Genomic DNA, 56415 nt, shown 5'->3' on the forward strand with positions numbered 1-56415 from the left:
CCGCGAACGGGACGATCTTCGCCTCCGCCAGCGCACGCACCGACTCCCGGAGCATCTCGTGCTCCTCGGAGGGCCGATACAGGTCGAAGTCCTTGCCCATGATCTGGAGCTCCCCTAAGAAACGCTTGTGGCGCCGTGGTCGTGCTCGTGGCACCGTCTATGGCACTGAGTACCCTCAGCAAAGCACACTCAGTGCCACGACGCCAGAGCGCCCCGACGCTGTTCGCGTCGGGGCGCTCTTTCCGTACCGCTCGGTCTTCTTCTCGTCACGTCTGGTGAGCGGCGTCCGTCGCCGTCTCCTCCTCGCGGCGTCGACGGGACAGCTCGTACTCGGCGGCGAGCAGCTCGGCGCGGTCCATGCTCATGTCCATCGCGGTCAGCACCGCCGGCGTACAGATGCTCGGCATCACGTGGCGCAGAAGGACCGCCACCCGGTGCATCAGGTCCTCGCGCTCGCAGAGGATCGCCGACATCGCCTGGATGCCGGAGAAGGAGCCGCAGAACAGCTCGGCGGTGTCCTGCGCGTTCACGTGGGGGAGCAGCTCCCCCCGGGCCTTGGCCTCGGTCAGCGCCTCCGACACCTGGGCGATCCAGGCCTGGAACGGCGCCGCCCGGTTGACCCCCGCGGCCCCGCTGTCCAGGGCGAGCGCCACGCTGGCCCGTACCAGCGCGTCACCCTGGAGCCGGTGGGTGAGCAGGAAGCCCTGGTCGACCAGCTCCTGGACCTTGAGGGTCTGCGGAGTCAGCGGCTCGTCGAACATCTGGGCGTCGAGGACGCCGAGCGCCACCTCCTCCTTCGACGCGAAGTGGAAGTAGAGCGCCCCCTTGGTCACCCCGGCGCGCGCGAGGATCTCCCCGACCGTCGTCCGCTCGTAACCGCGCTCCGCGAACACGTACGCGGCGGCTTCGAGGATGAGACGCCGGGTCCTGATCGCTCGGGCTTGCTGCGCCAAAGCGCCTCCTGCTGTGTCGCTGTCCGTGCTCACCGTGTGACGTGAAGCATTGAAAAGAAAACCGCGGTGTACGTACTCTACGCGGGGCCGTAACATCCGCCGGGGGTACAAGGGACGCCGAGGGGGACCCATGGATCGCAACCGACGAGGGACGTCGACGAGTGTCCCCGGGGAGTTCGTCCACCGGGCCGACCCCGCCGACATCATCCCCACCGGCTGGTCCCAGATACAGGAGAATCGGTTCTCCATCTCCGCGCGCTGGCCGGCCGTGCATTCCTACTTCTCCCCCGTGGCAGGGCGCAGACACGATCCGGTCCTGGTCGCCGAAACCCTGCGCCAGGCCACCATGTTGGTCGCACACGCCGAACTCGGGGTATCGGTGGACCATCAGTTCGTCATGTGGGACCTCTTCTACAGCGCCGATCCGGCCGCGCTGGAGCTCAACGGCGCCTCCTCCGACATCGTCGTCGACCTCGCCTTCTCCGAGGTGCGCGGCCAGGGCCGCGGCCTGCGCGCCGACGGCGTCCTCACCCGCGACGGCAGGCCCCTCGCCACCGGCGGCGGCCGCATCAGCTGCACCTCGCCCGCCGCCTACCGGCGCATCCGCGGCGCACGCATGGCCGCCCTCGGCGCGCCCGTCCCGTTGATAGCCGGCGTGGAACCGTCCCTCGTCGGCCGCGAGCACTCCCGGGACGTCGCCCTCGGGCCGGGCACCCGCGCCGGCCAGTGGCAGCTGCGGATCAACACCGCGCACAGCACCCTCTTCCGGCGCCCCAACGACCACGTGCCGGGCATGCTGCTCCTGGAGGCCGCCCGGCAGGCGGCCACCGCCACGGTCGGCGGCGCGTTCGTGCCCACCTCCATGGACGTCTCGTTCTCGCGTTACGTCGAGCTCGACAGCCCCTGCTGGATCGAGGCCGAACCCGTGCCGGGCCCCGGCCCCGGCGTCACCGCCGTCGACCCCGACGTCACCGTCGTCCGGGTCGTCGGCCACCAGGACGGCGAGACCGTCTTCACCTGCGTCCTCACCTCCCCGTCCCGCGACCTCGCCGCGGCGGGGGCCCGCGCCGGGCGGCGCCTCGCGAGCTGAACCGGACCCGACATGGCACCACGCGTACTCGTCACCGGCGCGACCGGATTCATCGGCAGCCGCGTCCTGGCGGCGACGGCCGGACACCCCGGCATCGGCCACGTCCGGCTGCTCACCCGGCGCCCGCTCGACCCGCCCGCCGCCGGAGCGGCCGGCGGCCCGGTGTACGAGACCGTGCCCGGCGACCTCCGCGACCCCGCCGCCCTGCGCCGGGCCTGCGCGGGCGCCGACGTCCTCCTCCACTGCGCATCGGCGATCGGCGGCGACGAGGACCACCTCCGTACGGTCAACGACCGGGGCACCCGCGCCCTCGTCGAGGCGGCCGTCGACGCGGGCGTCTCCCGGATCGTCGCCCTCTCCACCGCCTCCGTCCACGGCCGCGGCCCCTTCCGGGCGGCCGCGCCCGGCACCCTGCCGCTCGCCCCCGGCTCGGCGACCAGCCGCACCAGGGCGGCGGCCGACGGGCACGTCCTGGACGCGGGCGGCACCGTGCTGCGCCCGCACCTCGTGTACGGGACGGGGGACCGGCAGCTGGTCCCCGGCATCGTCCGGCTGCTCGGCGCGCTGCCCGGACCGCTCACCGGCACCTCGCTGCACTCCATGACCGACGTCGACCGCCTGGCCGAGGTCCTGCTCGGCGCGGCCCTCTCGCCCGCGACGCGCCCCGGGCCGTACTACGTCGACCACCCCGAGCCCGTCCCCGCCGACGACCTGGTCGCCGCGGGCGAGGCGCTGCTCGCCCGGCTGCCGGGGCGCGCGGGGCGGCCGCGCGGCGCCGCGCTCGGCTTCGACGAGGCCGGGGCCCTCCTGGCCGGCGACCCGGTCGCCCTCCACCACCTCGCCATGGTCGCCACCGACCACTGGTTCGCCGACGCACGCCCCTGGCGGGAGCTGGGCTGCGATCCGGGCCCGGCCTTCGGGGAGGCCTTCGCACGCCACGCGCGCTGGTACCGCACGGCGCTCGCCGGGGGCTGAGGACTCCGCCGGATCCGGGGCCCGTCAGCCACATCGTCCAGCCGGTCGCCGCCCCGGAGGAGTCGGCCCGCCGGATCGCCCGGATCACCGCGCGCATCGCCTGCCCGCGGCCCACCGGCAGCGGCCCCGAAGGGTGAGGAGCGGCGGCTCTGACGTCCCCGCCTGGCTCGACGTCCCCGTCACAGCCAGCCGTTGCGCCGGAACCCCCGGTGGATCACGAAGCACGCGACCGTGATGACGCCGAGGACCAGCGGGTAGCCGTAGGTCCAGCGCAGCTCCGGCATGTGGTCGAAGTTCATCCCGTACACGCCGCAGACCATGGTGGGGACGGCGACGATCGCGGCCCACGCGGTGATCTTGCGCATGTCCTCGTTCTGGGCGACGGTCACCTGTGCCAGATGGGCCTGGAGTATCGAGTCGAGCAGGGCGTCGTAGGAGGAGACCTGCTCGGTGACCCGGGTCAGGTGGTCGGCGACGTCACGGAAGTACGCGCGGATGTCCGGGTCCACGAGCGGCATCGGCCGGTCGGCGAGCTGCTGGAGCGGCCGGCCCAGCGGCACCACGGCCCGCTTCAGTTCGAGGAGTTCGCGCTTGAGCTGGTAGATCCGCCCGGCGTCCCGCCGGTCCGCCTGCTCCGCGAAGACCGCGTTCTCGATGGCGTCCAGGTCGTCCCGCACGGCGTCGGCCACGGCCAGGTAGTCGTCCACCACGTGGTCCGCCATCGCGTGCAGCACGGCGGACGGGCCCTTCGCGAGCTGCTCGGGCAGGTCCTCGAGGGCCTCGCGCAGCGGGCCGAGCGAGCCGTGGCCGCCGTGGCGGATCGTGATGACGAAGTCGGGGCCCACGAACGCCATCAGCTCGCCGCTGTCCACCACCTCGCTGGTGGCGGTCAGTTCCTCGTGCTCGACGTAACGGACCGTCTTGAGGACGGCGAAGAGCACGCCGTCGTAGTTCTCCACCTTGGGCCGCTGGTGGGCGGTGACGGCGTCCTCCACCGCCAGCGGGTGCAGTCCGAAGAGCTCGGCCAGACCGGCGAACTCCTTCTCGTCCGGTTCGTGCAGGCCGATCCACACGAAGCCGGTGCCCGCCCTGCGGACCTGTCCGAGGGCCTCCGCCGCCGCCTCCTCGGCGGGGGCGCGTCCGGGCCGCCGTACGCCGTCGACGTACACGACGCAGTTGACGACCGAGCTGCCGAGCGGGGAGCGCGCCGGGTGGCTGAGGTCCACCGTCCGCCGGTACGTCCGGCGGACGGCGCTGCGCAGGCGTTGGATCATGGACACGCGGACTCTCCTTCGGCAGATCACGGCCAGTCTGCCACCGACGATCCACCGGGTGAACGCCCCCGGTCCCGGGACCCGGACGGGGCCCCGGGACCGGGTCCCCGCCCCGCTCCCGCCCCTCCGCGCTGCCCCTCGGCGCGCGTGCCGCTACAGCGTGACCGGCTTGCCGCCCAGGGTGACCGCGAGCCGGCCGTCGGAGGCGAAGGACCACGCAAGGGCGCCGGTGTAGTTGGCGCACCGGGAGCCGTTCGTGCCGCTCCAGAACTGGTTCGTGGCGTCGACGTCGCCGATCGTCCTGTCGGCCGTACCGCTGCCGCTGCGGCAGGAGGTGTTCCCGCGGAAGACCGACGTGCCGGCGTCGAAGGTGTAGTTGCGCTGGGCGTTGTCGACGCTGAGGTTGTTCGAGACGCTCATCGAACCCGGGTTGCTGTTGTAGGTGAAGCCGTGCTTGCCGTTGTGGAACGCGATGCTGCGCCGTACGACGTGGTTCACCGGGATGTCCTCGCCGCCCAGCTTGTAGCCGTTGCGGTCGCCGTTGGCGTTCTGGGTGCCGTCGGAGAGCGTGCCGTTGTCGTACGCGAGGGAGTCCTCGATCGTCACCGTGCCGATCGCCCCGGTGTCGGTCTTCGTGTACAGGTCCCAGCCGTCGTCGATGTTGTGGTGGGCGACGGTGTGGCGGAAGACGTTCCCCGGGCCGACCGTCAGCTTGGCGGCGAAGCCGTCGGCGTTCTCGCCGCCGGAGTCGGCGTTGTCGTGCGACACGGCGCTCAGGACGAGGTTGTTCGACGGCCACTGCTCGCGCGGGGTGGTGGAGGCCGCGCGGGAGAGCTGGAGGCCCGAGTCGCGGTTGAAGCGGGTCACCGTCCGCTCGATGACGTTGTTGCTGCCGCCGACGAAGATGCCGTTGTCACCGGCGCGTTCCACGACGATGCCGTAGACGTGCCAGTACGAGCCGTTGACGGCGAGTCCGCGGTTCGACGAACCCTCCGCCATGGCCGAGAAGTTGAGGACCGGGGTCTCGCCCGGATAGGCGGAGAGCCTCGTGCGGGCCGCGGCCGTGCCGTTGGTGCCGGCCGGGATGGTGATCGTCTGCGCGTGGCTGTACGTCCCGCCGCGCAGGTAGATCGTGCCGCCGGAGGTGACGCGGGAGATCGCCGAGGCCAGCGTCGTCGGGTCCGAGACGGTGCCGGCCGCGCCCGCCGTGCCGTTCGGGGCCACGTAGAGCGCCGAGCCCGTGGGCGGCGGCGTGGTGGTGCCGCTCGTCTCGACCTCCAGGTGGTCGATGTTCGGCAGCCCGGCGGCGCTCGTGGGGCTGAAGCGGACGGTGCCGGTGCCCGCGCCCAGCGGCACCGTGAGGGTCTTGGTCGTCCAGCCGTCCCAGGTGCCGGTGGACTCGAAGGAGACCGACGCCGCCGTCGTGCCGTTCACGGTGACGGTGGCCGCCCGCGCGGCGGTGGTGCCGTTGGCGAACCGGACCCGCAGCGTCGCGGTGCCGGCCGCGGGCGCGGTGACCGTGAACTGGGCGGCGGCGCCGACGGCGTTGGTGCCGTTGCAGAAGCCGCTGCCGGTGAAGCCGGCCCAGTCGGAGTCGAGGGTGCCGGTGCAGACCGCGGGCGAGGCCTCGGCCTCGTACCGGGTGGTCGCGGCCTGGGCGGTCGTACCGGTCAGGGCGACGAGCGTGCCGGCCAGCAGGCCCACGCTCGCGGTGACGGATCGGGTTCGCATCGAAGACTCCAGTGTGATCGGCTCGTCGAAAACAGTTCAGGACCATGAACAGGTGGGGTGACGGGACGCACGTCGAAGAGGGCAGAGAAAGCGCTTTCGGCGCGACGGTAGGCGGGTTCCTGGCAGGGCGTCAATATGGGCGTCACCGTGTCCGGTTCATGTTCATGAACAAAAAGGGGCGGCACCCGAAGGTGCCGCCCTCTCTCTCCGAAGCCTGCGCGGCGTGGTGCCGGGCCGTCGACCCGCGCCGTCAGCCCGTCCCGTTCCCGAACGCCTCCAGGATGCGTTCCGCCGCCAGCGTCGCCGTCAGCTCGCCCTCGCGGACCATGCGCTCGACCTCCGGCGCCAGCGCCCGCACCGCCGGGTGCGCATGGAGGCGCCCCAGAACCTCCTCCCGGACCATGGTCCAGGCCCAGTCGACCTGCTGGTCCCGGCGGCGCGCGGCGAGGCGGCCCGTGGCGTCGAGCAGTGCGCGGTGCTTCTCCAGCCGCTCCCACACCTCGTCGAGGCCCGTCGACTCGCGCGCGCTGCAACTCAGCACGGGCGGGGTCCACACGGCCTCCCTGCCGTGCATCAGCCGCAGGGCGCCCGCCAGTTCACGGGCGGCGGCGCGGGCGTCCGCCGCGTGCGGGCCGTCCGCCTTGTTGACGGCCACCACGTCCGCGAGCTCCAGGACGCCCTTCTTGATGCCCTGCAGCTGGTCGCCCGTCCGCGCCAGGCTGAGCAGCAGGAAGGAGTCGACCATGTCGGCGACGGTCGTCTCCGACTGCCCCACGCCCACGGTCTCCACCAGGACCACGTCGTACCCGGCCGCCTCCATGACAATCATCGACTCGCGGGTCGCCTTGGCGACCCCGCCGAGCGTGCCCGCCGACGGCGACGGCCGCACGAAGGCCGCCGGATCCACCGCGAGCCGCTCCATCCGCGTCTTGTCGCCGAGGATCGAACCCCCGGTACGCGTCGACGACGGGTCGACGGCCAGCACCGCCACCCGGTGCCCGAGGCCGGTCAGCATCGTGCCGAAGGCGTCGATGAAGGTCGACTTGCCCACCCCCGGCACCCCGCTGATCCCGATCCGCCGGGCGCCGCCGCTGTGCGGCAGCAGCCGGGTCAGCAGCTCCTGGGCGAGCGCGCGGTGGTCGGGCCGGGTGGACTCGACGAGGGTGATGGCGCGCGCCACGAGGGCGCGCTTCCCTTCGCGCACACCCTTCACGTACGTGTCGATGTCGATGGCCATGTGTCTACAGATCGTGTCCCAGGTCGCAGGCGAGCCGGCGCACCAGGTCCGCCGCCGCGTCCGGGATGACCGTGCCGGGCGGGAAGACGGCGGCCGCCCCCATCTCCAGGAGGGTCGGCACGTCCTGGGGCGGGATGACCCCGCCGACCACGATCATGATGTCCTCCCGGCCCTCCGCGGCCAGCTCGTCCCGCAGCGCGGGCACGAGCGTCAGGTGGCCCGCCGCCAGCGACGACACGCCCACGATGTGAACGTCCGCCTCGACGGCCTGCCGCGCCACCTCCGCGGGGGTCTGGAACAGCGGGCCGACGTCGACGTCGAAGCCCAGGTCGGCGAAGGCGGTCGCGATCACCTTCTGGCCGCGGTCGTGCCCGTCCTGGCCCATCTTCGCGACCAGGATGCGCGGGCGCCTGCCCTCGGCCTCGTCGAACGCGTCGACCAGCGCACGGGTGTCGTCCACGGACGGGGACTCTCCTGCCTCGTTGCGGTACACGCCGGAGATCGTACGGATCTGGCCCGCGTGCCTGCCGTACACCTTCTCCAGGGCGTCCGAGATCTCCCCGACGGTCGCCTTCGCGCGGGCCGCCCGCACGGCCAGTTCCAGCAGGTTGCCCGAGCCGCCCGCGGCGCGCGTCAGGTCGTCGAGCGCGTCCCGGCAGGCCCGCTCGTCGCGCTCCGCGCGCAGCCGCCGCAGCTTCTCGATCTGCTGTGCCCGCACCGAGGAGTTGTCGACCTTGAGGACCTCGATCTGCTCGTCGCCGTCCACCCGGTACTTGTTGACGCCGATGACGGGCTGCCGACCCGAGTCGATCCGCGCCTGCGTACGGGCCGCCGCCTCCTCGACGCGCAGCTTCGGAATGCCCGCGTCGATGGCCTGCGCCATGCCGCCGGCCGCCTCGACCTCCTGGATGTGCTGCCAGGCCCGGCGCGCCAGGTCGTACGTGAGCCGCTCCACGTACGCGCTGCCGCCCCACGGGTCGATCGTCCGCGTCGTGCCCGACTCCTGCTGGATGAGCAGCTGGGTGTTGCGGGCGATGCGGGCCGAGAAGTCGGTCGGCAGGGCGAGCGCCTCGTCGAGGGCGTTGGTGTGCAGCGACTGGGTGTGGCCCTGGGTCGCGGCCATCGCCTCCACACAGGTGCGGGTGACGTTGTTGAAGACGTCCTGCGCCGTGAGCGACCAGCCCGACGTCTGCGAATGGGTGCGCAGCGAAAGGGACTTGGCGTTCTTCGGGTCGAACTCCTTGACCAGCTTGGCCCAGAGCAGCCGGGCCGCGCGGAGCTTCGCGATCTCCATGAAGAAGTTCATGCCGATCGCCCAGAAGAACGACAGGCGCGGCGCGAACGCGTCCACGTCCAGACCGGCTTCGCGGCCCGCCCGGATGTACTCGACGCCGTCGGCGAGCGTGTACGCCAGCTCCAGGTCGGCCGTCGCGCCCGCCTCCTGGATGTGGTACCCGGAGATCGAGATGGAGTTGTACCGGGGCATGTTCCGCGAGGTGAAGGCGAAGATGTCGGAGATGATCCGCATCGACGGCTTCGGCGGGTAGATGTAGGTGTTGCGGACCATGAACTCCTTGAGGATGTCGTTCTGGATGGTCCCCGCCAGCTTCTCCGCCGGCACCCCCTGCTCCTCGGCCGCCACGATGTAGAGGGCGAGGACGGGCAGCACCGCGCCGTTCATCGTCATCGACACCGACATCTGGTCCAGCGGGATGCCGTCGAACAGCTGCCGCATGTCGTAGATCGAGTCGATGGCCACGCCCGCCATGCCGACGTCACCCGTGACGCGCGGGTGGTCGCTGTCGTAGCCGCGGTGCGTGGGCAGGTCGAAGGCGACCGACAGGCCCTTCTGGCCCGCCGCCAGGTTGCGCCGGTAGAACGCGTTGGACTCCTCGGCGGTGGAGAACCCCGCGTACTGCCGGATCGTCCACGGCTGGTTCACGTACATCGTCGGGTACGGGCCCCGCAGGAACGGCGCCACGCCCGGGTACGTACCGAGGAAGTCCACGTCCCGCAGGTCGTCGCCGGTGTACAGCGGCTTGACCGCGATGCCCTCCGGCGTCTCCCACAGCGGGTCGTCCCCGCCCGTGGCCCGCTTGACGGCGGCCTGCCACTCGTCGGCGCTGCCGGCGGGAGACGGGGACCCCAGATCGATCCCGGTGAAGTCGGGGATTCCCATCAGGACACTCCCATGCGGTCGAGGGTGGCGGAGAGGACGGCGATCGCGTCGCACCCCGCGAAGACGTACGAGTCGGCGTCCGGGTGCGTACCGGGCCGGCCGGCCAGCGACACGTGCCGGGCGCCCGCCGCGCGGAGGTCCGCCGCGGCGGCCGCCGCCCGCTCCTCGTAGAGGGCGTCGCTGGAGCAGAGGCAGGCCTCGGTGGCGCCGCTCTCCGCGAAGGACCCCTCGGTGACGGGCTCGATGCCACCCGCCTGGAAGAGGTTGGCCGCGAACGTGAGCCGCGCCGTGTGCGCGGCGGCGGGGCCGAGCGCGGCGAGGTAGACCCGCGGCCGCGCGCCGGTCGCCGCCAGGTGCGCGTCCGAGCGGGCCCGCAGCGCCTCGTACGCCTCGTCGCGCCGCACCCGCGGCAGGCCGCCGCCGGGCGCGGCGGGCGCGGGCTCGCGCACGACCGGCTTCTCCGCCAGGTGCGGGAACTCGCTGACACCGGTGACCGGTTCGCGGCGCTTGGCGAGCGCGGCCGAGCGCGCCGCCCAGGTCGCACCCAGCCGCTCCTCGACCAGGCCCGAGCGCAGCGCGGCGGCCTGGCCGCCCGCCCGCTCGATCTCCTGGAAGAACTCCCAGCCCGCCCGGGCCAGTTCGTCGGTCAGCCGCTCCACGTACCAGGAGCCGCCGGCCGGGTCGATCACCCGGGCCAGGTGGGACTCCTCGACGAGGATGGTCGAGGTGTTGCGGGCGATGCGGCGCGCGAAGGCGTCCGGCAGGCCGATCGCGTGGTCGAAGGGGAGGACGGTGACCGACTCGGCGCCGCCGACCCCCGCCGCCAGGGTGGCGACCGTCGTCCGCAGCATGTTCACCCACGGGTCGCGGGCCGTCATCATCACCGGCGACGTCACGGCGTGCTGGAGCTGCGCCCCGGCCGCCGGCGCCCCGCAGGCCTCGGCGACCCGCGCCCACAGCCGGCGCGCGGCGCGCAGCTTGGCGATCGTCAGGAACTGGTCGGCGGTGGCCGCGTAGCGGAACTCCAGCTGGCCGAGCGCCTGCTCCAGCGTCAGACCGCCGTCGGTCAGCGCCCGCAGGTAGGCCACGCCGGTGGCGAGCGAGCAGCCCAGCTCCTCGGCGGCGGAACCGCCGGCCTCGTGGTACGGCAGGGCGTCCACGGTCACGGCCCGCAGTCCCGGGTACGTCTCCGCGCAGCGCCGCGCGAGTCCGACGGTGGCCGGGAAGCCGCCCTCGGCCGCGCCGTCGCCGTCGTACGCCGTCCCGGTCCTGGCCTCGGTGCCGAGCGGGTCGGCGCCGAGGTTGCCGCGGGCCGCCTCCGGGGCCACGCCGCGCCGTGCGAGGACGGCGAGGAACGCGTCGGCCGCGGCGGCCGTCTCCGCTCCGGCGTCCAGGACGACGGGCGCCAGGTCGAGGTACACGTCCCGCAGCACCCGGTCGAGCTCCGCCACCGGGACGCCGCCCGCGCCGACGGCGAGCCACAGCGAGGTGACGCCGTTCTCCAGGTCGGTGAGGACCGCCTCCGGGTCGGCCGCCCGGTGGCGCTGGCGCACGTCCCAGCCGGCCGCGGTCGTGCCCTCGGCGCGGCCGGACCGCACGAAGGGCGCGAATCCGGGCAGGCCGGGGTCGGCCGCGGCGTCCTCCGTGGTGTACAGCGGCCGGGCGCGCAGGCCGTCCTCCAGTGCGGTGGACAGCGCGTCCTCGGCCTCGGTCTCGGGGACGTCCCGGCCCGACCTGCTCAGCACGCCCGCCACGAGGCGCTGCCACTGCGCATGGGTCGCTGCGGGGAACTCGGCGGCCAGCGAGAGGCCGTCGTCAGGCAGCACAGTCATGCTCGGATGCTAGGTCAAGGCCACAAAGGAGCAGAGCGCGAGCCGCTGTGACCTTGACCTCCTTGAACCTGGGGTCCTTCCGTGCGTACCGTCCCCGGGCGCCTCCGGCCCGCCCCGTACGAGCACGGGTCAGGCGCTCGTGAGGACCACCAGCCGCTGGGTCGCCCGCGTCATCGCGACGTAGCGGTCGACCGCGCCCCCGATGCCCGTGCCGAACTCCTCCGGGTCGACGAGCACGACCAGGTCGAACTCCAGGCCCTTCGACAGACCCGGCGTCAGCGACCGCACCCGCGGGGACGCCGGACGGAACTCCGGCGCGCCGATCACGCACGCGACCCCGTCGGCGTGCTCGGCGAGCCAGCCGTCGAGCACCGCGCCGAGGTCCGCGGCCGACCCGTGGACGACGGGGAGGCCGCTGCTCCGGATCGACGTCGGCACGTTCGCGTCCGGCAGCGCGGCCCGGATCACCGGCTCGGCCTCCGCCATGACCTCCTCCGGCGTCCGGTAGTTGACGGTCAGCGAGGTCGTCTCGATCCGGTCGATGCCGACCCGCTCCAGACGCTCCCGCCACGACTCGGCGAACCCCTGCCGGGCCTGCGCGCGGTCCCCCACGATCGTGAAGCTCCGGGACGGGCAGCGCAGCAGCAGCATCTGCCACTCCGCGTCCGTCAGCTCCTGCGCCTCGTCGACGACGATGTGCGCGAACGGGCCCGCGAGGGGCTCGGGACCGGTCCCCGGCGCGGCGGAACCGTCGACCAGGGTGTCCTGGAGGTCCTGCCCGCGCAGCATCGTCACCGCGCCCTCGCCGTCCGGATCGGCCCGCACGATGGTGTCGATGACCCCGGCCATCCGCTCCCGCTCCGCGGCCAGCGCCGCCTTGTGCCGCAGTTTGCGGACCGCCGTCCGCGGGTCGCCGAGCCGCTGCCGCGCCGCGTCCAGGAGCGGCAGGTCCGACACCGTCCACGCCTGCGCGTCCGCCCGCCGCAGCCTGCGCACGTCGTCGGGGCCGAGCCACGGCGCGCACTTGCGGAGGTACGCGGGGACCGACCACAGGTCCCCGACGAGGTCGGCGGCCTCCAGGAGCGGCCAGGCGCCGTGCAGGGCGCCCCGCAGCTCCTGGTCCTGCCGCAGCGCCTTCGCGAACAACTCCTCCGGCACGTCCTCGTTGCCGAGCTTGTCGTACAGGAGGGCGACGAGTTCCTCCCAGACCTGCTCCCGCCCCTCGTTGTGCGGCGTCCCCGGCTCCACCGCCCCGAAGGCCTCCGCCCAGTCGTCGGCGCCCAGCCACAGCTCGGCCCAGTCGGTCGTGACCTTCATGCCCTGCGCGGGCGGCTCCTCGTAGAACCGGACGGCCGTCTCGATCGCCCGCGTCACCATGTCCGCCGACGCCTTCAGGCGCGCCGCCTCCGGGTCGGTCTCGACGACCGCGCCCGCCCCCTCGGCTACCAGGTCCCGCACCGTGCACGTCTGCACGCCCTCCTCGCCCAGGCTGGGCAGGACGTCGGAGACGTACGCCAGGTACGGCTGGTGCGGGCCGACGAACAGCACGCCGCCCCGCCGGTGGCCGAGGCGCGGGTCCGCGTACAGCAGGTGCGCCGTACGGTGCAGCGCGACGACCGTCTTGCCCGTGCCGGGGCCGCCGTCCACGACGAGCGCGCCGCGCGAGCCCGCGCGGATGATCGCGTCCTGGTCGGCCTGGATGGTGCCGAGCACGTCCCGCATGCGCGCCGACCGCTCGCTGCCCAGGCTGGCGACGAACGCGGACTGGTCGTCGAGCGCGGCGTGCCCCTCGAGCCCGTCGGGGGTGAACACCTCGTCCCAGTAGTCGCCGATCCGGCCGCCGGTCCAGCGGTAGCGGCGGCGGCTCGCCAGGCCCATGGGACGGGCGTGGGTCGCCGCGAAGAACGGCTCGGCCGCCGGGGAACGCCAGTCGATCAGGAGCCGGCGGCCCGCGCCGTCGGTCAGCCCGAGCCGGCCGATGTAGACGGGCTCGGAGCCGTCGTCGGCGACGATCCGCCCCAGGCAGAGGTCGAGGCCGAAGCGCCGCAGGGCGCGCAGCCGCCCGGTCAGCCGGTGCACCTCGACGTCGCGCTCCATCGCCTCCCGGCCGACGCCACCGGGCGCCCGGCGAGCGGCGTCGAGCTGCGCGGACAGGTCGGCGATCGCCTCGTCGAGGCTCTCGGCGACGGCGGCGAAGTGCTTCTCGTCCTCCGCGATCAGCAGCGGGTCGGCCTTGGCGGACAGTCGGTCGGGGAGGGCGAACGCGCTGGGGGAGGTCGAGGGGGTCATGGGCAGCTCCGATCGGTCACATCAGAAGCCCGGCGCCGCGTACCGTCGCATTCGGTCCGCCGGGGCTTCGACCAGGGATTCTGCGCCATCAGGGGGGCCTTGCGGCAAGGCCCCCCGTACGCTATACGTTAAGAGTGGCAAGGGGTGCGTCCACCCCCTCCACTCCCACCGCTCCCGCGCTTCCGGCCCCTCTCTCCGCCTCAGTCGAGGAACGCGCCGTCGCGGGCCACCACGACCCCGCCGTGCACCACCATGTCACGCCGCGGCATGTCGACGACCACCTGCGGCAGGCACTCGCCGCGTACGAGCACGAAGTCGGCCGGAGAGCCGGGCTCCAGGGTCGCGTGCGCCAGCCCCAGCACGTCCGCGCCGCCGTGGGCGGCCACGCGGTAGCACTCCGCGAGCTCCTCGTCGAGGCGTACGTCCGTCACCCAGCCGAGCAGCTGGGCGCGGTGGAGCATGTCGGCGTTGCCGAAGGGGCTCCAGGCGTCCCGGACGCCGTCCGAGCCGAGCCCGACCCGCACCCCGTGGGCGCGCAGCTTCGCGATCGGCAGCACCAGCGAGTCGGACGGCGCCACCGTGGTGAGCGCGATGTCCAGCTCGCCCAAGTCGGCCGCCACCGCGTCCAGTTCACGGTCCGTCAGGCCCGGCAGGCAGAAGACGTGGCTGACGGTGACCCGGCCCGCGAGGGACAGGGCGCGGGTGCGGTCGATGATGCCGCGCATCGCCCTGAGCCCGTTCTCGCCCCGGTCGTGGAGGTGGATGTCCACCCCGACGCCGTGCCGGTCCGCGATGTCGAAGACCAGGTCGAGCTGCTCGTCGAGCGCCTGGTCGAAGCCGATCGGGTCGATGCCGCCGATCATGTCGACGAGACCCTCGCGCGCCGCCTCCTCCAGGAGGGCTGCCGTGCCGGGCGCACGGACCACGCCGTGCTGCGGGAAGGCCACGATCTGGACGTCGAGCGCGTGCCGCAGCCGCTCCCGTGCCTCCACCAGGCCCTCCACCCCGGCCAGGCCGTACGCCGGGGCCAGGTCGGCGTGGGCGCGCATGCCCCGGGTGCCGCGGGAGACCGCGTGGCTCATCAGACCGTACGCCCGCTCGGCGACCGACCGCCGCTGCGCCCGGAACAGCTCCACGTCCTGGGCGACGTAGTCGGCGATGCCGCTCGCGGGGCGGCGCGACACCCAGGAGCCGCCCCAGGTCGTCTTGTCGGGGTGGATGTGCGCGTCCACGAGCGACGGCAGCGCGATGCGGCCGCCGCCGTCGACGGTCCGCGCGCCGCGCGGCGCCGGGCCGGCCGTGACGCGGCCGTCGACGACCACCAGGTTCGTGGCGAGGGCCGCGCCGAACGGCCGGACGTTCCGGAAGACCACGGCCCGGTCCCGCCGCCCCGACGTCGACGTGGCCGGGGCCGCGGCAGGGGCTCGGGTGGCGGCGGCCGCGGAAGCGGTCGAGGCGGCCGTCACGGCGGTGGTGCCGGCCAGCGCCGCCGTGGCGAGCACGGCGCGGCGGGAAGGGCGGCCGGAGGGGTTGCTGTCGACGCGCACGGAAGCTCCTCGGTGTAGGCGACAGCGATTTTGTATACCAAGCGTGGCTGGGCAGGCAAGGGCGGGCTGCAATAGGCGGGGAAACAGTGACGAGGGGCGTCGATGAGGGGTGCACTGGTATACAAAGAAGCGGAGCGGTCAGTCCGTGAAGAGGGAGCGCATCGCCACCGTCCTGCTGTCCCGCACGTGCAGCAGCGTGCTCGCCGCCGCCGCCTCCGGGTCACCGGAGGCGATGTGCCGGTACATCTCGGCGTGCTGCGCCCGCATGTGCGCCGGCTCCTCGCGCAGGCCGAACAGCAGCCGCAGCTGCCAGCTGAGCTGCTCCATCGTGCGGGCGAGCAGCGGGTTCCCCGACAGCGCCACCACGCCCTCGTGGAAGGCGGTGTGGGCGGCCACCTCGCGGCCGGCCTCGTCCGCCGCGGCCGCCGCCTCCGCCTGGCGCAGCGTGGTCTCCAGCTCCGCGAGCCCCGCCGCGCCGCCGCCCGCCGCGACCGCCCGCGCCGCCAGCCGGGACGCCTGGACCGCGAGCGGCTCCCACACCTCGTACAGGTGCTCCACGTCGGCGCGCAGCAGGCGGCGGACCCGTACCCCGCTGTGCGGGAGCAGTTCCAGGAGCCCCTCGGCGACCAGCGCGCGCAGCGCCTCGCGCACCGGGACGCGGGACATGCCCAGCTCCTCGGCGACCTCGCGCTCCACGAGCCGGGACCCCTGGGCGTACCGCCGGTCCACGATGCGCCGGAGGACCGCCTCGCGCGCCTGGGCGCTCAGCGAGGCGGGGCCGGGGGTGGTCGGCCCCCCGCCGCTTCTCTTCCCGTCCGACACGTTCTCCGCCTCCGCCTTCCGACTGCGCCGGGCCGGTTCCGCCGCCCGGTCCCGCGGGCCGGTCCCGCGGGCCGATCCCGTGACCCGGTCCCGTGGCCCGGTCCGCCCGAGGATACGTCCGGCGGACGGGGACCCCGACGTGGACTCAGACGGTCACGATCGTCGCCTCGGTCGCCTTGACGCTGGTCCACACCGGCACCCCGTCCGCGAGGCCCAGTTCGGCGGCGGCCGCCGGGGTGATCTCGGCGACGAGGTCGGGCGCCAGGTCGGAGGCGACGAGGACGCGCAGCCGGCTGCCGCTCGTGGTGATCTCGCGTACGGTGCCGGGCCAGACGTTCCGCGGGCTGCCGCTCGGCCGCTCGCGGTGGACCGAGACGGCCTCCGGCGCGATGACCGCGAGGGCCTCCGTGCCCGGCGGCAGCGGTTCGGCGGTGACCAGGACCCCGCCGCCGGGCAGGGCGAGCCCCTCGGCGGTGGCGGTGCCCGGCCAGGCGTTGCGGCCCAGCATGCGCGCCACCCACGGCGAGCGCGGGTGCCGGGTGACCTCGGCGGGCGTGTCGTCCTGGAGGGTGCGGCCGTCCTGGAGGACGAGGACGCGGTCGGCGAGCGAGACGGCCTCCACGGGGTCGTGGGTGACGATCAGGCAGACGCCGCCGAACCCGGCGAGGTGGGTGCGCAGGGTATGCCGCACATGGGCCCGGGTCGTCTGGTCCAGGGCGGCCAGCGGCTCGTCGAGGACGAGGAGCCGCGGCCTGGCCGCCAGGGCGCGGGCCAGGGCGACGCGCTGGGCCTGGCCGCCGGAGAGCTGGGCGGGACGGCGGTGCGCGAGCGCGCCGACGCCGAGCCGGTCGAGCCAGGCCTGCGCCTCGCGGCGGGCCGCGGCGCGGCCCACGCCCTGGACGCGGAGCCCGTACGCCGTGTTGGCGAGCGCCGTCAGGTGCGGGAAGAGGGCGCCGTCCTGGGGGACCCAGGCGACCCGGCGGCGGTGCGGCGGCAGCGCGGTGACGTCGGTGGCGCCGAGCCGGAGCGCGGCGTGGGCGCGGGGGGTGAGGCCGAGGAGGGCGCGGAGCAGCGTGGTCTTGCCCGCGCCGTTCGGTCCGACGACGGCGATGGTGGTGCCGGGGCCGGCGTCCAGGGTGAGCCGCGTGAAGCCGGTGACCTCGGCGTGCAGCGACCATGCCTCCCCGCGGGGCGCGGGCGGTGCCTCCGGCCGTACGGGGTGGGGTGCGGCGCCCACGGTCGGCCCCGTGCCCGGGCCCGGAGCCGCGTCCTCGCCCGGTTCCCGGTCCGGCGGGGCGGCGCGGGGCGCGCGGGCCGTCGGGGTCCCCGACCACCGGCCGCGCAGGGCGACGAGGACGGCCATGGCGATGGCGAGCAGCAGCAGCGAGACCGAGGTGGCGGCCTCCGGTTCCTCCTGGAGCAGCAGATAGACCTGGAGGGGGAGGGTCTGGGTGGTGCCGGGCAGGTTCCCGGCGAAGGTGATGGTCGCGCCGAACTCGCCCAGCGCCCGCGCCCAGGTGAGCGCCGCGCCCGCGACCAGGCCGGGCGCGACCATCGGCAGCGTGACGGTGAAGAAGACCCGGACCGGGGAGGCGCCGAGCGAGGCCGCCGTCTCCTCGTACCGCGGCCGCAGCCCGCCCAGCGCGCCCTCCAGGCTGATGACGAGGAACGGCATCGCGACGAACGTCGCGGCGAGGACGGCGCCGGACGTGTGGAACGGGAAGGTGACGCCGAAGGTGTCCTCCAGCCAGGGCCCGAGGAGGCCGCGGCGGCCGAAGGCGAGGAGCAGGGCGACCCCGCCGACGGTCGGCGGGAGCACCATGGGCAGCAGGACGAGCGAGCGGACGAGGGCCTTTCCGGGGAAGGGGACCCGGGCGAGCAGCCACGCGAGCGGTACGCCGAGCAGCAGGGAGAGGCCGAGCGACCAGAACGACACCACGAGGGAGAGCCGCAGGGCCTCGACCGTGCCCGGGGAGCCGAGGTGGCCGGCGAGGCCGCTCCACTCGGTCCGTACGAGGATGCCGAGCAGGGGCAGCGTCAGGAGCGCCACGGCGAGGACCGCGGGCACGGTGAGCGAGAGGGGCGGACGGGCCCCGGCCGTACGGAGGCGTGTGCGTTTCATGGGGCGTCGCGTCCTGTCGTGGCGTGCAGTCGTGGCGTGCAGTCGTCGCGGGCTGCCGTCGCCTGTGCTGTCGTCGCGGCCCGCCGGAGCGTCTGTCGAAGCTCCTACGGCTGCTGGAAGCCCGCGTCCCGGAGGATCTTCTGGCCCTCCGGCGAGGAGAGCCACGCGACGAAGGCGGCGGCCGCCCCGGCGTTCTCCGAGTCCTTCAGTGCGGCCGCCGGGTACTGGGCGATCGCGTTCTGCGCGTCGGGGATCTCGACGGCGTCGACCTTGTCCTTCGCGCTCTCGGCGTCGGTCCGGTAGACGAGCCCGGCGTCCGCCTCGCCCAGCTCGACCTTGCTGAGCACGGCGCGGACGTTGGGCTCCTGGGAGACCGGCTTCACGGTGATCTTCTGGGCGTCCAGGATCTTCCGGCTGTACTTGCCGGCCGGCACCTCGGGCGCGGCGAGGACGACCTTCAGCTTCGTGTCCGCGAGGTCCTTCAGTCCACCGACCTGGTGCGGGTTGCCCTCGCCGGTGGCGATGACGAGCCGGTTCCTGGCGATGATCACGGGCGCTCCGGTGTCGGCCTTCACCTTGTCCATGCTCGTGGTGTCGGCGGTGACCAGGACATCGGCGGGGGAGCCCTGCGACACCTGGGCGACCAGCTCCTGCGAACCCGCGAAGGAGAAGGTGATCTCCGTGCCGGGACGGGCCTTCTCGTACGCGGCACCCGCGGTCGTGAACACGTCGGTGAGCGAGGCGGCGGCGAGGACCGTGAGCTCGGTCCTCGGGGCGGCGGAGCCGGATGCCCCGGACCCGCCGGTCTCCTTGTCGGCGTCGTCGTTCCCGCAGGCGGAGAGGGGGGTCAGCAGGGCCGCGGTGAGGGCGACGGCGGCGGCACGACGACGGGTGAGCGTGGGGAACATGGGGGTCTGGACTCCTTGGGGACGAACGGGAAATGCGCCATGAGGGCCGGTCGCGCCGACGGCCGAGTTCTCTCGGTACTGCGTGAAAGGTCAGGTGCGGTCGATGTGCACGCTGGTCGACTTCACGCGGGCGGTGGCCTGCATGCCGACTTCCAGTCCCAGCTCCTCCACTGCCTCCCGGGTGAGGAGGGAGACGAGACGGTGCGGCCCGGCCTGGATCTCGACCTGGGCGGCGACGTCGCCGAGCTTGACGGCGGTGACGATGCCGGCGAACGCGTTGCGCGCCGAGGTGTACGGCACGTCGTCGCCGCCGTCGCCCTGGGCGATCTCCACGGAGAACGCGGCCAGGTCCCGGCCGTCGATCAGCCTGCGGCCGGCCTCGTCGCGATGGGTCGCGACCCGGCCCGCGTCGGCCCACCGCCGCGCGGTGTCGGGGCTGACGCCGAGCAGACGGGCGGCCTGACCGATGGTGTAGGACTGCATGTGCGACACCGTAGGACGATCAAGCTGGCATCTGCAACAAGTCTGGACGGTTCTCCATGGCGTATGCGAGGCGGCTTGTCGGAAGCGACAAGCGGACGGTGTGCACCGGAGGAAACGTTCGCTCGTCGGAGTGATCCCTTCTCCGGGGCCACGGACGGTGGAGGGCCGCATGCGGGGTGCGCCCGCCTGGCCCGAGGTGACCTCCGCCGCCTTCCCGGCGGGGCTCGACGGCCTCGGACGGAGTCGCGGGGCGTTCGGGGATGATCACGCGCTGCCTAGAGTCCGTCGCATGTCGCTCTGGCTGCTCAACCACTTCAGCACCTTCACCCTGGCCGTGGTCACCGTCGGCGGGACCGTCGCCCTGGCCGCCGCCGGCAGCGTGGTGGCCCGTCGCAGGTACCCGTCCCTCGCCGAGGGCGAGCACAACGACATGGTCGGGGTGGCGCTGGGGATGTTCGGAGCCATCTACGGGATCATCCTGGCCTTCGTCATCGTGACCCTCTGGACCCAGCTGGAGAACACCCAGACCATCGTTGCCACCGAGGCCACCGACATCGCGCTCATCGCCCGCGACGCCGCCGCCTTCCCGGGCCCGGTCCGGGCCGAACTCGACACGGCCCTCGGCGGCTACGTCCACGCGGTCGTCGAGGACCAGTGGCCCCGGATGCGGGCGGGGCGGCCGGAGTACGGAGCCACCGCGGGCAGTCTCCAGGACGTCTTCGACGTCCTGCAGTCGTACGAGCCGCGGACCGCCCGGGAGGAGGTCTTCTACGCGGAGGCCGTCGCCCGCCTGAACGACGTCGCCGGCCAGCGTCGCTCGCGGCTCACCATGGCGGAGCAGGAACTCCCGCCGCTGCTCCAGGTCCTCGCCTTCGGCGGCGCGCTCGTCCTGATCCCGCTCACCTTCCTGTACGGCATGCGCAGGCTGCGGATCCAGCTCCTGTTCGTCTCCTCGGTCGCCGCGCTGATCGGTTTCAGCCTGCTGCTGGTCTTCGTCCTCGACCGCCCGTTCGCGGGCGAACTGAGCGTGAGCCCGGCACCGTACCGGGAGGGGGCGCTCGCGCGGTACTGGAGCCCGTGAACCCGTGAGGGGCCGGGGGCTACTCCGGTCCGCGGGCGTCGATCTCGGCGACGAGGCCCTCGATCAGGCCCTTGATCTCGTCACGGATCGGGCGGACGGCCTCGACGCCCCGGCCGGCGGGGTCGTCCAGCCGCCAGTCGAGGTAGGTCCTGCCGGGGAAGTACGGGCAGGCGTCGCCGCAGCCCATGGTGATGACGTAGTCGGACGCCTGGACGGCGTCGGAGGTCAGGACCTTCGGCTTCTGGCCGGTGATGTCGATGCCGAGCTCCGCCATGGCCTCCACGGCGGAAGGATTGACCCGGTCGCCCGGGGCCGAACCGGCGGAGCGGACCTCGACGCGGTCACCCGCGAGGTGCCGCAGGAAGCCCGCGGCCATCTGGGAACGGCCGGCGTTGTGGACGCAGACGAAGAGGACGGAGGCGAGCGGAGCGGTCATCGGTTCACCCTCGATGGTGTAGGTGCGGGCCGGTGTGAAAGTATCAGTCCATGATGACATCAGTCGACACTGATCTGATGAGGGTGCTGAGCGACCCGCTGCGCCTGCGGATCGTGACCCTGCTCGCCCGCGAGACGCTGTGCACCACGCACCTCGTCGAGGAGACCGGCGCCCGGCAGACCAACCTCTCCAACCACCTGAAGGTCCTGCGCGAGGCCGGGATCGTGGAGACCGAGCCCTGCGGCCGGTTCACGTACTACCGGCTCAAGCCGGACGTCATCGACGCGCTCGCGGGGCAGTTCGCCGCCCTTGCCGCCACCGCGCGCACCCATGCCGACACGAAGAGGGCCTGCCCGTGACCGTCACCGAGCCCGCCCGCGCCCCCCTCGGCGCGGCGCCCGGCGAGACCGCGCCGGACGAGACCGTGCCGGGCGGCACCCCGCCCCGTACCCCGCTCGGTGCCCGGGTCGCCGCCGAACTCGTCGGCACCGCCGCTCTCGTGGCGATCGTCGTCGGCTCCGGCATCCAGGCCACGCGGCTCACCGAGGACATCGCGCTCCAGTTGCTCGCCAACGCCCTCGCCACCGTCTTCGGCCTCGGCGTCCTCGTCGCCCTCCTCGCGCCGGTCTCCGGGGCGCACTTCAACCCGGCCGTCAGCCTGGCCGAGTGGTGGACCGCACGCCGCGGCGGCGGCGCGGGCGTGACGGGACGCGAGCTCGCCGCCTACGTCCCCGCGCAGACCGTCGGGGCCGTGGCGGGCGCCGTCCTGGCGGACGCGATGTTCGGCGAGCCGCTCGTGAAGTGGTCCACGCACGACCGCTCCGCCGGGAACCTGCTGCTCGGCGAGGCGGTCGCCACCGCGGGCCTGATCCTGCTGGTCTTCGGCCTGGCCCGCACGGACCGGCTCCGCTTCGCGCCCGTCGCCGTCGCCTCGTACATCGGCGCCGCCTACTGGTTCACCTCGTCCACGTCCTTCGCGAACCCGGCGGTGACCGTCGGCCGCGCCTTCACCGACACCTTCGCCGGGATCGCGCCCGCGTCCGTGCCGGGCTTCGTCGCCGCGCAGCTGATCGGCGCGGCCGCGGGCCTCGCCCTGGTCGCGGTGATCTTCGTACGACCGCGGGCGTGAGCGCGGCGGCACGAGCGCCATTCCCCCCCGCCGGGGGGTCAGCCGATACGAGGGCTGCGGCGTTCGACGAGGACGGTGTCGCGCCAGCGGCCCCGATGGAGGCCGATGCGCTCCCGCGTGCCGATGACCCGGAAGCCGGCCCGCGCGTGCGCGGCGAGGCTCGCGGTGTTCTCCGGGAAGATGCCGGACTGGATCGTCCAGATCCCGGCCGCCTCGGTGGAGTCGACGAGCGCCCGCAGCAGCGCCGAGGCGACGCCCCGGCCGCGCGCGTCCGGGCAGACGTAGACCGAGTGCTCGACGACGCCCGCGTAGGCGCAGCGGTCGGAGACCTTCGTGGCGGCGACCCAGCCGAGGACCCGGCCTGCCCCGTCGAGGGCGACGAAGCGGTGCTCGGGCATCCGGCCCGCGTCGAACTGCTCCCAGGTCGGCGGCGAGGTCTCGAAGGTCGCGTTCCCCTCGTCGATGCCCGCCCGGTAGATCGCGAGGACCTCGTCGGCGTGGTCCGCGGTGAGGGGCGCGACGGTGGTGGCGGTGGGGGGCACGGGGCGGCTCACGGGGTGGCCGCCTTGGTGAGGAGCCGCCCCATGGTCGCGAGCACCGCGGGCTCGACGCGGTAGTAGACCCAGGTGCCGCGCCGCTCGGAGGAGAGCAGCCCGGCCTCCTTCAGCTTCTTGAGGTGGTGGGAGACGGTGGGCTGGGAGACGCCGACGTCGGAGATGTCGCAGACGCAGGCCTCGCCGCCCTCGTGCGAGGCGACGGCGGAGAAGAGCCGGAGCCGGACCGGATCGCCCAGGGCCTTGAACATCCGGGCGGCCTGTTCGGCCTCCTCGGCGTTCAGGGGGCGCTCGTCGAGCGGCGGACAGCAGCGGGCGATCTCGGTGTCGTTCGACATGTGTCTATGTTGACATGCGTCGAAGCAGCTGGGCCTGCTGATTCGACATGTGTCTATGTTGACGGATGTCGATACGGGTGCCAGGCTTGCGCTGTCACATTGATGAACATCAAAGCAAGGGGAGTCGCCGTGAGCGCCGCCGTCACCACCGCAGCCGACCACCTGCCCGTCGTGGTCATCGGGGCCGGGCCCGTCGGCCTGGCCGCCGCCGCCCACCTCGTGGAGCGCGGGCTCGACCCCTTGGTCCTGGAGGCCGGACCGACGGCCGCCGCGGCCGTGCGCGCCTGGGGCCACGTCCGCCTCTTCTCCCCCTGGGGCGAGGTCACCGACCGGGCCGCCGAGAACCTCCTCGCGCGCCCACCGGCTGGGTCGGGCCCGACCCCACGGCCTACCCGACCGGCGGGGAGTGGGTGGAGCGCTACCTCCAGCCGCTCGCCGACGTCCTCGGCGACACGGTCCGCCTCGGGGCCACGGTCACCGGTGTCTCGCGCGCCGGCCGCGACCGGGTCGTGGACGCCGACCGCGCGGCCCAGCCGTTCGTCGTCCACGTCACGTACGCCGACGGCCGCGAGGAGCGGATCTTCGCCCGCGCGGTGCTCGACGCCTCCGGCACCTGGACCGTGCCGGGCCCGGCCGGCGCCTCCGGGCTCCCGGCCCTCGGCGAGAAGGCCGCCGCCGACCGGATCGCGTACCGCGTCCCCGACCTCGCCGACCCCGCGGTCCGCGCGCGGTACGCCGGCAGGCGCACCGCCGTGATCGGCTCGGGTGCCTCCGCCTTCACCGCGCTCGCCTCGCTCGCCGAACTGGCGCGCACCGAGGACGGCACGAAGGCCCTGTGGATCCTGCGCCGCGGCATCTCCGGTGCCACCTTCGGCGGCGGCGCGGCCGACCAGCTGCCCGCCCGCGGAGCCCTCGGCCTCGCCGCGAAGGCCGCGGTCGACGCGGGACACGCCGACGCCGTCACCGGCTTCCGTACGGAGGCGATCGAGCGGGACGACGACCGGCTGGTCCTGGTGGCCGAGGACGGCCGCCGCCTCGACCCGGTCGACGAGGTCGTCGTTCTCACGGGCCTGCGCCCCGACCTCTCCTTCCTCACCGAACTCCGCCTCGGCCTCGACGAGCGCCTCCAGGCGCCCGTCGCACTGGCCCCGCTGATCGACCCCAACCAGCACTCCTGCGGCACCGTCTACCCGCACGGCGTCAAGGAGCTGTCCCACCCCGAACCCGGCGTGTACCTCGTCGGCATGAAGTCCTACGGCCGCGCCCCCACCTTCCTCGCCCTCACCGGGTACGAGCAGGTCCGCTCGGTCGTCGCCGCGCTCGCCGGCGACCACGCGTCCGCCGAGCGCGTCGAACTGGTCCTCCCGGAGACCGGGGTCTGCGGCGGCGCGGGCCTCTTCGACCAGCCGGCCTCCGCCGAGCCCGCCGAGGCCGGCGGCTGCTGCGCTCCGGCCGAGGCCACGGCCCTGATCCCGCTCGGCGTCACCGGCCCGGCACCCTCCTGCGGTTCCTGACCTACCCCGCCGGGACCGGGCCCGTCTCGAAGGTCGGGTGCAGGTGGCGGCGGTGGTCCAGGGTGCGGGGCGGGCCCGTCAGGGTGACGTGGGCGGTGAGGCGCGGGTCGGTACTGGAGGCGCTCAGGCGCAGTTCCAGCGTGCCCGGCTCGACCGTGCGGGCGCCCGTCCTGCCGGTGAAGGAGGCGAGGTCCGCGGGGACGACCGCGCGGACCCGCCGCCGCTCCCCGGGGGCCAGGTCGAGGCGCACGTACCCGACGAGCCGCTGTACGGGCTGGACGACGGAGGCCACCGGGTCGTGCACGTACAGCTGCACGACCTCGGTGCCGGGGCGGTCGCCGGTGTTCGTGACGGTCAGGGCGAGCCGTACGGCGCCGTCGGTGGGGATCTCGGTGGCCTCCACGGCCAGGTCGCCCCAGTCGAAGGTGGTGTAGGCGAGGCCGTGGCCGAAGCCGAAGGCCGGGGTCGGGTCGATGTTCGAGACCTCGCTGCTGTGGCCGAGCCGGGCGGCCAGGTACGTGGACGGCTGGGCGCCCGGGTGGCGGGGCACGCTGACCGGCAGCCGGCCGCTCGGGGCGGTCCGCCCGCTGAGGACGGACGCGACGGCCGCCGTCCCGGCCTCGCCGGGGAAGAAGGCCTGGACGATCGCGGCGGACGCGTCGGCGGCGCGGCCCAGCGCGTACGGCCGTCCGGCCAGCAGGGTCGTCACGACCGGGGTCCCCGTGTCGAGGAGGGCGTCGAGCAGCCGCTGCTGGGCGCCGGGCAGGACGAGGGACTCCGCGTCGCAGCCCTCGCCACTGGTGCCCCGCCCGAAGAGTCCGGCGCGGTCGCCGAGGGCCGCCACGACCACGTCGGCGCGACGGGCGAGGGCGAGGGCCTCGGCGAAGCCCTCGGTCCCGCCGTCGTCGACGCCGGTGCCGCGCGCCACGAGGAGCTCGGCGTCCGGGAACTCGGCCGCCAGCGCCTGGCGCAGGGTGGGCAGCTCGATCCCGAGGGGCGTGTCGGGGTGCTGGCCGCCGACGTGGACGGGGAAGGAGTAGCAGCCGAGGACGGCCGTGGGGGCCTCGGCGTTGGGGCCGACGAGGGCGATGCGGAGCGCGGCGCGCGGGTCGAGCGGCAGGGTGCCGTCGTTGCGGAGCAGGACGACGGCCCGTTCGGCGACGCGGCGGGCGAGCGCGCGGTTGGCGGCCGGGTCCAGGTCGACCGTGCCCCGGAGGGCGTCGGGGCCGGCGGAGGTGTCGGCGCCGCGCAGGACCGCGGGGACCGGGCTCCAGTCGGGGTCGAGCAGCCCCAGCCGGACCTTCTGCAGGAGGACCCGCCGGACGGCGCGGTCCACGAGCGCCTCGGGCACGTCACCGCGCCGGACCGCGTCCCGGAGCGGCGTGCCGAAGGCCTTGACGGTGGGCAGTTCCACGTCGACGCCGGCGGCGAGCGCCGCCCCGGCCGCCTCGCCGAGCGTGCCCGCGACGCCGTGCAGGGTCTTCAGGAACGCGATGCCGAAGTAGTCGGCCACGACGGTGCCGGTGAAGCCCCAGGCGTCCCGGAGCACTCCGGTGAGCAGGCGGTCGTCGGCGGCCGCGGGGACGCCGTCGGTGTCGGTGTAGGCGTGCATGACCGAGCGGACGCCGCTCTCCCGGACCGCCATCTCGAACGGCGGCAGGATCACGTCGGCCAGCTCCCGCGGGCCCATGCCGACCGGGGCGAGGTTCCGCCCGGCCCGGGAGGCGGAGTAGCCGGCGAAGTGCTTGAGGGTGGCGACGACACCGGCGGACTCCAGCCCCTGGACGTACGCGGTGGCGACCGTCCCGACGAGGTACGGGTCCTCGCCGACGGTCTCCTCGACGCGCCCCCAGCGGGCGTCGCGGACGACGTCGAGGACCGGGGCGAGCCCCTGGTGGACGCCGACCGCGCGGAGGTCGCGGCCGATGGCGGCCGCCATCTCCCGTACGAGCGCGGGATCGAAGGTGGCTCCCCACGACAGGGGTACGGGATAGGCGGTGGCGCCCCAGGCCGCGAAACCCGCGAGGCACTCCTCGTGGGCGACGGCCGGGATGCCGAAGCGGTTCGCGGCGGCGATCCGGGCCTGCGTGCGCATCAGGGAGAGCGCGCCGAGCGCGGGGTCGACGGGCACCGTACCGAAGGGCCGGGTGAGCTGGCCGAGTCCGTCGGGCAGCAGCGCGTCGAGGTCGACCGGCTCCTCCATGTCGTGCTGGTGCGGCGCGACTTCGGCGCCCTCGTCGGAGGCGCCGACCCACACGCCGTACAACTGGGCGGTCTTCTCCTCCAGGGTCATCTCGCGGAGCAGCGCGTCGACGCGGGCCTCCGCGCTCAGGGACGGGTCGCGCCAGGCGGGGAGCGGGCCGGGGCGCACGTTGCCCGGGTGCGGTTCGCGGTGCGCATCGGGGTGCGGGGCGGTGGGCCGGGGGGCCACGTGGTCGGTCACTTTCCTCCGACTCCCATCAGCCCCTGGACCAGGGCGCGACGGGCGAAAAGGTAGACGAGCAGGACGGGGAGCACGGACAGGACGACGGCCGCGAGGAGACCGGGCATGTCGACGCCGTGTTCCGTCTGGAAGTCGTAGAGGCCCATGGTGATGACCTTGTTCTCCGAGGACTGGGTGAGGACGAGGGGGAACAGGAAGCCGTTCCACGCCTGCAGTGACGCGAACACGACGATCGTGGACAGACCGCTCTTCGACAGCGGCAGGACCAGCTGGAGGAAGATCCGCCGGGGCGAGGCGCCGTCGACGGTCATGGCCTCGTACAGCTCGGGCGTGATGTCCCGCATGGCGCCGGAGAGGATCAGGGCGCAGACGGGCATGGCGAAGGCGGCCGTCGGCAGGATGACGCCGAGGAGGTTGTCGTACAGCCCGGCCTCGTTGATCAGGTAGAACATCGGAACGATCACGGCCTGGGACGGAATGGCCAGGCCGAGCAGGAAGAGCCGGAAGACCCGGCCGACGGCCCGGCCGTCGCTGCGCACGATCGCGTACGCGAGCGGCGGTACGAGCACCAGGACGATGCCGACGACGCAGACGGTGACGACGACCGTGTTGAGGAAGTACTGCGCGAAGCCCTCGTTCAGGTCGTTGACGTAGTTGTCGAGGGTGAAGCGCTCGGGGAAGGCGAGGGGGCCGTTCGCCGCGTAGTCCGTACGGGACTGGACGGTGGCGATCAGCATGACGTACAGCGGCAGGCCGACCACGAACAGCCACACCAACGAGCCGAACCCGGCGAGGTAGTTGGGGCGGGACTTCGTCGGGCGCCTCATCACACGCCCTCCATGGTGCTGCGCATCCTGTCGTAGCCGGTCAGGCGCACCATGACCAGGGAGACGAGGGTGGCGACGAGGACCAGGAGCAGCGCGATCGCGGAGGCCGCGCCGAAGTCGAAGCTCTTGAAGGCCTTCTGGTACATGTAGTAGGCGGTGTTCGTGGTGTCCGTGCCGGGGCCGCCCTGGGTGAGGATCAGTACGGTGTCGAAGGTCGTGAGTCCGCCGACCACCATGAGGATCGTCGAGGTCACCACGGAGTTGCGCAGCTGCGGCAGGGTGATGTGGAAGAACTGGCGGACCCGGCCCGCGCCGTCGATCTGGGCCGCCTGGTAGAGGACTTCGGGGATCGCGCGGGCCGCGCCCTGGTAGATCAGCGTGTGCAGGGGCGTGAACTGCCAGGTGCTGACGAAGACGAGCACGCCGAGTGCGCCGGCCTGCGTGCCGAAGAGGTTGCCGTCGCCGAAGAGCCAGGCCGCCTGGGAGGGGACCCCGAAGTTGGGGTCGAGCACGGCGCGCCACAGGACGGAGACGGCGGTGATGGAGAGCAGCAGCGGCACGAAGTAGACCGCGGAGAGGACCGCCCGGTTGCGCTGGTGGCCGGCGGCCCAGACACCGAGCAGGATGCTGATCGGCGTCTGGACGGCGACGCCGAGGACGGTGAGGAGCAGGCTCAGCCAGAGGCTCTTCACCATCACCGGGTCGTCGAGCAGCCGGCTCCAGTTCTCCAGGCCGGCGAACTCGGGGGAGCCGAGCCCGTTCCAGCGGGTGAAGGAGAGGACGACGACCAGGACGAGCGGGACGAGGGCGAACAGGCCGAAGAAGACGGCGGCGGGCGCCGCCCAGGCGAAGCCCGGGCGGCCCACGCCGGTCGCGGGGGGACGGGGCCGCCCGCGTCCGGTGCTCCGTTTCTCGGCGCTGTCCACGGCGGGGGCAGTGGCAGTGGTCATGGCAGGCGCTTTCGGGGTGGTCGGGCTCGCGGTCGGGCTCGTGTGCGGGCTCGAGTTCGGGCTCGTGGTCGTCACGCCGGGGTTTCTCCGGCTCGGGTCCGTCAGGCCGCGGGCAGGCTCTGCATCGCGGCGATGAAGGCGTCGGGGCCCGTCTGTCCGCTGAAGAACTGCTGGACGGCCTGGTGGATGGTCGTGGTCGCCGCCGGGGGATAGGCCTGGTCCCAGGAGAGCTGGAAGGAGGGCGCCTTCTTCACCAGGTCGTACTGGAACGTGGAGTACGCGGGGTTGGCCGAACCCGCCAGGAACTCGGGTGTGTTGGTCGTGGTGGGCAGATTGCCGATGCCCAGCTGGCCCTTGACGAACTGGTCCGAGTACAGGAGCTTGAGGAACTCGGCCACGGCCTCGGGGTGTTCGGTGTTCTTCAGGACCGAGTAGAAGTTGTTGGTGTTCCCGGCGAGGTTGTCCGGGTCGCCCTTGCCGCCCTCGACGGTGGGGAAGGTGCCGTAGCCGAGGTCCTTCGCCACGAAGTCCGGGTAGGCGTCCTGGAGGGTGGAGTACTCCCACGAGCCCATGAGCTCGAAGGCCGCCTTTCCGGTGGCGAGGAGGGCGGGGGAGCCGCCGTCGGTGAACTTGACCGAGTCGTAGTTGGTGCCGAAGGCGCCGGCGTCGATCAGCTCCTTCAGCATGCCGAGGGCCTTCTTGCTGTCGGCGCTCGCCCAGACGTCCTTGTCCCCGTTCACGGCCTTCTGGAAGTGCTCGGGCCCGGCCACCCGGTCGTACACGTACTGGAACCACATCTGGGTCGGCCACTTGTCGCCGCCGCCGAGCGCGATGGGGGTGACGCCCTTGGCCTTGAGCGTCTTCACGGCGGCCAGGAGCTCGTCCCAGGTGCGCGGCGCGGTGACCCCGGCGTCCGCGAGCACCTTCTTGTTGCTGAAGAGGAGTACGGGCTGGGTGCCGCGCATGGGGACGCCGTACGGCTTGCCGTCGACGACCGCGGTGTTGAAGACCGACGGCAGGAAGTTCGACTTCAGGCCGGGGTCCTTGGCGATGAAGTCGTCGAGCGGCATGAGGAGTCCGGCGTCGACGAACGGCTTGATGCTGCCGCCGCCCCAGTTGAAGAAGACGTCCGGCGCCTGCTTGCCGCTGATGATCGTCTGCAGTTTGGACTGGTAGTCGGCGCCGGGGATGGTGTCGAGGACCGCCTTCACCTTCGACGTCTTGTTGAAGGTGTCGACGAGCTGCTTCTCCACCTTGTTGGTGGCGTCGCCGTACACCAGGACGTGGATCGTGTCCGTGTCGCCGCCGGCCGAGCCGCCCGAGCCGCCGCACGCCGCCAGGGACAGGGTCATGGCCAGCGACGCCCCGCCGACGACAGCGGTCCTCAGGAGCCGTACGTGCCGCTTCATCGCCCCACCTTTCGAAAGAGTTTCGGTCGGATTGCCGAAACTTCATGCTGCGGGACGCTAGGCCGGGTGCGACGGAAGGGCAACCCTCCGGCAGGGCGTTATCAAAGCGTGACCATGTCGTCGGGGCGAACGGTGCTTTATGCTGCGCGGATGCGAGACGGCGAGGAAAACAGGCGGATCACGCTGGCGGAGGTGGCCGAGCAGGCCGGGGTGTCGCTTTCGACAGTTTCGAAGGTCCTCAACGGCCGCCAGGACGTGTCCGCGGCCACGCGCGGCAAGGTCGAGCGCCTCCTCGACGCCCACGCGTACCGGCGGACCACCCGCGTCGCCCGCGAGGCGCCCCTCATCGAACTCGTCTTCCACGAACTCGACAGCGTGTGGGCCATGGAGCTGATCCGCGGCGTCGAGAACCTCGCCAAGTCCCACCGGGCAAGCGTCGTCCTCACCGAGAGCGGCACCCGGCACGCCCCCGCGCCGGACTGGATCGAAGGCGTCCTGCAACGCCGGCCGATCGGCGTCGTCCTGGTCTTCTCCTCCCTCCCCGACGCCGTCAAGCGACAGCTCGACGCCCGGTCGATCCCCTTCGTGATCGTCGACCCGGCCGGGGACCCCGAACCCGACGTGCCGTCCGTCGGCTCCGCCAACTGGTCAGGCGGCGTGGCCGCCACCCGCCACCTCCTCGACCTGGGCCACCGCCGCATCGCCATCGTCACCGGGCCCGAGGACATGCTCTGCTCCCTGGCCCGGCTCGACGGCTACCGGTCCGCCCTCAACATGGCGGGCCTGGCACACGACCCCGCCCTCGTCCGGTTCGGCGACTTCCACGTCGAGGGCGGTTACGCGCGCGCGATGGAGCTGCTGCGCATGCCGGACCGGCCCACCGCCGTCTTCGCCGGCAGCGACCTGCAGGCGCTCGGCGTCATGGAGGCGGCCCGGGTGTGCGGCCTGCGGGTGCCCGAGGACCTGTCCGTCGTCGGCTACGACGACGTGATGATCGCGCGCTGGTCGAGCCCGCCGCTGACCACCGTCCACCAGCCGCTGCGCGAGATGGGCGAGGAAGCCGTCCAGATGCTGCTCAGGCTGCGCTCCGGAGAACCCTCGGTGACGCGCATGGAGCTCACGACCAGCCTCGTCGTCAGGAAGAGCACCGCCCCTCCGCCCGAGGAAACGCCCGTGGAAACGACCGGGGAAACGCCTTAGGGCAACGTCCTACGGGGGACGTCATAATCGGCTCCGCACGTTCTTGATCATGACGACAGGAGCAACAGCCATGCGCGTGAAGGCATTCGACCACCTCGTGCTCAACGTGACCGACGTCGACAGGGCGCTCGCGTTCTACACCGGTCCCCTCGGTCTCGCGCCCGAGCGGGTCGAGGAGTGGCGGGCGGGCAAGGTGCCCTTCCCGTCCGTGCGCATCGACGAGGGCACGGTCATCGACCTGTTCTCCCGCCCGCGCGGCGAGTCCAACGTCGACCACATCTGCCTGGTCGTCGACCCCCTCGACTGGCAGGAGGTCATCGACTCCGGGACGTTCGACGTGCTGGAGGGCCCGGTGCCGCGCTGGGGCGCCCGCGGCTCCGCGCAGTCGGTGTACGTGAAGGACCCCGACGGCAACACGGTCGAGCTGCGCTGGTACCCGCAGGACGCCACCGCCTGATCCGCCCCCACTCCCGCGCGGGTGAACGGGAGCGCTCAGACGGGCTTCAGCCGGTCGTGCAGCAGGCAGAACTCGTTGCCCTCCGGGTCGGCCAGGACGTGCCAGTTCTCCTCGCCGGTCTGGCCGACGTCCACCGGCCGGGCGCCGAGGGCGAGCAGCCGCTCCAACTCGGCCGCCTGGTCGCGGTCGGTGGGGTTGACGTCGAGGTGCAGCCGCAGCTTCCCGCGCCGCGGTTCACCGCTGGGGCTGAGGATCAGCGTGGGCTGCGGTCCGCCGAACCCGACGCCGGGCGGCCCGATCTCGATGCTCCCGTCGTCCTCGCGCCCCACCTCCACATAGCCGAGGACCTCGCTCCAGAAGGCGGCGAGCCGCTCGGCGTCGGCGCAGTCGATGATCAGCTCACTGATGCGGCATGCCATGCCCGCCAGTGTACGAAGACGGCCCGGCGCCCGGCCCGGGGACGCGGGCCCGACGCTCCGGGGGCCAGGGACCGCCCAACTGGTCATCGTCGCCCACGAGTCGGGCCTGGTCACCCCGGGGGCGGTGTGAGCGGACGGGTCAGCCGAAGACGACCGACCGCACCTTCAGCCGCTCCGACGCCCCGCCGGTGTGCGGGCGGAGACGGAACCAGTCGCCCTCGCAGTTCGGCTCGGTGAAGACCGTCGCCCAGGCGTCGGTGCGGTTCTTCGGCGAGTGGCCCGGCTCCGGGTTCTCCAGGCCGACGCCGGGCAGGTTCAGACAGGTCAGGTCGGCCGGGTCGGTGAGGAAGCCGGTCGCCTCGTAGCCCTCGACGGTGACGTAGTCGTAGCGGAACTGACCGGTGGCGGCGGAGGCGGAGGACGGGACGGCGGCGAGGAGCAGGGCGGCACCGAGGACGGCGGGGACGGCGGAGCGGAGACGCATCGGGGGGGTCTTTCTGCTGGTGGGAACGTTGCCGTCGCCATGCCTGCCCGGTCGGACCACCCGTATCCGCCCGTCACACGTACGGATGGCGACGAAACGATCCGCCGTTCCCCCGAACGGCGAACGGGCCGCGCCCGGCTCACGCCGCCGTCGGTTCCGCGCTCCTCTCCGTGGTGGCCGCGCGGGCGGTGAGCCCGCGGTGGTAGCGGCGCAGCAGGAGCAGGGCCGTGGCGGCGAGGCCGGTGAGCAGGCCGAGCCAGACCCCGGCGGTGTCGAAGGAGGCCAGGCGGCCGAGGAGCCAGACCGCGGGCAGGCCGATGAGCCAGTAGCCGACCAGGGTGACGTGGAAGCCGCCCTTGGTGTCGTCGAGGCCGCGCAGCAGGCCGATCCCGATGTTCTGCGTGCAGTCGAAGAACTGCAGCACGGCGGCGATGAGGAGGAGGTCCGCGCCGATCGCCAGGGCCTGCGTCTCCGACGGGTCGAGGAACGGCCTGAGGACCAGGTCCGGTACGAGGACGTAGACGGCGCCGACGACGGCCATGACGGCCGCCGCGCAGGCCAGGGCGGTGTTCTTCAGCCGGCGGGCCGCCTCGATCCGGCCCAGGGCCAGCTCGCGGCTGACGTTGATGGACGCGGCGTGCGAGAGGCCGACGGCGATCTGGAACACGATGTAGATGAGCTGGTTGACGGCGGTGTGCGCGGCGAGCGCGGCGCTGCCGAACGTACCGACGATCAAGGCGACGACGAAGAAGAACCCGGCCTCGGAGCCGTAGGTGGCGGCGATGGGCGTGCCCAGGCCGGTGAGACGGCGGAGGGTGGCCGGGCGGGCCTTCCAGACGCGGACGTCGAGGAGCGGTGCGAGGTCCGGGTCGCGGCGCGTGGAGGCGTACAGAGCGAGGCAGGTGAGGAGGTACACCGTCGAGGTGGCGACGCCGATGCCCGGCAGCCCCAGTTCGGGAAGGAACCACGTGCCGTGGATGAAGCCCCAGTTGAGGGCGGCGTTGACGGCGATGGACGCGATCGTGATCTGGAGCAGGGCCTGCGGGCGGCGCATGCCGACGGTGAACTGCCGGATGGCCTGGAACCAGAGGCAGGGGATCAGACCGGGTGCCAGGGCGTAGAGGACGGGCTGCGCCGTCTCGACGACGGTGGGGTCCTGGCCGAGCCAGGCCACCGCGTGGCCGATGAGGACCATGAGGACGGCGCCGGCGAGTCCGGCGAGGGTGGCCAGGGCGAGCGCGGCGCGGACGAGGTCACGCACGTCCTCGTCCGCCTCGGCCCTCGCCGCGTCGCCGTCGGCGCTCTCGGCGCGGGCGGCCGCTGCGGCGACCTGGTTGCCGACGGCGGTGACCATGCCGACGCCCATGGTCCGCAGCTGGTTGAAGACGACCAGGGCCAGACCGCCCGCCGCGAGGGCCTCCACCCCCATCAGGCCCATCATGATGGTGTCCGTCGTGGTGAGGGCCACCTGGGCGAGCTGGGTGAGGGCGAGCGGTACGGCCAGGGCGGCGAGGGCCCGGCTGTCGGTCAGGAGCGTGCGGAGGGGCGTGGGCATCGGCATCGGTGTCAGTTCCCGCGGAGCTTGGTGAGCAGTTCGTCGATCTCGCGCTCGACCGTGAGGTCGATGAGGTCGCGCGCGTCCATCCAGTCGTCGTCGAAGACGGTGTCCATGTACTTCTCGCCGCCGTCGTTGACGAGGGCGACCATAGTCGTGCCCGGGGGGAGGGACGCCATCCGGGTGAGGGCCTCGTGGACGACGCCGCCGGCGGAGCCGCCGACGAGGAGGCCGGTCCTGCGGGCGACGACACGCGCGGTGGCGAAGGCCTCGACGTCGCCGACCTTGACGCCCTCGTCGATCAGGTCGTAGTCCACGAGGGCGCCGATGGTGGCGCCCTCGGGAGTTCCCGTACCGGACTGGTAGTAGTCGTGCGCCGGGCCGCCGAAGGCGATGGAGCCCTTCGGCTCGACGCCCACGACGCGGACGCCGGGGACGGTGCGGCGCAGTTCGCGGGCCGTGCCGCACAGGCCGCCGCCGGTGCCGACGGCGCCGATGAGGATGTCGACCCGGCCGTCGAGCGCCGCGTCGAGCTCGCGGCCCACGTCGTAGTAACCGACGGCGTTGGCCGGGTTGTTGTGCTGCTCCGTGAAGACGGCGTTGTCGTCGTCGGCCGCCATCTTCTCGGCGAGTTCCTCGCGGGCGGCGGTGGCGAGCTCCTCGGTGCCGTCGTCGACGACGTAGACGAGTTCGGTGCCGAGGGCCTTCATGCCGCGCAGCTTGTCCACGCAGGCGTGGTTGTCGACGACGGCGGTGAAGGTGTAGCCGCGCTCGGCGGCGATCACGGCGAGACCGAGGCCGGTGTTGCCGGAGGTGGACTCGATGACCCGGCCGCCGGGGCCGAGTTCACCGGCCGCCTCGGCGGCGTCGACCATGGCGCGGGCCATGCGTATCTTCGCGGTTCCGGTGGGGTTGAACTGCTCCAGCTTGAGCAGCAGACGGCTGCCGTTCTCGGTGCGGCACAGCTCGAAGAGCGGGGTGTAGCCGATGAGGTCCGAGACGCGGCTGACGACGGCGGGACGCATCAGTGCCTTGTCCATGAGGGGCTCCAGGGTGAGGGAAGGGGCGTTCACAGGGGCGGGCGGCGGTCCAGCCGCCAGCGGGCGCGTCCGCCCGCGTCCTCGACGACGACCTTGGGAGGCAGGGGGATGTCGTGGAAGGGCGACTCGTTGGAGTCCATCTGGTACCCGGCGGTGTTGGGGTAGACCAGCAGGTCGCCGGGGCGGGGCCGGACGGGGAAGGCCACCTTGCGCCAGGTCACCATGTCCGACTCCAGGCAGCTCGCCCCGCCGACGCACGCGCGCGTGGGCGCGGAGCCGGGCGCGCCGTCGGCCCGCTCCTCCCGCTCGCCCCGCTCCTCCCGCTCGCCCCGCTCCTCCCGCTCGCCCCGCTCCTCCCGCTCGTCCCTGAGCAGGACCGGATCGGGCAGGTACTCGCTGTTGAACCACTGCTCGGACATGCTGAGGCTGGTGCCGTCCACGGTGAGGATCGCGTACCCGTCCCGGTCCTTGACGCCACGGACCCGGAACGCGGTGCAGCCCGCCCGGTCGAGGAGCGCCCGGCCCGGTTCCATCAGGAGCATCACCCCGGCCTCGCGCAGCCGCTCCGCGAGCGGGGCGCCGTCCCCGGAGGGCCGGGCGGTGAGGATCGCGCGGAGCGCGCCCGCCCCGGCGACGGGCGAGTGGTACGGGTAGAAGTCGTCGGCCGTGAAGGACTTGTCCGCGTGGTAGTCGGCGGGGCCCTGTTCGGCGAGGAACCGCTCCCAGGCCGCGGCCGGCGCGTAGTCCACGGCGAAGCCGCCGCCGATGCTGATCCGGTCGGCCTGCAGGCCCATCGTCCGCGCCTTGAGGCACAGGTCGACGAGTTCGCCCGCCAGGTCGGCGCGCGGCTGCGGGGCGTAGCCGGACAGGTGGAAGGAGAACCCCTCCATGCGGACGGCGTCGGCGGCGCCCGCGCACCGCTCCAGGGCCGTGGCGAGGGCCGTGTCGTCGAAGCCGAAGCGGCTGTGCGGCTGGGTGGGCGGGAGGCGGCGCAGGAGCAGCCGGGCCGGGCGGCCGAGGGAGTCCGCGAGGGCGACGAGGCGGTCCAGTTCGTCCAGGGCGTCGACGGCGATCAGACAGCCGTGCAGGACGGCGATCCGCAGCAGCTCGTCGGCCTTGGCGGGTCCGGTCACCACGGTGTTCTCGCCGCGGACGCCGTGCCCGAGGGCCTCGCGCAGCTCGCCGAGCGAGGCGACGTCGACGCCGGTGCCGGTCACGGCGCACCGCTCGATCCAGGCGGCCGCCTTGTTGGCCTTCTTCGCGAAGTAGACCCGTCCCTCGACGCCGTACTCCCCGAGGGTGGCGCGGAACGCGGCGACGTTGGCGTCGAAGCGTTCGGGCAGCAGGAGGTGGAACGGCCCGCCGAGGGCGTGCGCGAGGTCGTGCGGCAGGTCGCCGCTCAGGAGGGTGTCGAGCAGCGGGTCGGGGTGGACCGGCAGGCTCGGCGGGGGCGTCACTGCCACAGCGGCACCCGCGTTCCGCGGCCCTGGGCGAGGGCGAGCTGCGCGAAGCGGTGGCCGAGCGCGATGTCGGTGACGACGAGCCCGCTGTTGTACGCGAAGATCCCCTGGTGGTCGTCGGTGCGGCCGGCCGCGCGGCCCGCCAGGACCTCGGGGAACTCGGCGTCCACCGCGGGCAGTTCGCCGTGGGCGTCGACCATGTCGGTGCCGGTGACCTTCATCTGGGCGGCGCTCGTGGCGATGACCCGGTCGGCGCGGTGGAGCGTGGAGGGCGCGATGCCGTGGCCGACGAGGATGCGGAGCGCGGCGGGCTTCAGCCAGTCGGCCTCGACCTCGGCCGGGGTGTTCGGTCCCGCGGTCGCCACGACGACGTCGGCGGCGCCCGCGGCCGCCCGCAGGTCGTCGACGATCTCGACCTCGCGGTCCGGGAAGTGGGCGTGGAGCTGCTCGCGTACCGCGCGTATGCCGTCGGGGTGGGTGCCGTAGACCATCAGCCGGTCCAGTTGCGGCAGGGTGGTGAGGAGGAACGGCAGGGCGAGGCGGCCCTGGGTGCCGGTGCCGATGACCAGCGCGCTGCCGCTGCCGGGGGCGGCCAGTTCGCGGGCGAGCAGGGCGGAGACGGCGGGGGTGCGCAGGGAGCCGATGCGGCCGCAGTCCATCATGGCCACGGGCAGGCCGGTCACGTCGTCGTAGATCGTGAGCGCGGTGTAGTAGTGCTGCTTGTCGCGCTCCTCGTGCAGGCCGTGCTTGTACGAGGTCTTGATCGCGACCACGTTGCGCACGCCGTCGCGGCCGAGCATCGCGTACGAGACGGAGTGGCCGTCGGCGGGTTTGACGGTCAGCTTGCGCGGGTTGTCGGACTGTCCGTCGGCGAGCGTGCGGTAGGCCTGCTCGACGACGTCGACGACGTCGGTCAGGGTGATGTCGATGCCCGCGATGTCGCTGGTGCTGAGCACGCACAGGCTCTTGTCGTCGGCGGGCGCGGGTGCCTCGGTGTGGGCGTCGGTCATGGGGTTCCCCCTTCGTCCGGTGGTGGGAAGGCGCGGGCGGGTCACGCGTACGCCTGGATGGCGGCCTGGCCGAAACCGTGCTCGTGGGCCTCGGCGGCCGGGCGGGTGCGGCGGCCGGGTACGCGGACGGAGGCGCGCTTCAGCCAGCGGTCGGTGCCGTCGTAGCGGGCCCGGAACGGGACGCGGCCGTGGACGACGAGGTCGTTGTCGACGACCAGGACGTCGCCGGGCTCCAGGCTGACGGCCACGGAGACGCGGGCGAGTTCGTCCTCCAGCCGGGCGTAGGCGGCGCGGTGTGCGGGCACGGCCTGGTCGAGCGGGGTGTAGGCCGGGTCGAAGCGCAGGGTGGGGCCGTCCTCGGACTGCCAGAGGGTGGGGACCTTCGGGGGCGTGCCGTCGAAGTCCTTGGCCTCGGCGTAGGCGTCGTCGGGCAGGATGGGCAGCTCGGGGCGCGACAGGAGGGCCACGTCCTCCGGCGCCAGGCGCACCTTGCGGATGCTGGCGGCGGTGGTGGCGACGCGGTCGTGGTTGCGCATGCAGCCGAGCATCAGCAGGTGGGCGCGGCCGGGGTGGAAGGCGTCCTCGGTGTGCGGGCTGAGCAGGGTGGAGCTGCTGGCTCCGGTCTGTTCCCGCTCGTGGCCGGGGCTGGGCACGATGTTGTGCACGAACCGGCCCTCCTGCTGGCCGGCCCAGGCGAGGGGGTTGCCCATCACGGTGGCGAGCAGCAGCAACAGCACGTCCCACTCCGCGCCGTCGTCGCCCGCGGCGGCCCAGCTCAGGGGAGTGGCGCCGATCGCCGTGTCGTCGAGGGGCAGACCCCGCAGGACGAAGAGGCCGTCGTCGGTGTCGACCGGGCGGCAGTGGTGGCGAATCGTTTCGCTCAGGCCGTTCGCCGTCTCGGCGACCCTCTCCAGGAGCCGTGGTCCGGTCGCCGATCCTCCGCACTCGTCGAGGATCTGCCGTGCGGCGTGGGTGAGTTCGTCGATCGCGTCCGGACCTAAGGTCCGGACCGGGGCGGGTGCGGGCGCCGGGGTCATGGGCAGGGGTCTTCCGTTTCCGTTGCGGTGCGATGAGGGTCGTCAGGCGGAAAAGGGATGCAAAGGGTGGAAGTCGGTGGAAGGCGGGTCAGTGCCGTGCCGACAGCAGAAGGAACGTAGCAGCGCACTTTAGGTAAGGCAATCCTTACTTGACGTAACTCCCGTGCGTGCAGCGGCTGCTGATCAAGTGTTAAACAACCTGGTCGGGACCAATGTCGAGAACGAAGCGGACATTCCGCCCGGTGGGGGGTCGTCCCCTTGTCGCGACCGCGACTTTTAGGGTAGGCACACCTAAGTGGGAATGGATCCCGGACGTGCGACGAGCAAGGGCAAGGACGGACGCGTGGAACTGAATCGACGTCAACTGCTGTGCGCCACAGGCGCGATCGGCACGGCAGCGCTGCTCGCCGCCTGCGGAGCGGACAGCGACACGTCGTCCCCGGACACCGCCAGGAACGGCACCGGCAAGCCCAGGCCCGGCGGCACCCTCCGCGTCGGCGCACTCGGCCGGGCCAACGCCATCACCCGTGACCCGCACGGCAGTCAGGCCAACGAGAGCGACTACCTCATCCTCTCGCTGGTCTACGACACCCTCACCGTCCCCGGCGCCAAGCCCAACACCCTGCCCCGCCTCGCGTCCGCCTGGACCTCCTCGGACGACCTGAGGACCTGGCGCTTCACCCTCGCCAAGGGCGCGACCTTCCACGACGGCACCCCCGTCACCGCCGAGGACGTCGTCTTCTCGCTCCGCCGGCTCCGGGGCACCCCCTCCGGCGCCTCCCGCCTGCCCGGCATCAAGGCCGAGAACATCAAGGCCGAGGGCCCCGGCACCGTCGTCCTCGTCTCCGACTACGCCAACGCCGAACTCCCGTTGCTCCTGCGCCTGACCACCTTCGTCGTCAAGAAGGGCACGACCGACAAGGACATCGAGAAGGCGCCCGGCACCGGACCCTTCAAGCTGGAGTGGTTCCGCGGCGGCAACGCCCGCCTCGTCCGCAACGACGACTGGTACGGCGGCAAGGTCCTCCTCGACGCCGTCGAGGTCAAGATCTTCGAGTCCCCGCAGGCCATGGCGAACGCCCTCCTCGCCGGCCAGATCGACCTCGCCTCCAACGTCGGCGCCGTCGCCGCCCGCACCGCCGAGTCCCGCAAGGACGTCCAGGTCGTCCGCCGCCCCAACGACATGGCCATGCCCCTCGTCATGCGCACCGCGCCCGGATCCCCCTTCGCCGACCCGAAGGTCCGCGAGGCGCTCCGCCTCGCCGTGGACCGCGAGGCCATGGTCAAGCAGGTGCTCTCCGGCTACGGCACCGTCGCCAACGACATCCTCGGCACCGGCGACCCCGGCTACGCCAAGGACATCCCGCAGCGCACCCGCGACCTCGCCAAGGCCAAGTCGCTGCTCCGGCAGGCCGACTTCGACTTCTCGAAGACCTACGAGCTCATGACCACCGAGGACGTCCCCGGCCTCGCCGAGACGGCCACGCTCTTCGCCACCCAGGTCCGCGAGGCCGACGTCAAGGTCAAGGTGGTCAAGCAGGAGTCGAGCGCCTTCTGGGACAAGACCTGGCTCAAGGGCGACCTCTACACCACCTACTGGGGCACCAACGACTCCGTCGTCTTCTTCGCCAGCAAGGTCCTCGTCTCCGAGAGCGGCACCAACGAGTCCGCCTGGCAGAACCCCGCCTTCGACACCGCCTACCGCACGGCCATGGCCACCAAGGACCCGGCGGCCCGCGCCACGCTCCTCCGCCAGGTCCAGCAGCTCCAGCACGACGCCTCCGGCTACCTGCTGTGGGGCATGGCCGACGGCATCGACCTCGCCGCCGCCCCCGTCCAGGGCCTGCCCACCCTCCCCGGCTACGGCCGGGTCCAGCTCGAGCGGGCATGGCTGAACCGCTGACGGACACCGCCGCGCGGCCCGGTGCCGGGAAGGCCGGAGGGAAGACCTCCTTGCCGTCCCGGCCCCGGCCGTTCGCGGCTGTCCGCCTCCTCGCCCTCCTCGGGCTCCTCGCCCGCCGAGCCCTGCTCCTCGCCGTCCTCCTCGCCACCCTCTTCGCCGCCGTCGAGCTGCTGCCCGGCGACGCGGCGACGGCCACCTCCGAACGCGGCGACAGCGCCGCCGACGTCGCCGAACGACGCGCGCTCCTCGGCCTCGACCGGCCGGTCGCGGAACGGTTCGCCGACTGGATGACCGGCCTGCCCACCGGCGACCTGGGCACGTCTGCGCGCGGCGAGCCGGTCGCCGACCTGCTGGCCCGCCCCTTCCCCAACACCCTGCTGCTCGGCGGCCTCGCCCTGCTCGTCACGCTCGTCGCCTCACTGGCGCTCGGCGGCTGGGCCGCGCTCAGGCCCGGCGGCCGGACCGACCGGGCGATCTCCGGCAGCGCGACGGCCGTCCTCGCCCTGCCCGAGTTCGTCGTCGGCGTCGCCCTCGTCCTCGTCTTCGCCCAGTGGCTGGAGTGGCTGCCCGCCGTCACCCTCGCCGACAGCGACGGCGCGCCCGCCTCCTGGCAGATGCTCGTCCTGCCGGTCGTCGCCCTCTCGATCCCGCAGATCGGCTGGAACACCCGGATCGTACGGGCCGCCCTCGCCGACGAGGCCGAGGCACCGCACGTGGAGACCGCCGTCCTCGACGGGCTCCCGCGCCACCGCGTCCTCCTCCACCACGTGCTGCCCGGCGCGCTCCCCGCCATCGCCGCCGGACTCGCCACCTCGACCGGCATGCTGCTCGGCGGAGCCGTCGTCGTGGAGACCATCTTCAACTACCCCGGGCTCGGCGCCGTGCTCGCCGGAGCCGTCACCGACCGCGACGGCCCCCTCATCGCCGGAGTCGTCGCCGTCACCGGAGCCGTCATCACCTGCGTGCTCCTCCTCGCCGACCTCGTACGGGCCAGGGCATCCGGAGGACGCCTGTGACCACCGCACCCCCCGCACCCGCCACACCTCCCGCGACGCCCGCGCCCGCCACGCGGCGGGGCCGCTCCCGGCGGGGCACCTTCCTGCGCACCCTCCCCGCGCTCCTCCTGGTCCTCCTCGCCGTCGCCGGGCCGTGGCTCGCCCCGCACGCCATCGACGCCCCGGTCACCGCCCCCTACGCGGAGGCGGGCACCGGGGCGCTCCTCGGCGGCGACCAGCTCGGGCGCGACGTGGGCAGCCGCCTGCTCGCCGGCGGGCGCGAACTCATCGCCACCTCGCTCGTCGTCGCCGCGCTCGTCACCGCGACCGCCGCCGTCCTCGGCACGGTCGCGGCACTGCGCCCCCGGGCCGGCCGGGTCGTCGACCGCGCCGCCGACGTCCTCATGCTGCTGCCGCCCGTCCTCGGAATCCTGCTGATCGCCCTGTCCTGGCCGGACGGCGGACGGGTCGCGCTGATCGCCGCCGCGTACGTGATGGGCGTGCCCTACGCGGTACGGCTCGTGGCGGCGGCCGCCGCGCCGATCGTGGCCTCCGGGTACGTCGAGGCCGCGGCCGCGGGCGGCGAACGCCTCGGCCACCTCGTCGCCCGCGAGGTGCTGCCCAACCTGCGGGCCACGCTCCTCGCCCTGTTCGGGCTCCGGTTCGTCGCCGCCGTGTACGTCGTCGCCACGGCCGGCTTCCTCCAGGTCGGGCCCCAGCCACCGGCCGCCGACTGGGCCCTGATGATCCGCGAGAACTCCGGCGGCATCCTCCTCAACCCCTGGGCCGTGCTGGCCCCGAGCATCGCCATCGGCCTGCTGGCCATGAGCGTCAACCTGGCCGCGTCGGCGCTCGTCCCGCCCGGCGGCCGCAAGGCGGTGACCGCGCTGTGAACCACATGCCCCGCTGGTACCCCGAGCAGCGCACACCCGACGGCGGCCCCGCGGTGCGCGTGCACGGCCTGACCGTCACCGGCGGCGACGGCCGGATCCTCCTGGCGGACGCCGGCCTCGCGCTCCACCCGGGCCGGGTCGTCGCCCTCACCGGCCCGTCCGGCTGCGGCAAGACGACCCTGCTGCGGGCCGTCGCCGGCGTCCTGCCGCCGGGCGCACGACGCACGGCGGGCGAGATCGACGTCCTCGGCCACGACCCCTTCGCCCTGCCCGACGCCGAGGTACGGGCGCTGCGCCGCCACCGCCTCGCCTACGTCGGCCAGGACCCCGGCTCCGGCCTCAACCCCCGGATGAAGGTCCGCCGTCTGCTCGGCGAGGTCGCCGTGGACCGCAGCCCGGAGGCGCTGCGCGCGCTCCTCGCCGAGGTGCGGCTCCCCGCCGACGGGGACCTCGCCGACCGCCGCCCCGGCGCCCTCTCCGGCGGCCAGCAGCGCCGCGTCGCCCTCGCCCGGGCCCTGGCCCGCCGCCCCGCCGTCCTGCTCCTCGACGAACCCACCGCGGGCCTCGACGCACGCGTCCGCGACGAGATCGGGGAGCTCCTGCGGCACCTGGCGGAGCAGCACCGGATCGCCGTCGCCCTGTCCTGCCACGACGCGGACCTCGTCACCCGGCTCGCCGACGAGGTCGTGGAACTGCGCCCCCGGATCCGTACCGCCGCCCCCGCCCCGCCCGCCCCCCGCTCCTCCCGCCCGGCGCCGGACGACAAGCCCGCGGTCCTGACGGTCACCGGGCTCACCGCCGCCTTCGCGCACCGCGGGCGCAGCGTCCAGGCCCTGCACGGCGTCGACCTCACGCTGCCCGCGGGCGGCAGCCTCGGCGTCGTCGGCGCGTCGGGCTCCGGCAAGACCACCCTGATGCGCACGGTCGTCGGCCTCCACCGCGCGACCGGCGGCTCCGTCGCGCTCGACGGCACGGTGCTGCCCGCCTCCGCGACCCGGCGCAGCCGCGAGCAGCGCCGTGCGATCCAGCTCATCCCGCAGAACCCCCTGGGCACCCTCAACCCCAGCCGTACCGTCGGCGCGGCGATAGGCCGCCCGCTCACCCTGCACCGCCGCGTCCCGCGCGGGCAGACGGGCGAACGCGTCCTGGAGCTGCTCGCACAGGTCGGCCTCCCCGCCGACTTCGCGGCCCGCTACCCGCACGAACTCTCCGGCGGCCAGCGGCAGCGCGCCTCCATCGCCCGGGCCCTCGCCGCCGACCCGGCCGTCCTCGTCTGCGACGAGGTGACCTCCGCGCTCGACCACGACACGGCCGAGTCGGTCATGAACCTGCTCGCCGACCTCCGCGACCGGAGCGGCCTCGCCCTGGTCCTCATCAGCCACGACCTGCGCCTGGTGGAGAGCCGTACCGACACCCTGCTCGTCCTGGCGGAGGGCCGTGCGGTCGAACAGGGCCCGACCGCACGGCTGTTCAACGACCCCGGCCACCCGGTGACCGCCTCCCTGCTGGGGGTCGCGGCACGGTGACGCGGCGGTGGGCCGCCGACGGCTGTGCGCCGACGGCTGTGCGACGGCGGGCCGGATCGACTTGAATGGCGGACGAGGAAACGGACAGTCGACATGGAGGAGGGGCGTCGTGGGGCGCATCACGAGGAAGCGGCGGTGGGCCGCGGTGGCCGTCACCGGTCTGGTCGTGGCGGTGGCGGGGCTGGTGTGGTTCAAGCCGTGGGCGCTCTGGGTGGACGAGACGGTCCACGAGGCGCTGCCGACGGCGACCGCGACGGCGACCGGCACGGGGACGGGGGCGGGGACCGAGGCCGGGGCCGGGACCCCGGCTCCGACGGGCACGCCGTCCGGCCCGGTGACCGTGGCGCGGGGCAGCTTCATCAGCCACGAGCACGCCACGACCGGCACGGTGAAGGTCGTCCGCCTCGCCGACGGCACCCACACGCTCCGCCTCGAAGGCCTGGACACCAGCAACGGCCCCGACCTGCGCGTCTGGCTGAGCGACGCGCCCGTGAAGGAGGGCAGGGCCGGCTGGGGCGTCTTCGACGACGGGAAGTACGTCGACCTCGCCGGGCTGAAGGGCAACAAGGGCGACCAGAACTACCCGCTGCCCGCCGACGTCGACTGGTCGGCGTACCGCAGCGTCAGCATCTGGTGCGACCGGTTCGACGTCTCCTTCGGTGCCGCCGCGCTCGCTCAGGCCTGACGGCGGGCGGGGAGCCGCCCCGCCGCTTCGAGGCGGGAGAGCCGCTCGTGCTCCTTCTCGGCCCAGCGGCGGACCCGGTCGGGCGCCAGGGGCGTGCCGTGGCCGACGTGGAGTGCGGTCGGGTTCAGGGCGAGCATCCGGCGCAGGCTGGCGAGGTTGTCCAGCGGGTCGTCGTGGAACGGCGGGTTGGCCGGGCGGCCCCGGACGAGGCCGAAGAAGGAGTTGGCGATCAGGTCGCCCGCGACGAGGTCCCCCTGGTCGGTGAGGACGGAGACCGATCCGGGGGTGTGACCGGGGGTGGGCATGATGCGCGCAGCGACCCCGAAGTCCGCCAGGTCGGTCTCGCCGCTCACGACGACGCCGGGCTCGAACGGCTCCACCCGCAGGTGCAGCTTCCTGCTCCTGGCCATGAGGCGGCCCATCGGGCCGGTGGGCAGGTACGGTTCGCGGGCCCGCCCGGACCGGTAGGGGCCGAGGTCGGCGACGTGGCCCGCCACGGGAGCCCCGGTGAGGCGGTGCAGTTCGGCGGCTGCGCCGAAGTGGTCGATGTGGCCGTGGGTGAGGACGATCAGCGACACGTCGGCGGGGTCGACCCCGAGGGCGGCGATCCGGTCGTGGATCTTCCGCCCGCTACCGGGTACGCCCGCGTCGACGATCACCGGGCGTCGGCCCAGCAGCAGATACGCGTTGATGTGGTGCCGCCCCATGACGGGCAGCGGGACGACCTTGGTCGCGGACGAAGAGGACGAAGAGGACGAGGAGGAGGAGTTCGGGGAAGGGTTCGGGGACGAGGGCATGGTGCGGGGCTCCCTGGTGGGTGTGCGGTGCCGCGGCGGTCCGCGCGCGGACGGGGGGCGCAGTGCGGCGGCGATCAGCGGAAGCGGCGCCGGTACTCGGCGGGGGTGGTCCCGAGGCGCCGCCGGAAGGCGCGGTGCAGGCTCTCTACGGAGCCGAGGCCGCTGAGCGCGGCGACGTCCGGCAGGCCGAGGGCGCTCTCCTGGAGCAGCCGCCGGGCGGCCTCCAGGCGTACGGACTCGACGTACGTGGCAGGCGTGGTGCCGGTGTGCTCGCGGAAGATCCGCGAGAAGTGACGCACGCTCAGGTGGAGGCGTGCGGCCAGGACGTCCGCCCCCAGGTCCTCGGTGAGGTGCTCGCCGATCCACCGGCACAGGTCGTCCAGCCGGTCGCCCGGCGCCGTCGGCAGCGCGAGCGGGGCACTGAACTGGCTCTGGCCACCGGCGCGTTTGACGTACATGACCATCGTCCGGGCGGTGGCGAGGGCGCGTTCGGGGCCGTGGTCCTCGGTGACCATGGCGAGTGCCATGTCCATCCCGGCGGCGATGCCGGCGCAGGTCCACAGCCGGCCCTCGCGGAGGAAGATCGGGTCCGGGTCGACGGTGACCGCCGGATGGTCGGCGGCGAGGCGCGCGGCCGTACGCCAGTGGGTCGTGGCGGTGCGGCCGTCCAGCAGGCCCGCCGCCGCCAGCAGGTGGGCTCCCGAGCAGACGGACCCCAGGCGGCGGACCCCCGGGGCCGCCCGGCGGAGCCAGTCGACGACCTCGTCGTCGAGCACCGGCTCCACCTCGCGGTCGTGCACGCGGACGGCGCCCGACACGAGCAGGGTGTCCACGTCGCCCGGCACCTCGTCCAACGTGAGGTCGGCCATCAGCCGGATTCCGGCGGCCGTGGTCACCGGCTCGCCGCGGGGCGTCGCGACGCGGACGGTGTAACCGGGGCGACCGCTGCCGGCGACCCGCGTCGCGACCGAGAACACCTCGGCCGGACCGGTCACGTTGAGCAGCTCGACGCCGGGGAAGGCCGCGACGACGACTCTGTGCGGTGGGGGCATGCGCCGATCATGTCGCGCCACCCCGGGGTCCGCAATGACCAGGTTCTGTCAGATCCGGCCATGCCCGCGGTGTTCCGCGGGCGCGGTCCGGGCCCCCGGGAACTTCCCGCGGCGCGTCACAGCGGCGGACGCCGGAAGAGCCCGGTGTTCAGCAGCGACACACCGAAGAGCGGGGAGTCCGGCGACCGGTGCCTCATGGGACGCAGCTCGACCTCGGCGAGGGCGGGGAAGAGACCGCGCAGGTCGTCGAGGGTGTAGGCCAGTCCGCCGGCCAGGCTGCGCGTACGGTAGAACTCCTCGTCGGGAAGTTTCGAGCCCGTAGCCCCCGACGCGAAGCACGCCAGCGCGAAGTGGCCGCCGGGGGCGAGCGCCCGTTCCAGCAGGGCCAGGTAGCTGACGCGGCGGTGCGGCGGCAGGTGGTGCAGGCAGCCGGAGTCGTAGATCAGGTCGTAGTGTCCGGCCGGCAGGTCGACGGTGAAGATGTCACCGCAGTGGAAGCGGACGTCCACGCCGGCCTCGCGGGCCCGCTCCTGGCCCCAGACCACCGCCGTACGGGACAGGTCGACCGCGTCCACCTCGAAGCCGTGCGCGGCGAGGAAGACGGCGTTGCGCCCCGGCCCGCAGCCCAGGTCCAGGGCCCGCCCGGGCGCGACGAGGCCGCGTTCCAGGTACGAGGCCAGGTTCTCGTCCGGCTTGTCGACGAAGAACGGGATGTCCCGGGCACGGTTGGCGTAGAACTCGTCCCACCAGTCACAGGATCCGTCCGTCCAGCGGTCCGTCTCCGCGGTGAACAGCCGGTCCAGCATGCGCAGGACGTCCTCCACGGTGCGGATGTCACGGGTCACTGCGGTTTCCTCCTCTCGGTCACGCCCTGCGAGCGGCGTGACGCGTCGGTGTCCCGCCGTCGCGGGCCCACGGGGCGCCTCCCGGCGGACAGGCCGGGAGACACCCGGAGGGCCCGTGCGCGGCGCGGACAGGTCAGTTCATCCGGATGACGAGCATGCCGTCGTGCCCCCGGTGGCCCACCGTCTGGAAGACCACGCCGTCGACCCGGTCGGAGCCGCCGACCAGCTCCAGCACCCGCTGGGTGGCGCGGACGGCGCCGTTCGCCGTCTCCGGGTTCCGGACCTCGCCGGACCGCACGACGTTGTCGAAGACGATGACGCTGCCGGAGCGCCCCAGCCGCAGACAGCTCTCGAAATAGGTGACGTTGTTGTGCTGGTCGGCGTCGACGAAGAAGAAGTCGAAGGGCTCGGCCTTCTCCTCCGCGAGCCGCGCCAGCTGCTCGGCCGCGTTGCCCACGCGGACCTCGACGCGGTCGTCGAGCCCCGCCGCCCTGAGGTTCTCCGCGGCGACCATCGCGTGCACCGGATTGTTCTCGATGGTCACCATGCGGCCGCCCGGCGGCAGCGCCTTGGCCAGCCACAGGGCGCTGTAGCCGCCGAGGCTGCCCACCTCCAGGATCCGCCGGGCCCCGGTCATCCGAGCCAGCAGGCTGAGCTGCTTGCCCTGGAGGGCGGACACGTTGATGACGGGCAGGTCGGCCTGCTCGCTGACGTCCAGCGCGCGGGCCAGGTCGGGGTCGGGCGCGCACAGCACGCCGCTGAGAAAGGCTTCGGTCTCGGACCAGGTGTCGACAGTCATGACGGACGGTGCTCCTAAGCGGCGAGGGACGTCGGGCCGGGGGACGAGGCGTCCATCTGGTGGGCCCAGAAGTGCCGTGAGTACATGCGCCGCCAGACGCCCATCATGTGGGTGAGGGCCTCGATCTCCGGCGCGGTGAGGTCCGGGTGCCAGAAGTCGAAGAGCAGCACCGTGCGGCGCTCCCCGCCCTCGTTCCACACCTCGTGGTCGTAGGAGTCGTCGAAGACGAACGCCTTGCCCTCCTGCCAGGCGCGCGTCTCCGAGGCGACCCGGATGCGGGAACCCTCGGTCGCCACCAGGGAGAGGTGGCAGCGCAGGTGGGCGTTGCTGAAGCCGGAGTGCGGGCGGATGTGCGTACCGCCCATGATGGTGGAGAAGTACGTCATGCCGCTGTCGGTGGCGCCGTGGATGGCGGAGAGCGTCTTCAGCGTGCGGGGGAACGCGGAGACGTTCTTGGCGTACGGCCGGCCGATGCACGACAGGTACAGCGCGCGCCACTTGCCGTCCTCGGCGAGACCCGTCGGATGCGACACGGCGCTGTCGAGGTTGACGCCCAAAGCCTGGAGCTCTTCGAGGATCGCGGGGGCGGCGGCCTCCAGCTCGTCGAGCCAGGGGAAGTCGTCGCGGCTCCACCACGGCCGGGCGGTGAGACCGGGGAAGTAGATCTCCGGCGTCTGGAGGCCGCCCACCTCGGCGATCCGCCCCTCGGCGGTGATCTCCAGTCCCTCCCGGATGCGCTCGACCCGGGCCGGGTCGACCTTCCCCTGGGCGAGCCACCGGTCGAACTCCCGGGGGCCTTCGGTGATCCACAGTTCTTCCATGTTCCTCATTCCAATCCGGTCGACATGCCCGTCGACATGTCGGTCGAAGGCGGTCGTTGCGTGCGCGGAAGGGGGCTATGCGGTGCCGAGCAGGGACGTCAGCCGGTCCAGGGGCCGCCGCGCGGGCTCGGGAGCGGCGCCGGCGACGAAGCCGGTCATCGTCTGCCGCAGGGTCGTTCCCGCCGTCGGGTCCACCCGGTTGATGCAGTGGATGGTGCCCTCCTGGACGAGGACCAGTCGGTTCGGCTTCGGCACGATGGCCGTCAGGGCGTGCGGGGCCAGGCTCGCCTTCGCCTCGACGGCCTCCGTCGCGGACATGCCGGTCGTGTCGACGTCGATGGAGGCGGGGTCGGCGTCCAGGACGACCAGTTCGCCGGCCCAGGACGCCTTCCACTCCTCGTGGAGGAAGAAGACGAACTCGCCGAGCCGGCCGGAGGCGACGTCGTTGTGCCAGCCCAGCCGGCTGCCCGCGGGGTACTGCCAGAAGCTGAAGCCGACCGCGGACCAGTCCTGCCCGGGGACGCCGAACATGTCCTGGTGCGCGCCCAGTTCTCCGAGGATCGTGGCGAAGGCGGCGGGCTGCGCCGCGTCCTGCTCCCGCGAGTCGGCGGTCGGCGTCCCGGTGTCCTGCCGGAGCACGGCTCCCCGGGAGCGGAAGGCGTGCCCGTCCGTCTCCGGGTGGATGACGCTGGGGACCTCCTCGAACCGTCGGCGCCCCATCAGCGAGCGGATCTCCGCGAGCTGGTCCGGCGGCAGGAAGTCGTCGATGACCCGGTAGCGTGTGCCACTGGCGACGATGTTCATGAATGCGCAACCTTTCTCTGTGTGCGACGTGAGCGACGTCTGCGACGTGTGCGACGTACGAGTCGCGTGCGACGTGTGTGACGCGCGGGGCTCAGCGCTCTGCGCGCCGGCAGTCCGCGAGCGCCCGGGCCAGCCCGAGGACCGTGCGCGACGCGGGGGTCACGGCCACCGCGTCGGGGAGGAGGACGTCGAAGCGCTCTTCGAGCACCGTGAGCACCTCCAGCCAGGTCAGCGAGTCGAGACCGAGCTCCGCAGGCGACTTCAGGAGCGCGTCCGGGCCCGCCGTGCGCAGGCTCCGCAGCCGGTCCCGTACGACGTCGTCGACTCCGGCGTTCCCGGCGGCGGCGACGATCGCGTCGATCACCGCGTCCACCCCGTCCCGGGAGTCCGTCAGCGGGTGTGCGGTCATGTCGTCCTGATCCATTCCTTGAGAGCGGTACGGTCCAGCTTTCCGACGGCGGTACGCGGGAAGGCGTCGACGATCCTCAGCCGGGGCGCGACACCGGACGGGACGCTCGCGGACAGCGCGTCCTCCACGGCCTCGCGCGACGCCGGGCGCCCGGACACCACCGCGTACAGGTCCTCGAACTCCGCGTCGCCGGCCCGGGGGAGGACCACGAACTCGACCTCCTCCACGCCGTCCACCCCGCCGAGGGCGGCCCTGGCCGGCGAGACGTCCAGGAACTTCCCGTTGGCGCGTACGGCTCCGTGCCCGCGCCGCTCCACGAACCACACCTGGCCCGAGGGGTCCCGCTCGACCACGTCCCCGGTCCGCCACAGCAGCGCGTCGCGCACCGGCTCGTGTGCGTAACCCCAGACGGGAGTCGCCGTGCGCACGACCAGTTCGCCGCGGGAGCCCGGCTCGGGGCCGGCGATCGCGACGGAGGGGATCGGCTGTCCGAGCCCGCGGGACCCGAGGAGGATCCCCCCGGTCTCGCTCGACCCGTACCCGCGGGTGACCGGGACGCCGAAGCGGGTCGCGCAGGCGGCGTCCAGCTCGTCCGAGACGGAGCCGGCGCCGACGAGGACCGCCCGCGGCCGGGCGTCACCCGAGCGCCGGGTCTTCGTCAGCAGCCGCAGCAGGGCCGGGGTGACGGCCAGCGTCGTACTCCCGCCCCGGTCCCCGATCGCGGTCAGGTCCAGGTCGCGGGCCACCGCCGAGGCCGTCGTGAACGGACGGGCGTCGACCCGGCACCCGGACAGGAGCGCGGCCAGCGCCACCCCCGAACCGAAGGAGTGCGCCACCGGTACGGGGATCCGCACCGTGTCCGCGACGCCCAGCCCCAGCCCGTCGCGGTAGCCGACGTGCTCCGCGCGCAGGCTCTCGACACTGCGCCTCGCGAGCTTGGGCTCGCCCGTGGACCCGGACGTCTCGTGCAGCAGCCCGAGCCCGGCGGGGACGGGTACGGTCGCGGTGGCACGGCGCGCCACCGCGATCTCCCCGGTCCCCGTCGTCTCCCCGGCGGTTCCGGGAGTGACGGTGAAGGACGCGCCGTGCGCGGTGAACGTCCCCGGCTCGCGGGGCGTCACCCAGGCGGCGGCGCCGGTGTGCCAGCACGCGACCACGGCCGCCAGGAGCGTCTCCGGCGCGAGGCCGGAGAACACGAGCAGGTCGCCGTCCGTGACGCCAGCCTCGCCGAGCTGCTCGGCGTACCGCGTGATGCGGCGCGCGGTGGCCTCCGGGAGCGCCTCGCCGATCCGTCCTCCGGACGAGAGGACGGCTTCGGCCAGTGCGCGCCGGGCCTCAGACACCGGACCCGCCCGGCGTCGAGGCACGGATCAGCCGGTCCATGCCGATGATCGGAAGGGTCGTCAGGACGCCGCCCACCACACCGATCCACAGGCAGGGCACGATGCCGATCTGCGAGCCGAGCCAGCCGGCCAGGATCGCCGCCACGGGCATGCTTCCCCACACCACGAAGCGGATCGAAGCGGTCATCCGGGCCAGCATGTTCTTGGGACAGACCCGCTGCCGCACGCTCACCTGCGCGATGTTGAAGGTCACCGCGCCCCAGGTCATGCCGAACTGGCCGAGGACGAGCAGGGCGACCGGCAGCGCGAAGGCGGACCCGCCCAGGGACCCGGCCACGGGGAAGGCCACCATGGAGACGCCCGCGAGGACGAGCCCGACCGCCATGACCCTGCCCGCCTCGAAGCGGGCACGGACCTTCGGCAGCGTGAACGAGGCCACCAGGCCGCCGAGCGTGCCCACGCCCAGGACGACCCCCATGACCGTCGAACCGAGCCCCAGCGTCCGCAGGACGAGCAGCGGCGTCAGCGTCATGGTGAGGGTGGCGAAGAAGTTCGAGACGCCCACCGTGACGCACAGCCGCCGCAGCACCGGGGTGCCCACGACGAACCGGACACCGTCCAGGATGTCCCGCGCCAGCCGGGAGTCCCCGCCCGCCTTCGCGCGGCGGGACGGCTCGGAGTCCCGGACCGTCGCCAGGAGGCCGGCGCACACCACGTACGCCACCGCGTCGACGGCGATCACCACCGGCGCGCTCACCGCCTTGAGGAGGAACCCCGCGGCGGCCGGCCCGCCGGCCGCGGAGATCTGGGCCGACGACTCCAGCCGCGCGTTGGCCCGTTCGATGTCCCTGTCGGGGACGATGAACGGCACGTACGACTGGTACGCGACGTCGAAGAAGACCGAGGCGACGCCGACGACCACCGCGACCGCGTACAGCCACCCCAGCGACAACTGGTCGAAGATCCACAGCAGGGGGATGCCGGCGAGCACGACGGCCCGCACGACGGCCGCACCGATCATGGTGGTCCGCTTGGACCAGCGGTCCACCCACGCACCGGCCGGGAGGCCGATCAGCAGGTAGCACACGGTAAGGGCGGCGGTCAGGTACCCGACCTCCGTCGCTCCGGCGTGCAGCGTCTCGATCGCGACGACGGGCAGGGCCACCATTCCGAAGCGCTGGCCCGCCTGCGACACGGTCTGCGCGGTCCAGAACCGCAGGAACCGGCCGCCGCTCACGCCCGACGCGGTGGACTCGGACTCGGACTCGGACTCGGGGTCGGAAACGGATTCGGAGACGGAGACGCTCATCAGGCCGCCACCCCGCTCGTGACGGGCTGCTCGATGAACCGCGAGCCGCTCAGTTCGAGTCCGGAGGACCGGACGAGCCCCCGCACGTGGTCGAGGGTGACGACGAAACGGTCCTTCCCGTAGATCAGATAGCGCTTCTGGTCCGCGGCGCTGGAGAAGTTGACGGTCATCACGTTGGCACCGGCGTCCAGGCCGCGCGACTGACCGCCGCTGCCCACCCGCTCCAGAGCGCTGACCGACGGGATCAGCAACTGCGGGTAGCGCAGCCGGAGCAGGGCGATGACGTTGAGCGCCAGCTCGTTGTCCCCGATCGGCGCGATGCTCATCGGCGTGTTCGGCGCCGGGATGAAGGGACTCACGCTGCACATGTCCACACCGAGCTCACCCGCGAGCTCGATGTCGTCGACGATGCTGTCCAGCGACTGCCCCGGCAGGCTGGAGATCAGCCCCGTGCCGACCTTGAAGCCGACCTCCTGGAGGTCCCGCATGCACCGCAGCCGCGATGCGAGGGTCTCGTGCCGCAGGCTGAGGTGGAGGTCGGGATCGCTCGTCTCGTGCTTGAGGATGTAGCTCGTCCCGCCCACCGCCCGCAGCCGCTCGTACTGGGCGCGCTTGAGGTTGCCGACGTTCAGCAGGATCTCGACCCGGTCGTCGTACAGCCGCCGGATCCGGGGGATCACCTCCTCCAGGAGCGGCATCAGCGCGGGGGTCTCGCCGCCCTGGAGCAGGATGACGTCGATCCCGTTGTCCCGGATCAGCCCGGCCAGTTCGACGATCTTGTCCGCGGCCAGGAAGTAGGTGTCGTTCTCGCGTACGTTGTCCCGGCGCATCGGGCAGTAGTCGCAGTTCACCCGGCAGACGTTGGTCAGCTCGATGACACCGCGCAGCACGACGGCCGCACCGAAGTGCTCGTCGCGCGCCCGACGGCTCTCCGCGAACAGCCGCTCCTGCTCGGGACCGCGTGCCAACAGCAGACGGCGCATTTCCTCACGGCTCAGCAAGACGTTCCTTCTTCCTCACGAATCTCGGACCCGCGCATCTCGGGCTCACGCATCTGGGGCTCACGCATCTCAAGCTCACGAATCTCGGGCTCACGCATCTCGGGCACTGCCATGTCGACGACCATCTGCGCCATGCGGCCGGGGTCGGCGTCCGCCGCCGCGTACGTGGCCGCCGCGTCGACCAGGGACGGACGGAAATCCACGGAGCGGGACGCGTCGTTGACCGTCACCCGCACCCGGCCGTGGTCCACCAGCCGGTCACTGAGGAAGAGGCGCAGCCGCGAGCAGCCGGACGCCCGCACGACCAGGTGCGTACGGTCCACCGCGCGGGCGTCCACGGTCGCCGTGCGCCCGGGGTGGAGGTCGTCCATCTCCACCCAGTGGGCCCGGGCGTGCGCCCGCTCGCGGGCACGGTGCCGGACCCGGCCGGGCCACGGCGTCCTCCTCGCGGCACCGAAGCACCGCACGATCTCGTCGAACTGCGGATTTCCCGGCTCGATGCCCATCGTGCTCAGCTTGTGCTCGCCGTCCGGCACTTCGACGAACGCGATGCCCCGATGACCCCGGCCCCTCAGCTGCGTCACCGCGTCACGGGCGAGGACGAGGGGGATCTGCCGGTCCCGGACCCCGTGCACCACCGCGAGCGGCACGCCCAGGGCGTTGGGCAGCAGCTCCCGCATCGTGGTGTCGGGGCCGAACATCTCCCAGATCGACGGCGCGCCGTTGACGGACGCCGCCATGGCGAGGCCGTCCCAGCGGCGCGACGCCATGCCCCACGTCGCGATGCCGCCCATCGATGCCCCCACCACGGCGCAGCGGTTCACGTCGACGGCCAGGTGTTCCCGGGCCCAGCGCAGGGCCCGCACCGGGAAGTCGCCCGGCTCCGTCGTCCACCGGGCCTCCTTGAACCGGCTGCCGAAGAGTCCGGCCACGTCGAAGTTGCTGCTCGTCCCGACGGGCCGCAGCGCGGTCGGGCACAGCAGGACCGCGCCGCAGGCGTCGGCGAGCGCCCGGAGCTGGTCCCGGAGCACCGCCCCGGAGCTCCCGACGCCGTGCAGGCCCACGATCAGGCCCGGGGGGCGCCCGTCGGGGCGCTCGGGTACGTACAGTTCGGCCTCGGTCGGCCGCCCCCAGCCGTCCACCAGCCGCACGGTCTCCGACCGGGCGGCCTCGGCCGCGTCGGCCGTCGAGAACAGCAGGCGTTCGAGCCGTCGGGCGTCGAGTCCGCGTCGTCGGAACAGCTCCGCCGCCGCCTCGGGACCCTCGTCCAGGCAGACGCGCCGCGCCGCGTGTGCTCCGATCACGGCGTCCTCCGCTCCGTCGCGGCCGGGTGGACCGGCACGGCCGCGGGTCCGGCGCCCGCGAAGGACACCGTGCCCAGGGTGACGGGGGTACGGCTCAGCCGCCGCGCCCCCAGGCCCGCCATGGCCAGGGCGGCCGGGATGTCCGCCGCCTCGACCAGCACCTCGACGGCGGTCGCGCCGGCCGACACCGCGGCCTCCCGGACGGCGGCCGGCAACGCGCCGAGGTCGGCCGTCGAACGGCACGGGTTGCCGCTCAGGACGAGCCGCGAGCGGTCGAGGACCCAGGCGATCCGGGTGCCGCCCGCGGGACCGCGCGGGACGCCGAGCAGTTCCCGGACCATGGGCGCCGCTCCGTCCGCGCCCGGGACGACGAGCGTGCCGGAGGTGCGCGGGGGCGTCCCCGGCGGGCGCTGGGCGTCGGAGCCGTACGGCAGCCGGACGAGGTAGCGGTGCAGGAGGGGGCCGCTGGGGCGCAGCCGCAGCCTGGTGGCCAGCCGAGCCTCGGGCTTGTTCGGCTCGACCCAGGCGGCGACGCCGTCGTACCCGGCCTCCCCGGCCCAGTCCCGGAGGGCGAACGCCACGCCGAGCGCGGCCCCCGACCCCCGGAACGCGTCGTCGACGAAGACGCCCTTGAGCAGCAGGTGCCGGTGCCACCGCATGGCGCGGTGCACCGCCGCCGCCGTCCCGTCCGGGGTGAACAGGCCCATCCAGCAGTAGTCCGCCTCGGCCGCCAGTTCCCGGCGGACGACGTCGGCGTCGACGTCCTCGAACGGGCAGAGCCGCAGAGCGGCCTCGATCTCTCCGGCACGGAGGCGGCGCGCCGTCAGCCCTGCCCAGGGCTGTGCCGTCCGTCCCGGCGCGACCTCAGTTCCCGCAGCCACGGTCACCGACTCCTCCCACCGAGGCCAGCGCCAGGTACGTGGTCCCCGGGGGCGCGACCGTGGGCATCGCCTCGGTCCTCGCCATCTTGCGCGCGGCGGCGCGGCCGGCCATCAGGTTCATCATGAGCTGGGGCGTGATGAACCGGGAATCCAGGTCCTGGACGATCCAGTTGAACACGTCGAGGTCGAAGGGGTAGAAGACGGGATACAGCAATTTCTCGTCCGTCGTGCCGAGTTGACGTGCGAGGGCCGTCTCGGGCAGC

Annotated in this window: 51 protein-coding genes and 1 pseudogene (1 of these 52 only partly in view); 13 read left to right on the forward strand and 39 right to left on the reverse strand. The window is 73.3% G+C overall.

Annotation, left to right across the window (positions count from 1 at the left end; all coding sequences use genetic code 11):
• Window positions 1-266 precede the first annotated feature (266 nt).
• The gene (locus ACWDVG_RS23695) at window positions 267-953 is read right to left on the reverse strand and encodes a ScbR family autoregulator-binding transcription factor (protein ID WP_451701548.1); all 687 of its coding nucleotides are present in this window, start codon (window positions 951-953) and stop codon (window positions 267-269) included.
• Window positions 954-1083: 130 nt separating this feature from the next.
• On the opposite strand from ACWDVG_RS23695, the gene ACWDVG_RS23700 reads away from it, so the two are divergent.
• Both ACWDVG_RS23700 and ACWDVG_RS23705 read left to right on the forward strand, forming a co-directional pair.
• The gene (locus ACWDVG_RS23700) at window positions 1084-2043 is read left to right on the forward strand and encodes a ScbA/BarX family gamma-butyrolactone biosynthesis protein (RefSeq protein WP_451701550.1); all 960 of its coding nucleotides are present in this window, start codon (window positions 1084-1086) and stop codon (window positions 2041-2043) included.
• Between the two features lie 12 nt (window positions 2044-2055).
• A complete protein-coding gene (locus ACWDVG_RS23705) occupies window positions 2056-3018 on the forward strand; it encodes an NAD-dependent epimerase/dehydratase family protein (RefSeq protein ID WP_451701552.1) in 963 nt (320 codons plus the stop codon).
• A gap of 179 nt (window positions 3019-3197) precedes the next feature.
• Here the strand turns inward: ACWDVG_RS23705 and ACWDVG_RS23710 are convergent, their stop codons facing one another.
• The 11 genes from ACWDVG_RS23710 to ACWDVG_RS23760 form a co-directional block, all read right to left on the reverse strand.
• A complete protein-coding gene (locus ACWDVG_RS23710; protein WP_451701668.1) occupies window positions 3198-4292 on the reverse strand; it encodes a magnesium and cobalt transport protein CorA in 1095 nt (364 codons plus the stop codon).
• A 153-nt stretch (window positions 4293-4445) separates the two neighbouring features.
• Window positions 4446-6023, reverse strand: a complete 1578-nt coding sequence (locus ACWDVG_RS23715; RefSeq protein ID WP_451701555.1) for a carbohydrate-binding protein — start codon at window positions 6021-6023, stop codon at window positions 4446-4448.
• Between the two features lie 250 nt (window positions 6024-6273).
• A complete protein-coding gene (meaB, locus tag ACWDVG_RS23720) occupies window positions 6274-7260 on the reverse strand; it encodes a methylmalonyl Co-A mutase-associated GTPase MeaB (RefSeq protein ID WP_451701558.1) in 987 nt (328 codons plus the stop codon).
• 4 nt (window positions 7261-7264) lie between these two features.
• Window positions 7265-9439, reverse strand: coding sequence for a methylmalonyl-CoA mutase (scpA, locus tag ACWDVG_RS23725; protein ID WP_451701560.1), 2175 nt, complete (start codon window positions 9437-9439; stop codon window positions 7265-7267).
• Window positions 9439-11271 carry a methylmalonyl-CoA mutase family protein gene (locus ACWDVG_RS23730; RefSeq protein ID WP_451701563.1) on the reverse strand — a complete coding sequence of 611 codons (1833 nt, stop codon included), beginning with the start codon at window positions 11269-11271 and terminating at the stop codon, window positions 9439-9441. Before ACWDVG_RS23730 ends, scpA begins: the two co-directional genes overlap by 1 nt.
• Window positions 11272-11400: 129 nt before the next feature.
• Window positions 11401-13560 carry an RNA polymerase recycling motor ATPase HelR gene (gene helR, locus ACWDVG_RS23735; RefSeq protein ID WP_451701565.1) on the reverse strand — a complete coding sequence of 720 codons (2160 nt, stop codon included), beginning with the start codon at window positions 13558-13560 and terminating at the stop codon, window positions 11401-11403.
• Between the two features lie 200 nt (window positions 13561-13760).
• On the reverse strand, window positions 13761-15107 hold the full coding sequence (locus tag ACWDVG_RS23740; protein ID WP_451701567.1) for an amidohydrolase: 1347 nt from the start codon (window positions 15105-15107) through the stop codon (window positions 13761-13763).
• Window positions 15108-15245: 138 nt separating this feature from the next.
• Window positions 15246-15929, reverse strand: coding sequence for a GntR family transcriptional regulator (locus ACWDVG_RS23745; protein ID WP_451701569.1), 684 nt, complete (start codon window positions 15927-15929; stop codon window positions 15246-15248).
• 145 nt (window positions 15930-16074) lie between these two features.
• Window positions 16075-18051, reverse strand: coding sequence for an ABC transporter permease (locus ACWDVG_RS23750; protein WP_451701571.1), 1977 nt, complete (start codon window positions 18049-18051; stop codon window positions 16075-16077).
• Between the two features lie 104 nt (window positions 18052-18155).
• Window positions 18156-18959 (reverse strand): molybdate ABC transporter substrate-binding protein, encoded by an 804-nt coding sequence (gene modA, locus ACWDVG_RS23755; protein ID WP_451701573.1) that lies wholly within the window; start codon window positions 18957-18959, stop codon window positions 18156-18158.
• A gap of 90 nt (window positions 18960-19049) precedes the next feature.
• The gene (locus ACWDVG_RS23760) at window positions 19050-19442 is read right to left on the reverse strand and encodes a TOBE domain-containing protein (protein WP_451701575.1); all 393 of its coding nucleotides are present in this window, start codon (window positions 19440-19442) and stop codon (window positions 19050-19052) included.
• Between the two features lie 289 nt (window positions 19443-19731).
• Between ACWDVG_RS23760 and ACWDVG_RS23765 the strand changes: the two genes are divergently transcribed.
• Entirely contained in the window at window positions 19732-20523 is a 792-nt protein-coding gene (locus ACWDVG_RS23765) for a bestrophin-like domain (RefSeq protein ID WP_451701577.1), read from the forward strand.
• Between the two features lie 19 nt (window positions 20524-20542).
• Here ACWDVG_RS23765 and ACWDVG_RS23770 read toward each other — a convergent pair whose 3' ends face one another.
• Entirely contained in the window at window positions 20543-20959 is a 417-nt protein-coding gene (locus ACWDVG_RS23770) for an arsenate reductase ArsC (protein WP_451701578.1), read from the reverse strand.
• A gap of 50 nt (window positions 20960-21009) precedes the next feature.
• Between ACWDVG_RS23770 and ACWDVG_RS23775 the strand changes: the two genes are divergently transcribed.
• Both ACWDVG_RS23775 and ACWDVG_RS23780 read left to right on the forward strand, forming a co-directional pair.
• Window positions 21010-21318, forward strand: coding sequence for an ArsR/SmtB family transcription factor (locus ACWDVG_RS23775; RefSeq protein WP_451701580.1), 309 nt, complete (start codon window positions 21010-21012; stop codon window positions 21316-21318).
• The gene (locus ACWDVG_RS23780; protein WP_451701581.1) at window positions 21315-22088 is read left to right on the forward strand and encodes an aquaporin; all 774 of its coding nucleotides are present in this window, start codon (window positions 21315-21317) and stop codon (window positions 22086-22088) included. Before ACWDVG_RS23775 ends, ACWDVG_RS23780 begins: the two co-directional genes overlap by 4 nt.
• Window positions 22089-22126: 38 nt before the next feature.
• On the opposite strand, the gene ACWDVG_RS23785 is transcribed toward ACWDVG_RS23780, so the two are convergent.
• Together ACWDVG_RS23785 and ACWDVG_RS23790 are read right to left on the reverse strand one after the other, a co-directional pair.
• Entirely contained in the window at window positions 22127-22642 is a 516-nt protein-coding gene (locus ACWDVG_RS23785) for an N-acetyltransferase family protein (RefSeq protein WP_451701582.1), read from the reverse strand.
• On the reverse strand, window positions 22639-22980 hold the full coding sequence (locus ACWDVG_RS23790) for an ArsR/SmtB family transcription factor (protein ID WP_451701584.1): 342 nt from the start codon (window positions 22978-22980) through the stop codon (window positions 22639-22641). The genes ACWDVG_RS23785 and ACWDVG_RS23790 overlap by 4 nt, the downstream gene beginning before the upstream one ends.
• A gap of 102 nt (window positions 22981-23082) precedes the next feature.
• Here ACWDVG_RS23790 and ACWDVG_RS23795 point away from each other — a divergent pair.
• Window positions 23083-24494: pseudogene (locus tag ACWDVG_RS23795) on the forward strand (FAD-dependent oxidoreductase).
• Between the two features lies 1 nt (window position 24495).
• Here the strand turns inward: ACWDVG_RS23795 and ACWDVG_RS23800 are convergent.
• The 4 genes from ACWDVG_RS23800 to ACWDVG_RS23815 form a co-directional block, all read right to left on the reverse strand.
• Window positions 24496-26865 carry a beta-xylosidase/alpha-l-arabinosidase gene (locus tag ACWDVG_RS23800; RefSeq protein ID WP_451701670.1) on the reverse strand — a complete coding sequence of 790 codons (2370 nt, stop codon included), beginning with the start codon at window positions 26863-26865 and terminating at the stop codon, window positions 24496-24498.
• 68 nt (window positions 26866-26933) lie between these two features.
• The gene (locus ACWDVG_RS23805; RefSeq protein WP_451701586.1) at window positions 26934-27764 is read right to left on the reverse strand and encodes a carbohydrate ABC transporter permease; all 831 of its coding nucleotides are present in this window, start codon (window positions 27762-27764) and stop codon (window positions 26934-26936) included.
• On the reverse strand, window positions 27764-28714 hold the full coding sequence (locus ACWDVG_RS23810) for a carbohydrate ABC transporter permease (RefSeq protein WP_451701588.1): 951 nt from the start codon (window positions 28712-28714) through the stop codon (window positions 27764-27766). Before ACWDVG_RS23810 ends, ACWDVG_RS23805 begins: the two co-directional genes overlap by 1 nt.
• Window positions 28715-28815: 101 nt before the next feature.
• Window positions 28816-30123 (reverse strand): ABC transporter substrate-binding protein, encoded by a 1308-nt coding sequence (locus ACWDVG_RS23815; RefSeq protein WP_451701590.1) that lies wholly within the window; start codon window positions 30121-30123, stop codon window positions 28816-28818.
• A 150-nt stretch (window positions 30124-30273) separates the two neighbouring features.
• Here ACWDVG_RS23815 and ACWDVG_RS23820 point away from each other — a divergent pair, with 150 nt between their 5' ends.
• Together ACWDVG_RS23820 and ACWDVG_RS23825 are read left to right on the forward strand one after the other, a co-directional pair.
• Window positions 30274-31323 carry a LacI family DNA-binding transcriptional regulator gene (locus ACWDVG_RS23820; protein ID WP_451701592.1) on the forward strand — a complete coding sequence of 350 codons (1050 nt, stop codon included), beginning with the start codon at window positions 30274-30276 and terminating at the stop codon, window positions 31321-31323.
• A 70-nt stretch (window positions 31324-31393) separates the two neighbouring features.
• Window positions 31394-31780 (forward strand): VOC family protein, encoded by a 387-nt coding sequence (locus ACWDVG_RS23825; protein WP_451701593.1) that lies wholly within the window; start codon window positions 31394-31396, stop codon window positions 31778-31780.
• A 35-nt stretch (window positions 31781-31815) separates the two neighbouring features.
• Here ACWDVG_RS23825 and ACWDVG_RS23830 read toward each other — a convergent pair whose 3' ends face one another.
• From ACWDVG_RS23830 to ACWDVG_RS23860, 7 genes are all read right to left on the reverse strand, one after another.
• Window positions 31816-32199 (reverse strand): VOC family protein, encoded by a 384-nt coding sequence (locus tag ACWDVG_RS23830; RefSeq protein ID WP_451701595.1) that lies wholly within the window; start codon window positions 32197-32199, stop codon window positions 31816-31818.
• 139 nt (window positions 32200-32338) lie between these two features.
• On the reverse strand, window positions 32339-32683 hold the full coding sequence (locus ACWDVG_RS23835; RefSeq protein ID WP_451701597.1) for a hypothetical protein: 345 nt from the start codon (window positions 32681-32683) through the stop codon (window positions 32339-32341).
• A 139-nt stretch (window positions 32684-32822) separates the two neighbouring features.
• The gene (locus ACWDVG_RS23840; RefSeq protein ID WP_451701598.1) at window positions 32823-34238 is read right to left on the reverse strand and encodes an MATE family efflux transporter; all 1416 of its coding nucleotides are present in this window, start codon (window positions 34236-34238) and stop codon (window positions 32823-32825) included.
• 11 nt (window positions 34239-34249) lie between these two features.
• Window positions 34250-35278 carry a cysteine synthase family protein gene (locus ACWDVG_RS23845; protein WP_451701600.1) on the reverse strand — a complete coding sequence of 343 codons (1029 nt, stop codon included), beginning with the start codon at window positions 35276-35278 and terminating at the stop codon, window positions 34250-34252.
• Between the two features lie 29 nt (window positions 35279-35307).
• Entirely contained in the window at window positions 35308-36741 is a 1434-nt protein-coding gene (locus ACWDVG_RS23850; protein ID WP_451701602.1) for an alanine racemase, read from the reverse strand.
• Entirely contained in the window at window positions 36732-37748 is a 1017-nt protein-coding gene (locus ACWDVG_RS23855) for an ornithine cyclodeaminase family protein (protein WP_451701604.1), read from the reverse strand. Before ACWDVG_RS23855 ends, ACWDVG_RS23850 begins: the two co-directional genes overlap by 10 nt.
• A 41-nt stretch (window positions 37749-37789) precedes the next feature.
• Window positions 37790-38785, reverse strand: coding sequence for a TauD/TfdA family dioxygenase (locus ACWDVG_RS23860; protein WP_451701606.1), 996 nt, complete (start codon window positions 38783-38785; stop codon window positions 37790-37792).
• A gap of 343 nt (window positions 38786-39128) precedes the next feature.
• Between ACWDVG_RS23860 and ACWDVG_RS23865 the strand changes: the two genes are divergently transcribed.
• The 5 genes from ACWDVG_RS23865 to ACWDVG_RS23885 all read left to right on the forward strand — a co-directional run bounded on the left by ACWDVG_RS23865 (window position 39129) and on the right by ACWDVG_RS23885 (window position 44787).
• Entirely contained in the window at window positions 39129-40688 is a 1560-nt protein-coding gene (locus ACWDVG_RS23865) for an ABC transporter substrate-binding protein (protein WP_451701609.1), read from the forward strand.
• Window positions 40673-41704 carry an ABC transporter permease gene (locus ACWDVG_RS23870; RefSeq protein WP_451701610.1) on the forward strand — a complete coding sequence of 344 codons (1032 nt, stop codon included), beginning with the start codon at window positions 40673-40675 and terminating at the stop codon, window positions 41702-41704. The genes ACWDVG_RS23865 and ACWDVG_RS23870 overlap by 16 nt, the downstream gene beginning before the upstream one ends.
• Entirely contained in the window at window positions 41701-42576 is an 876-nt protein-coding gene (locus ACWDVG_RS23875) for an ABC transporter permease (RefSeq protein WP_451701612.1), read from the forward strand. Before ACWDVG_RS23870 ends, ACWDVG_RS23875 begins: the two co-directional genes overlap by 4 nt.
• A gap of 5 nt (window positions 42577-42581) precedes the next feature.
• Entirely contained in the window at window positions 42582-44102 is a 1521-nt protein-coding gene (locus ACWDVG_RS23880) for an ABC transporter ATP-binding protein (RefSeq protein ID WP_451701672.1), read from the forward strand.
• 109 nt (window positions 44103-44211) lie between these two features.
• Window positions 44212-44787: a DM13 domain-containing protein gene (locus tag ACWDVG_RS23885; RefSeq protein ID WP_451701614.1), complete on the forward strand. Its 576-nt coding sequence runs from the start codon at window positions 44212-44214 to the stop codon at window positions 44785-44787.
• Here the strand turns inward: ACWDVG_RS23885 and ACWDVG_RS23890 are convergent.
• The 13 genes from ACWDVG_RS23890 to ACWDVG_RS23950 all read right to left on the reverse strand — a co-directional run.
• A complete protein-coding gene (locus tag ACWDVG_RS23890; RefSeq protein ID WP_451701617.1) occupies window positions 44778-45584 on the reverse strand; it encodes an MBL fold metallo-hydrolase in 807 nt (268 codons plus the stop codon). The genes ACWDVG_RS23885 and ACWDVG_RS23890 overlap by 10 nt on opposite strands.
• Before the next feature lie 74 nt (window positions 45585-45658).
• Entirely contained in the window at window positions 45659-46636 is a 978-nt protein-coding gene (locus ACWDVG_RS23895) for a GlxA family transcriptional regulator (protein ID WP_451701619.1), read from the reverse strand.
• Between the two features lie 116 nt (window positions 46637-46752).
• Window positions 46753-47481, reverse strand: a complete 729-nt coding sequence (locus tag ACWDVG_RS23900) for a class I SAM-dependent methyltransferase (protein ID WP_451701621.1) — start codon at window positions 47479-47481, stop codon at window positions 46753-46755.
• A 133-nt stretch (window positions 47482-47614) separates the two neighbouring features.
• The gene (locus ACWDVG_RS23905; protein WP_451701623.1) at window positions 47615-48280 is read right to left on the reverse strand and encodes an O-methyltransferase; all 666 of its coding nucleotides are present in this window, start codon (window positions 48278-48280) and stop codon (window positions 47615-47617) included.
• A gap of 14 nt (window positions 48281-48294) precedes the next feature.
• Window positions 48295-49101, reverse strand: a complete 807-nt coding sequence (locus ACWDVG_RS23910; protein WP_451701626.1) for an aspartyl/asparaginyl beta-hydroxylase domain-containing protein — start codon at window positions 49099-49101, stop codon at window positions 48295-48297.
• 75 nt (window positions 49102-49176) lie between these two features.
• Window positions 49177-49905, reverse strand: a complete 729-nt coding sequence (locus ACWDVG_RS23915; protein WP_451701629.1) for a 2OG-Fe(II) oxygenase — start codon at window positions 49903-49905, stop codon at window positions 49177-49179.
• A 91-nt stretch (window positions 49906-49996) separates the two neighbouring features.
• Complete coding sequence (locus ACWDVG_RS23920) at window positions 49997-50314, reverse strand: phosphopantetheine-binding protein (RefSeq protein ID WP_451701631.1); 318 nt, start codon at window positions 50312-50314, stop codon at window positions 49997-49999.
• The gene (locus ACWDVG_RS23925; protein WP_451701633.1) at window positions 50311-51657 is read right to left on the reverse strand and encodes an AMP-binding protein; all 1347 of its coding nucleotides are present in this window, start codon (window positions 51655-51657) and stop codon (window positions 50311-50313) included. Before ACWDVG_RS23925 ends, ACWDVG_RS23920 begins: the two co-directional genes overlap by 4 nt.
• Complete coding sequence (locus ACWDVG_RS23930; RefSeq protein WP_451701635.1) at window positions 51650-52966, reverse strand: MFS transporter; 1317 nt, start codon at window positions 52964-52966, stop codon at window positions 51650-51652. Before ACWDVG_RS23930 ends, ACWDVG_RS23925 begins: the two co-directional genes overlap by 8 nt.
• Complete coding sequence (locus ACWDVG_RS23935; protein ID WP_451701637.1) at window positions 52966-53967, reverse strand: biotin synthase BioB; 1002 nt, start codon at window positions 53965-53967, stop codon at window positions 52966-52968. Before ACWDVG_RS23935 ends, ACWDVG_RS23930 begins: the two co-directional genes overlap by 1 nt.
• On the reverse strand, window positions 53961-55271 hold the full coding sequence (locus tag ACWDVG_RS23940) for a dienelactone hydrolase family protein (protein WP_451701639.1): 1311 nt from the start codon (window positions 55269-55271) through the stop codon (window positions 53961-53963). Before ACWDVG_RS23940 ends, ACWDVG_RS23935 begins: the two co-directional genes overlap by 7 nt.
• A complete protein-coding gene (locus ACWDVG_RS23945) occupies window positions 55268-56152 on the reverse strand; it encodes a hypothetical protein (RefSeq protein ID WP_451701641.1) in 885 nt (294 codons plus the stop codon). The genes ACWDVG_RS23940 and ACWDVG_RS23945 overlap by 4 nt, the downstream gene beginning before the upstream one ends.
• Window positions 56136-56415, reverse strand: the 3' portion of a protein-coding gene (locus tag ACWDVG_RS23950) for a B12-binding domain-containing radical SAM protein (protein WP_451701642.1). The gene runs 1106 nt beyond the window's last position; 280 of the gene's 1386 nt are visible here — the last part of the coding sequence; the start codon falls outside the window, past its right edge — the gene reads right to left on this strand; its stop codon occupies window positions 56136-56138. The genes ACWDVG_RS23945 and ACWDVG_RS23950 overlap by 17 nt, the downstream gene beginning before the upstream one ends.

This window comes from Streptomyces sp. NPDC003327 (genome assembly GCF_053589515.1).

Bases quoted from the DNA above. Each gene is read 5' to 3' on its own strand.
- ACWDVG_RS23700 (WP_451701550.1), top strand. From the start codon at position 1,084: ATGGATCGCAACCGACGAGGGACGTCGACGAGTGTCCCCGGGGAGTTC.
- ACWDVG_RS23705 (WP_451701552.1), top strand. From the start codon at position 2,056: ATGGCACCACGCGTACTCGTCACCGGCGCGACCGGATTCATCGGCAGC.
- ACWDVG_RS23710 (WP_451701668.1), bottom strand. From the start codon at position 4,292: ATGATCCAACGCCTGCGCAGCGCCGTCCGCCGGACGTACCGGCGGACG.
- ACWDVG_RS23715 (WP_451701555.1), bottom strand. From the start codon at position 6,023: ATGCGAACCCGATCCGTCACCGCGAGCGTGGGCCTGCTGGCCGGCACG.
- meaB (WP_451701558.1), bottom strand. From the start codon at position 7,260: ATGGCCATCGACATCGACACGTACGTGAAGGGTGTGCGCGAAGGGAAG.
- scpA (WP_451701560.1), bottom strand. From the start codon at position 9,439: ATGGGAATCCCCGACTTCACCGGGATCGATCTGGGGTCCCCGTCTCCC.
- ACWDVG_RS23730 (WP_451701563.1), bottom strand. From the start codon at position 11,271: ATGACTGTGCTGCCTGACGACGGCCTCTCGCTGGCCGCCGAGTTCCCC.
- helR (WP_451701565.1), bottom strand. From the start codon at position 13,560: ATGACCCCCTCGACCTCCCCCAGCGCGTTCGCCCTCCCCGACCGACTG.
- ACWDVG_RS23750 (WP_451701571.1), bottom strand. From the start codon at position 18,051: ATGAAACGCACACGCCTCCGTACGGCCGGGGCCCGTCCGCCCCTCTCG.
- modA (WP_451701573.1), bottom strand. From the start codon at position 18,959: ATGTTCCCCACGCTCACCCGTCGTCGTGCCGCCGCCGTCGCCCTCACC.
- ACWDVG_RS23760 (WP_451701575.1), bottom strand. From the start codon at position 19,442: ATGCAGTCCTACACCATCGGTCAGGCCGCCCGTCTGCTCGGCGTCAGC.
- ACWDVG_RS23765 (WP_451701577.1), top strand. From the start codon at position 19,732: ATGTCGCTCTGGCTGCTCAACCACTTCAGCACCTTCACCCTGGCCGTG.
- ACWDVG_RS23770 (WP_451701578.1), bottom strand. From the start codon at position 20,959: ATGACCGCTCCGCTCGCCTCCGTCCTCTTCGTCTGCGTCCACAACGCC.
- ACWDVG_RS23775 (WP_451701580.1), top strand. From the start codon at position 21,010: ATGATGACATCAGTCGACACTGATCTGATGAGGGTGCTGAGCGACCCG.
- ACWDVG_RS23790 (WP_451701584.1), bottom strand. From the start codon at position 22,980: ATGTCGAACGACACCGAGATCGCCCGCTGCTGTCCGCCGCTCGACGAG.
- ACWDVG_RS23805 (WP_451701586.1), bottom strand. From the start codon at position 27,764: ATGAGGCGCCCGACGAAGTCCCGCCCCAACTACCTCGCCGGGTTCGGC.
- ACWDVG_RS23810 (WP_451701588.1), bottom strand. From the start codon at position 28,714: ATGACCACTGCCACTGCCCCCGCCGTGGACAGCGCCGAGAAACGGAGC.
- ACWDVG_RS23815 (WP_451701590.1), bottom strand. From the start codon at position 30,123: ATGAAGCGGCACGTACGGCTCCTGAGGACCGCTGTCGTCGGCGGGGCG.
- ACWDVG_RS23820 (WP_451701592.1), top strand. From the start codon at position 30,274: ATGCGAGACGGCGAGGAAAACAGGCGGATCACGCTGGCGGAGGTGGCC.
- ACWDVG_RS23825 (WP_451701593.1), top strand. From the start codon at position 31,394: ATGCGCGTGAAGGCATTCGACCACCTCGTGCTCAACGTGACCGACGTC.
- ACWDVG_RS23830 (WP_451701595.1), bottom strand. From the start codon at position 32,199: ATGGCATGCCGCATCAGTGAGCTGATCATCGACTGCGCCGACGCCGAG.
- ACWDVG_RS23835 (WP_451701597.1), bottom strand. From the start codon at position 32,683: ATGCGTCTCCGCTCCGCCGTCCCCGCCGTCCTCGGTGCCGCCCTGCTC.
- ACWDVG_RS23840 (WP_451701598.1), bottom strand. From the start codon at position 34,238: ATGCCCACGCCCCTCCGCACGCTCCTGACCGACAGCCGGGCCCTCGCC.
- ACWDVG_RS23845 (WP_451701600.1), bottom strand. From the start codon at position 35,278: ATGGACAAGGCACTGATGCGTCCCGCCGTCGTCAGCCGCGTCTCGGAC.
- ACWDVG_RS23855 (WP_451701604.1), bottom strand. From the start codon at position 37,748: ATGACCGACGCCCACACCGAGGCACCCGCGCCCGCCGACGACAAGAGC.
- ACWDVG_RS23860 (WP_451701606.1), bottom strand. From the start codon at position 38,785: ATGACCCCGGCGCCCGCACCCGCCCCGGTCCGGACCTTAGGTCCGGAC.
- ACWDVG_RS23870 (WP_451701610.1), top strand. From the start codon at position 40,673: ATGGCTGAACCGCTGACGGACACCGCCGCGCGGCCCGGTGCCGGGAAG.
- ACWDVG_RS23880 (WP_451701672.1), top strand. From the start codon at position 42,582: ATGCCCCGCTGGTACCCCGAGCAGCGCACACCCGACGGCGGCCCCGCG.
- ACWDVG_RS23890 (WP_451701617.1), bottom strand. From the start codon at position 45,584: ATGCCCTCGTCCCCGAACCCTTCCCCGAACTCCTCCTCCTCGTCCTCT.
- ACWDVG_RS23895 (WP_451701619.1), bottom strand. From the start codon at position 46,636: ATGCCCCCACCGCACAGAGTCGTCGTCGCGGCCTTCCCCGGCGTCGAG.
- ACWDVG_RS23905 (WP_451701623.1), bottom strand. From the start codon at position 48,280: ATGACTGTCGACACCTGGTCCGAGACCGAAGCCTTTCTCAGCGGCGTG.
- ACWDVG_RS23910 (WP_451701626.1), bottom strand. From the start codon at position 49,101: ATGGAAGAACTGTGGATCACCGAAGGCCCCCGGGAGTTCGACCGGTGG.
- ACWDVG_RS23915 (WP_451701629.1), bottom strand. From the start codon at position 49,905: ATGAACATCGTCGCCAGTGGCACACGCTACCGGGTCATCGACGACTTC.
- ACWDVG_RS23920 (WP_451701631.1), bottom strand. From the start codon at position 50,314: ATGACCGCACACCCGCTGACGGACTCCCGGGACGGGGTGGACGCGGTG.
- ACWDVG_RS23930 (WP_451701635.1), bottom strand. From the start codon at position 52,966: ATGAGCGTCTCCGTCTCCGAATCCGTTTCCGACCCCGAGTCCGAGTCC.